At 62.7% G+C, this 55082-nt stretch carries 57 protein-coding genes and 1 tRNA gene (2 of these 58 cut by a window edge); 21 read left to right on the top strand and 37 right to left on the bottom strand.

Annotated features, from left to right (window positions below):
* From cimA to ABWV64_RS12585, 4 genes are all read right to left on the bottom strand, one after another.
* On the bottom strand, window positions 1-752 hold the 5' end (the start) of the coding sequence (gene cimA, locus ABWV64_RS12600) for a citramalate synthase (RefSeq protein WP_353345732.1). 865 nt of this gene lie to the left of the window's left edge; only the first 752 of its 1617 coding nucleotides appear in the window; its start codon is at window positions 750-752; the stop codon falls past the left edge of the window.
* Window positions 753-834: 82 nt separating this feature from the next.
* Window positions 835-2280: a cysteine--tRNA ligase gene (cysS, locus tag ABWV64_RS12595; RefSeq protein ID WP_353345730.1), complete on the bottom strand. Its 1446-nt coding sequence runs from the start codon at window positions 2278-2280 to the stop codon at window positions 835-837.
* 295 nt (window positions 2281-2575) lie between these two features.
* A complete protein-coding gene (locus ABWV64_RS12590; RefSeq protein ID WP_353345728.1) occupies window positions 2576-3034 on the bottom strand; it encodes an SRPBCC domain-containing protein in 459 nt (152 codons plus the stop codon).
* The gene (locus ABWV64_RS12585) at window positions 3021-3362 is read right to left on the bottom strand and encodes an ArsR/SmtB family transcription factor (RefSeq protein ID WP_353345726.1); all 342 of its coding nucleotides are present in this window, start codon (window positions 3360-3362) and stop codon (window positions 3021-3023) included. Before ABWV64_RS12585 ends, ABWV64_RS12590 begins: the two co-directional genes overlap by 14 nt.
* 764 nt (window positions 3363-4126) lie before the next feature.
* Between ABWV64_RS12585 and ABWV64_RS12580 the strand changes: the two genes are divergently transcribed.
* Together ABWV64_RS12580 and ABWV64_RS12575 are read left to right on the top strand one after the other, a co-directional pair.
* Window positions 4127-4948 (top strand): isocitrate lyase/PEP mutase family protein, encoded by an 822-nt coding sequence (locus tag ABWV64_RS12580; protein WP_353345724.1) that lies wholly within the window; start codon window positions 4127-4129, stop codon window positions 4946-4948.
* Entirely contained in the window at window positions 4945-5793 is an 849-nt protein-coding gene (locus ABWV64_RS12575; protein WP_353345722.1) for a TPM domain-containing protein, read from the top strand. The genes ABWV64_RS12580 and ABWV64_RS12575 overlap by 4 nt, the downstream gene beginning before the upstream one ends.
* 110 nt (window positions 5794-5903) lie before the next feature.
* Here the strand turns inward: ABWV64_RS12575 and ABWV64_RS12570 are convergent, their stop codons facing one another.
* Together ABWV64_RS12570 and ABWV64_RS12565 are read right to left on the bottom strand one after the other, a co-directional pair.
* Window positions 5904-6461, bottom strand: coding sequence for a peptidylprolyl isomerase (locus tag ABWV64_RS12570; protein ID WP_353345720.1), 558 nt, complete (start codon window positions 6459-6461; stop codon window positions 5904-5906).
* Window positions 6454-6960, bottom strand: a complete 507-nt coding sequence (locus tag ABWV64_RS12565; RefSeq protein ID WP_353345718.1) for a peptidylprolyl isomerase — start codon at window positions 6958-6960, stop codon at window positions 6454-6456. Before ABWV64_RS12565 ends, ABWV64_RS12570 begins: the two co-directional genes overlap by 8 nt.
* 203 nt (window positions 6961-7163) lie before the next feature.
* On the opposite strand from ABWV64_RS12565, the gene ABWV64_RS12560 reads away from it, so the two are divergent.
* Complete coding sequence (locus ABWV64_RS12560; protein WP_353345959.1) at window positions 7164-8351, top strand: phosphoglycerate kinase; 1188 nt, start codon at window positions 7164-7166, stop codon at window positions 8349-8351.
* Between the two features lie 41 nt (window positions 8352-8392).
* Window positions 8393-9181, top strand: a complete 789-nt coding sequence (locus ABWV64_RS12555; protein WP_353345716.1) for an SDR family NAD(P)-dependent oxidoreductase — start codon at window positions 8393-8395, stop codon at window positions 9179-9181.
* Window positions 9182-9316: 135 nt separating this feature from the next.
* Here ABWV64_RS12555 and ABWV64_RS12550 read toward each other — a convergent pair whose 3' ends face one another.
* Window positions 9317-10957 (bottom strand): acyl-CoA dehydrogenase family protein, encoded by a 1641-nt coding sequence (locus ABWV64_RS12550; protein ID WP_353345714.1) that lies wholly within the window; start codon window positions 10955-10957, stop codon window positions 9317-9319.
* A gap of 212 nt (window positions 10958-11169) precedes the next feature.
* Here ABWV64_RS12550 and ABWV64_RS12545 point away from each other — a divergent pair, with 212 nt between their 5' ends.
* The 4 genes from ABWV64_RS12545 to ABWV64_RS12530 all read left to right on the top strand — a co-directional run bounded on the left by ABWV64_RS12545 (window position 11170) and on the right by ABWV64_RS12530 (window position 15460).
* Window positions 11170-11469: a septum formation initiator family protein gene (locus ABWV64_RS12545; RefSeq protein ID WP_353345712.1), complete on the top strand. Its 300-nt coding sequence runs from the start codon at window positions 11170-11172 to the stop codon at window positions 11467-11469.
* A 261-nt stretch (window positions 11470-11730) separates the two neighbouring features.
* Window positions 11731-12741, top strand: coding sequence for a pyruvate dehydrogenase (acetyl-transferring) E1 component subunit alpha (gene pdhA, locus ABWV64_RS12540; RefSeq protein WP_353345710.1), 1011 nt, complete (start codon window positions 11731-11733; stop codon window positions 12739-12741).
* Window positions 12742-12753: 12 nt separating this feature from the next.
* Window positions 12754-14130 (top strand): pyruvate dehydrogenase complex E1 component subunit beta, encoded by a 1377-nt coding sequence (locus ABWV64_RS12535; RefSeq protein ID WP_353345708.1) that lies wholly within the window; start codon window positions 12754-12756, stop codon window positions 14128-14130.
* 10 nt (window positions 14131-14140) lie between these two features.
* Complete coding sequence (locus ABWV64_RS12530; protein WP_353345706.1) at window positions 14141-15460, top strand: pyruvate dehydrogenase complex dihydrolipoamide acetyltransferase; 1320 nt, start codon at window positions 14141-14143, stop codon at window positions 15458-15460.
* A gap of 75 nt (window positions 15461-15535) precedes the next feature.
* On the opposite strand, the gene cysE is transcribed toward ABWV64_RS12530, so the two are convergent.
* The 21 genes from cysE to ABWV64_RS12425 form a co-directional block, all read right to left on the bottom strand.
* Entirely contained in the window at window positions 15536-16345 is an 810-nt protein-coding gene (cysE, locus tag ABWV64_RS12525; RefSeq protein WP_353345704.1) for a serine O-acetyltransferase, read from the bottom strand.
* A 216-nt stretch (window positions 16346-16561) separates the two neighbouring features.
* Window positions 16562-20479, bottom strand: a complete 3918-nt coding sequence (locus tag ABWV64_RS12520; RefSeq protein ID WP_353345702.1) for a baseplate multidomain protein megatron — start codon at window positions 20477-20479, stop codon at window positions 16562-16564.
* Window positions 20479-20934, bottom strand: coding sequence for an NlpC/P60 family protein (locus ABWV64_RS12515; protein WP_353345700.1), 456 nt, complete (start codon window positions 20932-20934; stop codon window positions 20479-20481). The genes ABWV64_RS12520 and ABWV64_RS12515 overlap by 1 nt, the downstream gene beginning before the upstream one ends.
* A gap of 1 nt (window position 20935) precedes the next feature.
* A complete protein-coding gene (locus ABWV64_RS12510; RefSeq protein ID WP_353345698.1) occupies window positions 20936-21820 on the bottom strand; it encodes a phage/gene transfer agent baseplate hub protein in 885 nt (294 codons plus the stop codon).
* Entirely contained in the window at window positions 21820-22452 is a 633-nt protein-coding gene (locus tag ABWV64_RS12505; RefSeq protein ID WP_353345696.1) for a phage distal tail protein, Rcc01695 family, read from the bottom strand. The genes ABWV64_RS12510 and ABWV64_RS12505 overlap by 1 nt, the downstream gene beginning before the upstream one ends.
* A 57-nt stretch (window positions 22453-22509) precedes the next feature.
* Window positions 22510-23100, bottom strand: coding sequence for a phage tail tape measure protein (locus tag ABWV64_RS12500; protein WP_353345694.1), 591 nt, complete (start codon window positions 23098-23100; stop codon window positions 22510-22512).
* Entirely contained in the window at window positions 23087-23296 is a 210-nt protein-coding gene (locus ABWV64_RS12495) for a rcc01693 family protein (protein WP_353345692.1), read from the bottom strand. Before ABWV64_RS12495 ends, ABWV64_RS12500 begins: the two co-directional genes overlap by 14 nt.
* Window positions 23293-23619, bottom strand: coding sequence for a gene transfer agent family protein (locus ABWV64_RS12490; protein ID WP_353345690.1), 327 nt, complete (start codon window positions 23617-23619; stop codon window positions 23293-23295). The genes ABWV64_RS12495 and ABWV64_RS12490 overlap by 4 nt, the downstream gene beginning before the upstream one ends.
* A gap of 3 nt (window positions 23620-23622) precedes the next feature.
* Window positions 23623-24039, bottom strand: a complete 417-nt coding sequence (locus ABWV64_RS12485; protein WP_353345688.1) for a phage major tail protein, TP901-1 family — start codon at window positions 24037-24039, stop codon at window positions 23623-23625.
* 56 nt (window positions 24040-24095) lie between these two features.
* Window positions 24096-24503 (bottom strand): DUF3168 domain-containing protein, encoded by a 408-nt coding sequence (locus ABWV64_RS12480; RefSeq protein ID WP_353345686.1) that lies wholly within the window; start codon window positions 24501-24503, stop codon window positions 24096-24098.
* Window positions 24500-24841, bottom strand: a complete 342-nt coding sequence (locus ABWV64_RS12475) for a head-tail adaptor protein (RefSeq protein WP_353345684.1) — start codon at window positions 24839-24841, stop codon at window positions 24500-24502. Before ABWV64_RS12475 ends, ABWV64_RS12480 begins: the two co-directional genes overlap by 4 nt.
* Entirely contained in the window at window positions 24841-25446 is a 606-nt protein-coding gene (locus tag ABWV64_RS12470; RefSeq protein WP_353345682.1) for a head-tail connector protein, read from the bottom strand. The genes ABWV64_RS12475 and ABWV64_RS12470 overlap by 1 nt, the downstream gene beginning before the upstream one ends.
* A 156-nt stretch (window positions 25447-25602) precedes the next feature.
* Complete coding sequence (locus tag ABWV64_RS12465) at window positions 25603-26793, bottom strand: phage major capsid protein (protein WP_353345680.1); 1191 nt, start codon at window positions 26791-26793, stop codon at window positions 25603-25605.
* 45 nt (window positions 26794-26838) lie between these two features.
* Window positions 26839-27399 (bottom strand): HK97 family phage prohead protease, encoded by a 561-nt coding sequence (locus tag ABWV64_RS12460; protein ID WP_353345678.1) that lies wholly within the window; start codon window positions 27397-27399, stop codon window positions 26839-26841.
* Window positions 27400-27455: 56 nt separating this feature from the next.
* Window positions 27456-27689 carry a GTA head formation protein, RCAP_rcc01685 family gene (locus ABWV64_RS12455; RefSeq protein WP_353345676.1) on the bottom strand — a complete coding sequence of 78 codons (234 nt, stop codon included), beginning with the start codon at window positions 27687-27689 and terminating at the stop codon, window positions 27456-27458.
* A complete protein-coding gene (locus ABWV64_RS12450) occupies window positions 27682-28935 on the bottom strand; it encodes a phage portal protein (protein ID WP_353345674.1) in 1254 nt (417 codons plus the stop codon). Before ABWV64_RS12450 ends, ABWV64_RS12455 begins: the two co-directional genes overlap by 8 nt.
* A 171-nt stretch (window positions 28936-29106) precedes the next feature.
* Window positions 29107-30366 (bottom strand): DNA-packaging protein, encoded by a 1260-nt coding sequence (locus ABWV64_RS12445; RefSeq protein ID WP_353345672.1) that lies wholly within the window; start codon window positions 30364-30366, stop codon window positions 29107-29109.
* A gap of 19 nt (window positions 30367-30385) precedes the next feature.
* Complete coding sequence (locus ABWV64_RS12440) at window positions 30386-30727, bottom strand: hypothetical protein (RefSeq protein WP_353345670.1); 342 nt, start codon at window positions 30725-30727, stop codon at window positions 30386-30388.
* Between the two features lie 391 nt (window positions 30728-31118).
* Complete coding sequence (gene mltG / locus ABWV64_RS12435; protein ID WP_353345668.1) at window positions 31119-32279, bottom strand: endolytic transglycosylase MltG; 1161 nt, start codon at window positions 32277-32279, stop codon at window positions 31119-31121.
* Window positions 32280-33539 (bottom strand): beta-ketoacyl-ACP synthase II, encoded by a 1260-nt coding sequence (gene fabF, locus ABWV64_RS12430; RefSeq protein WP_353345666.1) that lies wholly within the window; start codon window positions 33537-33539, stop codon window positions 32280-32282. It abuts the gene before it with no gap.
* Between the two features lie 283 nt (window positions 33540-33822).
* The gene (locus ABWV64_RS12425) at window positions 33823-34056 is read right to left on the bottom strand and encodes an acyl carrier protein (RefSeq protein ID WP_025048350.1); all 234 of its coding nucleotides are present in this window, start codon (window positions 34054-34056) and stop codon (window positions 33823-33825) included.
* Between the two features lie 322 nt (window positions 34057-34378).
* Between ABWV64_RS12425 and ABWV64_RS12420 the strand changes: the two genes are divergently transcribed.
* The gene (locus tag ABWV64_RS12420; RefSeq protein WP_353345663.1) at window positions 34379-34831 is read left to right on the top strand and encodes an ABA4-like family protein; all 453 of its coding nucleotides are present in this window, start codon (window positions 34379-34381) and stop codon (window positions 34829-34831) included.
* Between the two features lie 78 nt (window positions 34832-34909).
* On the opposite strand, the gene fabG is transcribed toward ABWV64_RS12420, so the two are convergent.
* Window positions 34910-35647: a 3-oxoacyl-[acyl-carrier-protein] reductase gene (gene fabG / locus ABWV64_RS12415; RefSeq protein ID WP_353345661.1), complete on the bottom strand. Its 738-nt coding sequence runs from the start codon at window positions 35645-35647 to the stop codon at window positions 34910-34912.
* Between the two features lie 26 nt (window positions 35648-35673).
* Window positions 35674-36615 carry an ACP S-malonyltransferase gene (fabD, locus tag ABWV64_RS12410; protein WP_353345659.1) on the bottom strand — a complete coding sequence of 314 codons (942 nt, stop codon included), beginning with the start codon at window positions 36613-36615 and terminating at the stop codon, window positions 35674-35676.
* Between the two features lie 251 nt (window positions 36616-36866).
* Between fabD and ABWV64_RS12405 the strand changes: the two genes are divergently transcribed.
* Window positions 36867-38108 carry a cytochrome b/b6 domain-containing protein gene (locus ABWV64_RS12405; protein WP_353345657.1) on the top strand — a complete coding sequence of 414 codons (1242 nt, stop codon included), beginning with the start codon at window positions 36867-36869 and terminating at the stop codon, window positions 38106-38108.
* Window positions 38109-38262: 154 nt separating this feature from the next.
* Here ABWV64_RS12405 and ABWV64_RS12400 read toward each other — a convergent pair whose 3' ends face one another.
* Entirely contained in the window at window positions 38263-38865 is a 603-nt protein-coding gene (locus ABWV64_RS12400) for a YceI family protein (protein WP_353345655.1), read from the bottom strand.
* Between the two features lie 324 nt (window positions 38866-39189).
* Complete coding sequence (locus tag ABWV64_RS12395; RefSeq protein WP_353345653.1) at window positions 39190-39717, bottom strand: hypothetical protein; 528 nt, start codon at window positions 39715-39717, stop codon at window positions 39190-39192.
* A 381-nt stretch (window positions 39718-40098) separates the two neighbouring features.
* Here ABWV64_RS12395 and rpsF point away from each other — a divergent pair, with 381 nt between their 5' ends.
* Genes rpsF through rplI form a run of 3 tightly spaced genes read left to right on the top strand, consistent with a single transcriptional unit; the run spans window position 40099 to window position 41400 of the window.
* Window positions 40099-40503: a 30S ribosomal protein S6 gene (gene rpsF / locus ABWV64_RS12390; protein WP_353345651.1), complete on the top strand. Its 405-nt coding sequence runs from the start codon at window positions 40099-40101 to the stop codon at window positions 40501-40503.
* A gap of 28 nt (window positions 40504-40531) precedes the next feature.
* The gene (gene rpsR, locus ABWV64_RS12385) at window positions 40532-40759 is read left to right on the top strand and encodes a 30S ribosomal protein S18 (protein ID WP_353345649.1); all 228 of its coding nucleotides are present in this window, start codon (window positions 40532-40534) and stop codon (window positions 40757-40759) included.
* Window positions 40760-40770: 11 nt separating this feature from the next.
* On the top strand, window positions 40771-41400 hold the full coding sequence (rplI, locus tag ABWV64_RS12380; protein ID WP_353345647.1) for a 50S ribosomal protein L9: 630 nt from the start codon (window positions 40771-40773) through the stop codon (window positions 41398-41400).
* 74 nt (window positions 41401-41474) lie between these two features.
* Here rplI and ABWV64_RS12375 read toward each other — a convergent pair whose 3' ends face one another.
* A complete protein-coding gene (locus ABWV64_RS12375) occupies window positions 41475-41897 on the bottom strand; it encodes a DUF1330 domain-containing protein (RefSeq protein WP_353345645.1) in 423 nt (140 codons plus the stop codon).
* Between the two features lie 327 nt (window positions 41898-42224).
* On the bottom strand, window positions 42225-43559 hold the full coding sequence (tig, locus tag ABWV64_RS12370; RefSeq protein ID WP_353345643.1) for a trigger factor: 1335 nt from the start codon (window positions 43557-43559) through the stop codon (window positions 42225-42227).
* Window positions 43560-43823: 264 nt separating this feature from the next.
* Between tig and ABWV64_RS12365 the strand changes: the two genes are divergently transcribed.
* On the top strand, window positions 43824-44402 hold the full coding sequence (locus ABWV64_RS12365; protein ID WP_353345641.1) for a VPLPA-CTERM sorting domain-containing protein: 579 nt from the start codon (window positions 43824-43826) through the stop codon (window positions 44400-44402).
* A gap of 163 nt (window positions 44403-44565) precedes the next feature.
* Here ABWV64_RS12365 and ABWV64_RS12360 read toward each other — a convergent pair.
* Window positions 44566-44650, bottom strand: a tRNA-Leu gene (locus ABWV64_RS12360).
* A gap of 260 nt (window positions 44651-44910) precedes the next feature.
* Between ABWV64_RS12360 and ABWV64_RS12355 the strand changes: the two genes are divergently transcribed.
* Window positions 44911-47448, top strand: a complete 2538-nt coding sequence (locus tag ABWV64_RS12355) for a methyl-accepting chemotaxis protein (RefSeq protein ID WP_353345639.1) — start codon at window positions 44911-44913, stop codon at window positions 47446-47448.
* 169 nt (window positions 47449-47617) lie between these two features.
* Complete coding sequence (locus ABWV64_RS12350) at window positions 47618-48136, top strand: Hint domain-containing protein (RefSeq protein WP_353345637.1); 519 nt, start codon at window positions 47618-47620, stop codon at window positions 48134-48136.
* A gap of 102 nt (window positions 48137-48238) precedes the next feature.
* Here ABWV64_RS12350 and ABWV64_RS12345 read toward each other — a convergent pair whose 3' ends face one another.
* Window positions 48239-49813, bottom strand: coding sequence for an NAD(P)H-hydrate dehydratase (locus ABWV64_RS12345; RefSeq protein ID WP_353345635.1), 1575 nt, complete (start codon window positions 49811-49813; stop codon window positions 48239-48241).
* A gap of 194 nt (window positions 49814-50007) precedes the next feature.
* Between ABWV64_RS12345 and ABWV64_RS12340 the strand changes: the two genes are divergently transcribed.
* From ABWV64_RS12340 to ABWV64_RS12325, 4 genes are all read left to right on the top strand, one after another.
* Window positions 50008-50346, top strand: a complete 339-nt coding sequence (locus ABWV64_RS12340) for a P-II family nitrogen regulator (RefSeq protein ID WP_353345957.1) — start codon at window positions 50008-50010, stop codon at window positions 50344-50346.
* A gap of 81 nt (window positions 50347-50427) precedes the next feature.
* Window positions 50428-51834: a type I glutamate--ammonia ligase gene (gene glnA / locus ABWV64_RS12335; RefSeq protein ID WP_353345633.1), complete on the top strand. Its 1407-nt coding sequence runs from the start codon at window positions 50428-50430 to the stop codon at window positions 51832-51834.
* Window positions 51835-52002: 168 nt separating this feature from the next.
* Window positions 52003-52803, top strand: coding sequence for a lytic murein transglycosylase (locus ABWV64_RS12330; RefSeq protein ID WP_353345631.1), 801 nt, complete (start codon window positions 52003-52005; stop codon window positions 52801-52803).
* 179 nt (window positions 52804-52982) lie between these two features.
* Complete coding sequence (locus tag ABWV64_RS12325; RefSeq protein WP_353345629.1) at window positions 52983-53411, top strand: glyoxalase superfamily protein; 429 nt, start codon at window positions 52983-52985, stop codon at window positions 53409-53411.
* A 26-nt stretch (window positions 53412-53437) separates the two neighbouring features.
* Here ABWV64_RS12325 and ABWV64_RS12320 read toward each other — a convergent pair whose 3' ends face one another.
* A complete protein-coding gene (locus ABWV64_RS12320; RefSeq protein WP_353345627.1) occupies window positions 53438-54163 on the bottom strand; it encodes a heme-dependent oxidative N-demethylase family protein in 726 nt (241 codons plus the stop codon).
* A gap of 182 nt (window positions 54164-54345) precedes the next feature.
* Here ABWV64_RS12320 and ABWV64_RS12315 point away from each other — a divergent pair, with 182 nt between their 5' ends.
* Window positions 54346-55082: the 5' portion of a bifunctional alpha/beta hydrolase/OsmC family protein gene (locus tag ABWV64_RS12315; protein ID WP_353345625.1), read on the top strand. 490 nt of this gene lie beyond the right edge of the window; only the first 737 of its 1227 coding nucleotides appear in the window; it begins with the start codon at window positions 54346-54348; its stop codon lies off the right edge, out of view.

Here is a 55082-nt window from a genome sequence, read left to right as displayed (position 1 = left end):
ATCGGGATCAGCGTCACCAGATTGGCATTGCCGCAGCGCTCGCCCAACCCGTTCAGCGTGCCTTGGATTTGCCGCGCCCCTGCATCGACGGCGGCAAGGCTGCCCGCCACGGCATTGGCGGTGTCGTTATGGGTGTGGATGCCCAGCCGGTCGCCCGAAATGCCCGCCGCGATCACCGCGCGGGTGATGGCGCCGATTTCCTCGGGCAAGGTGCCGCCATTGGTATCGCACAGCACCACCCAGCGCGCACCGGCCTCATAGGCGGCGCGCACCGCTTCGATGGCATAATCGGGGTTGGCCTTATAGCCGTCAAAGAAATGCTCGGCGTCAAACAGCGCCTCGCGCCCCTGCGCCACCAGATAGGCGATGGAGGCGCGGATGTTTTCGGTGTTTTCCTCCAAGGTGATGCCCAGCGCGGTGGTGACGTGGAAATCATGGGTCTTGCCGACAAGGCAGATGCTATCGGTGCCCGCGTTCATCACGGCGGCCAGCACCTCGTCGTTTTCCGCCGAACGGCCCGCGCGTTTGGTCATGCCAAAGGCGGTAAAGCGCGCGCGGGTTTGCGGCGCGGCCTCGAAAAAGGCGCTGTCGGTCGGATTGGCCCCCGGCCAGCCGCCCTCGATATAATCCACGCCCAGCGCGTCGAGGGTTTTGGCGATCTGCTGCTTTTCCTCGGTGGAGAATTGCACGCCTTGGGTCTGCTGCCCGTCGCGCAGCGTGGTGTCGTAGAGGTAGAGGCGGTCTTTGCTCATTGGTCTGCTCCTTGCTTCAGGATCGCAGGGCGATGCCCCCACCCTCGGGTCGGGCGCAACATCCGTGCCTGACACCGCGCGCTCATAGCAGCCCCTCCAATTTGGACGCATCGAAACCCGCCGCCTCGGACAGATCGACGCCGTCTTTGGACATACGCACCTCGACCCCTGCCGCAAGTAGGGCGGTTTTCAGCGCATCGACGGGGGCGAAATCTTTGGTCTGCATCGCGGCGGCGCGCAGGGCGGCGAGTTTGCCCGCATAGGCAGACAGGTCCACCCCCGCCTCCGACGCCCAATCGGGGACGTCCTCGCTCATAAGCCCCAGCAATGTCAGGCTCGCGCGCAGGGCGGCGACCTCCCCCGCATGGGACAACTGGTGCAACACTGCAATCGCGCCCGCGGTGTTCAGATCATCGCCCAGCGCGGCGATCACATCGACGTGGGGCGCCGCATCGCATGGCGCATCCTTTGCCTGTGCATACCATTTCTTGAGCGTCGCTTTGGCCTGCTCGGCCTTTTGCGCCGTCCAATCCATCGGTTTGCGGTAGTGGGTGGAGAGGAACACAAAGCGGATCACCTCGCCTGGCACGCCGCTATCGAGCAAATCACGCACGGTGAAGAAATTGCCCAAGGACTTGGACATTTTCTTACCCTCGACCTGCAGCATCTCGTTGTGCATCCAGACATTGGCAAAGCCCTCGCCGTCACCCGCATGACCCGTGGCGCAGCAGCTTTGCGCGATCTCGTTCTCGTGGTGCGGGAACATCAGATCATTGCCGCCGCCGTGGATGTCGAAGCGCGCGCCCAGCAATTCATAGCTCATGGCGGAGCATTCGATATGCCATCCGGGGCGGCCGCGCCCCCACGGGCTTTCCCATCCGGGCAGGTCATCAGAGGACGGTTTCCACAGGACGAAATCCATCGGGTTGCGTTTATAGGGTGCCACCTCGACCCGCGCACCGGCGATCATATCGTCGATGCTGCGCCCCGAAAGCGCGCCGTATTTTTCATAGCTTTCGACCGAGAACAGCACATGCCCCTCGGCGGCATAGGCATGGCCGCCTTTGATCAGGGTTTCGATCATCGCGATCATCGAGTCGATATATTCGGTTGCCCGCGGCATGGCGCGATCACTGTCCCCTCCGCGAATGGACGGGTCCAAGGCCCCCACGGCGCGCATATCATCCAGATACCATTGCGTGGTCTCGTCGGTGATCTCGCGGATGCTGCGCCCGCTTTCGGCCGCCCGTGCGTTGATCTTGTCATCCACATCGGTGAAATTGCGCACATAGGTGACGTGATCCGTCCCATAGGTATCGCGCAGCAAACGGTAGAGCACGTCAAACACAATCACGGGCCGCGCATTGCCGATATGGGCGCGGTCATAGACGGTCGGCCCGCAGACATACATGCGCAGATTGTCGGGGTCGATCGGCGCAAAGACCTCCTTTTTGCGGGTCTTTGTGTTGTGCAGCTTGATCACTCTATCGCTCGTCACGTCAGGCGTCCTCGTATCTGGCGCGCGCATGGCAAACATGCGCAAAGGCTCGGCTCGCCCGCGGACTTAGCAACTTCATGTGTTTAAGGAAACAGAAGAACGGCCCGCGAGATTGCTCAGCAGGGAATAATGCAGCAGATAATAATGCTGTGCGGGGTGTGGTTGCTCTTCATGAGGGCAGGCTAACACCCCCGCGCCGCCGCGCCAAGAGGTTTTAGATTTGGCGCGCGGTGGCGGTGCGGGTGGACGCGGGGCGGGCGTAGGCGGGCACAAGTCGAACGCCGCACCGATCACAGCAGAGCATTTCCCGCCCAGCGCCGCGCGTTTATTGCAGCGGACCGGAGGCACTCGCCATCGCCGCCAAAGCATCCAGCGCCGCTGACCAGCCGCCTTGATACTCGCCGAAAAGCTCCGCCCCGACGAGGCTTGTGATTTGCAATGTGACCCGCAATTTGCTGCCCATTTCGCTGGGCGCGATGTCGTGGCTGCACAAAGAGACCGACATCATCTGGCCGCCGATCACCAAGGTTTCGGTGAAGCACAAAAACTCCGGCTCAACCACATGGAACTGGCTGACGGTTGTGAACTCGGGCGCCTCTTTCGGCCCGCAACGCGTTTCCTCGCGTCCGCCCGCGCGGCAATCGAAATAATCAATGATCACCGCGGTTTGGTCATCGGGCGCGCTCCATTTTTGGCGCAATTCGCGGTCGGTCATCACATGGAAAAGCCGCTCGGGGGCGCAGGCGATGTCGCGCTCCAAGGTTACGGTTTCAAATTCGGCCATCGTTACTTTCCTTTTCTAAATCTTCGGCAAGAGCGGACAAGCGATCCAAACGCCCCTCCCACAGGCGCCGGTGCTGTTTGAGCCAAGCTTCGGCGCGCGCCATCGGAGCGGCTTCGATATGCACCATGCGCACACGGCCGATCTTATGCGAGCGGACCAACCCGACGGCCTCAAGCTTGCCGAGGTGTTTCAAAAAGGAGGGCAGCGCCATGTCGTGCGGCGCGTGCAGCTGTGACACCGGCGCTGGCCCCTCCATCAACTGCGCGATCACGGCGCGCCGTGTGGGATCACCAAGGGCGGAGAAGATGTCGTCGAGATTGTTATCCATGTGGCTAAGTAACAAGACCTGCGCAGCGCGTCAATAAAAACCTAGCCTCTTGGCTAAGCGATGCAAGCTCTGGCCTCGCCAGCCCGCGCGCCGCCCCATACGGCCAGAGGTGGCGCGCGCTGGCGGTGCGGGCGGGCGGCGCAGTATGCCAAGGCCGCACGCCTTTGCGGGCAAGCTTGGGACAGCAAGCCGCGCCCAGGACCACGGCGCAGGGGCAGATGTGGATGCGGATGCGGCGGCCTGCGCCGCCCAGCGCCCCCTCAAAACAGGCGATGCCCGATCAGGGCCACCGCCCCGAACGGCGCCGCGACTTGGTCTGACAAAACGCTTTATCTCCCCGCCTCTGTGCCTTCCGCCCGTCCCAACCTCCGCGCTTCACCACCTCCCTATCTCCCTATCTCCCTGTCTCCCTGTCTCCCTGTCTCCCTGTCTCCCTGTCTCCCTGTCTCCCTGTCTCCCTGTCTCCCTGTCTCCCTGTCTCCCTGTCTCCCTGTCTCCCTGTCTCCCTGTCTCCCTGTCTCCCTGTGAAGGAGGCTGCGCATCGGCGTGTTGATTGCAAGCTTCGCATTGCACGCATTGGCCTGCGCTCTTTTCGGCCGGCTGACCCGCCAACCAGCCCCGCTCCGCCGGTTTCCCGCTCTGCCCTTGATGCCCGATCCCCGCCCCTGAGGCGCCCTCCGTCCGCTTTTGTCTTGCGCTGCGGCCATGCGCCTTTCACTGTGGGCGCAGTGTTATCTGTCATCTGCCATTTACCGAGGTGCCCCATGCATGATCCCGCCCCCTCCTTTCGTGCCCTGCACAAACGCGGCGCGCCGTTTATCCTTGCCAATGCGTGGGACGTCGGATCGGCGCGGGTTCTGGCCGGATTGGGCGCCGATGCGATTGCGACCTCCTCTTCGGCCCATGCCTTTACCCAAGGCCGCCCCGATATGGGCAATCTGACCCGCGACGAGGCCTTGGCCCACGCGCAGGATCTGGTCGCCGCCACGCCTTTGCCGGTCTCGGGCGATTTCGAGAACGGGTTTGGCGAGGCGCCGGAGACCTGCGCAGAGACGGTGCGCCTTGCCTGCGAGGCGGGGCTGGCGGGGATTTCCATCGAGGACACGGCCCTGCCCGCCGATCACCCCTACGCGGCCGATCTGGCGGCCGAGCGCATCCGCGCCGCCGCCTCTGCCGCCCGCGCGCTGCCGCGCGATTTCGTTCTCGTGGCGCGCGCTGACGGGGTGATGAACGGGCAGTATGACATCGAAGAGGCCCTGCGCCGGATCAAGGCCTTTGAAGCGGCGGGGGCCGATTGTGTCTATGTGCCGCTGCCCGCCAGCCTCGCTGATTTGCAGCGGGTGATTGAGGCCACTGCCTTGCCGGTCAATGTTCTGGCGGCGGGGCCCTACGCCGATATCAGCCGCGCGCAGTTTGCCCAAATGAGCGCGGCGCGGATTTCCATCGGCGGCGGTTTGGCGCGGCTGACCCATCGGGCGGTGATCGACGCGGGCCGCGCGATGATGGAGCGCGGCGATTTCTCGGCCCTCAAGGGCGGGGCCAGCGAGGCGGAGGTCAATGCGCTCATGGCCAAGGGGTCGGCATGAGGACGGCGCGATGGTGTGGCATGATCGCGGCGCTGGCGCTGTGCCTGCTGCCCCATAGCGGCGGCGCCCAAGAGGTGCCGCCCGCCCCCGCGCAAAGCTACATCCTTGATCTGGCCGATTACCTGACCGACGCGCAAGAAGCCGATATCTCGCAACAGCTCTTGGCGCTCAAGGCGCGCAGCGGGGTCGAGATGGCGGTGCTCACCCATCCCTCCGCGCCGCAGTTTGAGGCCTATGCCACCCGTGTGTTTGACGCATGGGGCATCGGGGATAAATCGCGCAATGACGGGATATTGCTGCTCATCACCCGCGCCGAACGGGCGGTGCGCCTAGAATTGGGCGCCGGATACGGGCGCGAATGGGACCGCGCGGCGGCCGATGTGATCGACCGCGAGATGATGCCGCATCTGCGCGCCGATGACATCAATGCCGCCGTGGCCAGCGCCATCGCAGCGACGCAGCGCCGTATCATCACGCCCTATCAGGCGGGCGATCCGGCCCCCGCGCCCAAAGGCGGGTCGAACTGGCCGGTCTGGCTGATCGGCGCGCTCATCGCCCTGACCGCAATCAGCAGGGCGTTCAAATCACGGCTCGCCGCGCTTTTCGGCCGGATGTCGCGTTGCCCGCAATGCCAGCAGCGCGGCCTGAAGCGGCAAGTGACCGCGCTGCGCCCCGCGACGCGCGTTTTGGGCGGGTTGCGGCGGGTGCAAGTCACCTGTCCGCACTGCGGATACAGCCAGTCGCGCGAAGAGCCGACCGCCCCGATCCGCACCTCCACATACAGCGGCGGCGGCGGGTTTGGCGGCGGGCGCTCGGGCGGCGGTGGGGCCTCGGGGCGGTTCTAGCGCGCAGCCCTTTGCGTGGCTTGCCCTTAAATCACAGGCATGACCCAAAACAACAAACGGCCCGCAGATCGCTCTGCGGGCCGTTTGATTTTTGCAACGCGTTGGGGCGCCTATTCGGTGACCGTGACCTTGGTCATCACGTCGGGCGCGCCGATGACCGATCCGTTCGGGCCTTTGCCGCGTTTGATCGCATCCACCACATCCATGCCGCCCGTCACAATGCCCACAACCGTATATTGCCCGTTCAAGAACGGGCCTGGTTCGAACATGATGAAGAACTGCGAATTGGCCGAATTGGGATCGGAAGAGCGGGCCATGCCCACAATGCCGCGATCGAAATTCATATCCGAAAACTCGGCGTCGATATTGCCAAGCTGCGATCCGCCCATGCCCGCGCGGCGCATGTCTTCGCCTATGCGGCCGAATTCCACATCACCTGTTTGCGCCATAAAGCCGTCGATCACGCGGTGGAACACCACGCCGTCATAGGCACCCTCGGCGGCCAGAGCCGAGATTTGCGCCGCATGTTTGGGCGCGAGATCTTCGAGCAGGTCGATTGTGACGGTGCCATTGGCCCCCTCGCCCGCGATCTCGATCTGCAGCCCCGTGGCCAAAGCCGCCGAAGCCGAAAGGGCCAAAGCGGCTGCGCTTGCGATCAGTTTATGCATCTGCGGCCACCTTCATCGAGATCATCCGGTCGGGGCTGGCGGGCGGCTCGCCCTTGGTGATCGCATCGACATGCTCCATCCCCTCGATCACGCGGCCATAAACCGTGTATTGACCGTTGAGGAAATGGTTGTCCTTGAAGTTGATGAAGAACTGCGAATTGGCCGAATTGGGGTTGGCCGAGCGCGCCGCGCCCAGCGTGCCGCGATCATGGGGCAGTTTGGAAAACTCCGCCGGAAGGTCCGGCAGGTCCGAGCCGCCGGTGCCCGCGCGGCGGATGTCGAAGTCCTTTTCCATATTGCCATGGGCCACATCGCCGGTTTGCGCCATGAACCCGTCGATCACGCGGTGGAAGGCGACGTTGTCATAGGCGCCAGCACGGGCCAGTTCCTTGATCCGCGCGCAATGGGCGGGGGCCACATCGGGCAAAAGCTCCAGCGTCACAGTGCCGCCTTTGAGTTCGATCAACAGGGTATTTTCGGGGTCTTTGATGTCCGCCATGTCCGGCTCCTTACTGTTCGCGCAGGCTCGCGCGGCGTGATTTCCTGCGCGAATACCTAAGACCAAGCGCCGCGGATGCCAAGCGCGCTGTTGACGCCTCGCGCCAGACGGGCGAAGACATGCGCAACGCGAACCAAAAGCGGGCCGGATATGGCGCCCGCGAGGCCCGCGCAGCGCGCGCGGCACAGACGGGAGATATGAGTATGGGTTGGAAAACGCTGGACGATATGGATTTGGAGGGCAAATCCGTTCTGGTGCGGGTCGATATCAACGTGCCGGTGGATGAGGCGGGCCAAGTCACCGACGCCACGCGGATCGAGCGGATCGTGCCGACGATCCAATATATCACCTCCCACGGCGGCAAACCCGTGCTTTTGGCGCATTTCGGACGGCCCAAGGGCAAATATGTCCCCGAACTGTCGCTGCGCGCCGTGGTGCCAGCACTGCAAGAGGCCTTGGGCTGCGATGTGACCTTTGTCGAGCGCCCCGACCGCGCCGCCATTGATGAAGCGCCCAACGGCACGGTGTTTTTGGCCGAGAACACCCGCTTTGCACCGGGCGAGACGAAAAACGATCCCGGGATGGCGCAGTTTCTCGCCTCGCTCGGCGATATCTATTGCAATGATGCATTTTCGGCGGCGCACCGCGCCCATGCCTCGACCGAGGGCGTGGCGCATTTGCTGCCCTCTTGCGCGGGGCGTTTGATGCAAGCGGAGCTTGAGGCGCTCGAAAAGGCGCTTGGCAAGCCGCAAAAACCCGTGGTCGCCGTGGTTGGCGGCGCGAAGGTGTCGACCAAGCTCGACCTCTTGGGCAATCTCGTTGAAAAGGTGCAATATCTGATCATCGGCGGCGGCATGGCCAATACGTTTTTGGCGGCGCGCGGCATTGATGTGGGCAAATCGCTGTGCGAGCACGACCTGACCGAAACCGCCGAGCAAATCCGCCTCAAGGCGCTCGATCTGGGATGCGAGATTGTGCTGCCCGTCGATGTGGTCGTGGCGCGCGAATTTGCCGCCAATGCCCCCCATGAGGTGGTCGGCGCGCAGGACTGCCCCAAGGATGCGATGATCCTCGACGCGGGGCCGCAATCGGTGGCGCGGATCGAAAGCCTGCTCGCCGAGGCGAAAACCCTGATCTGGAACGGGCCTTTGGGCGCATTTGAAATCGAACCCTTCGATGCGGCGACCAATGCGGCGGCGCAAGCGGCGGCGAAATACAGCCGCGCCGGCACGTTGATTTCGGTGGCGGGCGGCGGCGATACGGTGGCCGCGCTCAACAAGGCCGATGCGGCCAAGGATTTCACCTATATCAGCACCGCAGGCGGCGCGTTCCTTGAATGGATGGAAGGCAAAACCCTGCCAGGCGTTGCCGCATTGATCGGCGCGCGCTAGGCTTGGGCCAAAGGCGCAAGAGGCGCCGCGAGGAGTGTGATATGAGCGATGCTTGGGTTTTGATCACGGGGGCCTCTTCGGGTCTGGGCGTGGAATTTGCGCGCCTTGCGGCCGCCGAGGGGCGCAATGTGATCCTCACCGCGCGGCGCGCCGAGCGTCTGGAGGCGCTCAAACAAGAGCTGATGCGCGACAACCACGGGATCGAGATCGAGGTGATCCCTGCGGACCTGTCCCAAGACGGCGCGGCACAGGCGCTTTGGGCCAAGGCCAGCGCGGGGCGCGGCATCGATATTTTGGTCAATAACGCGGGGCTTGGGGCCAACGGATTTTTCGGCGATCCGGACAATTGGCCGCGCGAGCGGGCCGAGATTGCGGTCAATGTCGCCGCCCTCTCGGCGCTGATGAGCGCCGCCATCGGTCCGATGCGGGCGCGCGGCCACGGCTATATCCTCAACGTCGCCTCGACCGCCGCCTTCATGCCCGCGCCGCGCATGGCGGTCTATCACGCCTCCAAAGCCTATGTGCTGTCGCTCTCCGAAGCGGCGGCCGAGGAATTGTCGGGCAGCGGCGTCAAGGTCTGTGCCCTGTGCCCTGGCCCCGTGGCGACAGAGTTTTTCGAGCAAGGCGAGATGGAAGACAGCTTTTTGCTCAAGATCACCCGACCTGCCCCCGCCGATGCGGTGGCGCGCGCCGGATGGACGGGGATGAAACGCGGTAGGCGGATCGTGGTGACGGGGGTCTCCAACAAGGTCTTTGCCTTTTTGCCAAGGCTGTTGCCGCGCCGCGTGATGGTCTTTGCCATGCGCATGGTTTGGGCGCGCAAAGGATAAGCGCAGCGCATTTGCGGCGGCTCCGGCCATAAGCCGCGCGGCGCGCGCAAGGACCCGATGGGGCCGCGCGCAAATGTGCCGCGCGCGGGCCCGACATCGGGGGCGCGCGCCGCGCCGCCCCGCCTCTACGCCGCTCTAGCCTTCGGTAATGCGCGCCGTGATCGCCGCCGTATCCACCCCCGAAATCGCCCCGTAAGTGCGCCCGCGCTGCCCGCCCAGACGGGTGGCGATATAGCCCTGCGCCACCGGCGCGGGGGCCTTTCGGATCAACACCGCAGCGGTCAAGAGCGTGGCGAGGCTTTCGACATACCACCGCGCCTGCCCCTCTTCGGGAAGACGCGGGAAACGCGCCATATGGGCCTTAATGGCGGCATCGAATATCCGGTCGCCCCCCGCCGCCAAGGTCAGCTCGTTCGACAGCGCCTCTGCGGTGGCGGGCGCCTTGATCAAGGTGCGCAAAATATCGAGGCAGATCACATTGCCCGACCCTTCCCAGATCGAATTGAGCGGCGCCTCGCGATAGAGCACCGGCATCGGCCCCTCTTCGACATAGCCCGACCCGCCCATGGATTCCATCGCCTCAAAAACCACCTGCGGGCACAACCGGTTGCCCAGATATTTTGCCAAGGCCACGCCGATACGGGCAAAGGCGCGCGCGCCTTCGGTGCCGCTGTCAAAGCTTTGCGCCACATGCAGCGAAAGCGCCAAGATCCCCTCGGCCTCCAGCGCCAGATCGGCCAGAACCTGCGCCATCAGCGGCTGGTCGATCAGCCGTTTTTGAAAGGCGGTGCGATGCTCGGCCCAATGATGCGCCTGCACCAAGGCGGCGCGCATCAATCCGGCGGGGGCAACGGCGGTATCGAGCCGCGTGTGATGCACCATCTCGATGATGGTTTTGATCCCCGCACCCTCCTCGCCCAAGCGGTGCGCCCATGCGCCCTCATATTCGATCTCGGCAGAGGCATTGGCGTGATTGCCCAGCTTGTCCTTGAGCCGCTGGATGCGGATGGCGTTGCGCCCCCCGTCAAGCCAGCGCGGCACCAGAAAACAGGTCAATCCGCCCTCGGCCTGCGCCAGCGTCAAAAAGCCGTCGGACATGGGCGCCGAGCAAAACCATTTATGCCCCGTCAACCGGTAGGCCCCATCCGCCGCCTGCGCGCGCGTGCTCGTGCCGCGCAGGTCCGAGCCGCCCTGCTTTTCGGTCATCGCCATGCCCAGCGTCGCCCCCGCCTTGCGCGCCAAGGGCAGCGCCGCACCGTCATAGCGCCGCGAGGTGAGTTTGGGCACCCAATCCTTGACCAAGGCAGGCGCGGATTTGAGCGCAGGCACGGCGGCATAGGTCATGGTCATCGGGCAGCACACCCCCTGCTCGACCTGCGTCAGTTGATAGAGCATCGCGGCGCGGGTGACATGGCCGCCCTGCGCGCCTTCCCACGGCAGGGCGGAAATACCGCTGCCGATGCCCGCTTGCATGAGGTCGTGATAGGCGGGGTGAAAATGCACCTCGTCGATGCGCCGCCCGCCGCTGTCATGGGTGACAAGCTCGGGCTTGTGGCGCTGCGCCGCGCGGGCTTTGGCGCGCATCTCGCGCGTGCCGATCCGCGCGCCGAAATGGGCCAGATGCTCCATATCCGCGCCCGCCGCCGCCGCGTGGGTCCGCAGGGCCGGATCGCGCGAGAACAGATCGCTGTCGCCGATGGGCTGCGGCTGGTTGGTGACCTCATGCGTCGAAAGATCGGCGCGCGCAGGCAGCGAGGCGGGCGGATTTTGCGTCATCTGTCGGGGGTCTCCTCTTGGGGGGGGCAGCGGGCGGCCCGCTTAGGCGCAGCCTCGCAACTGCGGCGGGTATTTGCAACATCCCGCGCATGACAGAGGATATCTAAAGAAAAGGTAAAACAGGGGATTCACAAAGCGAATCACCTGTGGCATGATGTAAAAAAGGCCCGTTAGAGGCCGTAAATTTGGCAGTATCAGGCAGTTTTCCAATCATGTCCTCGCGCAAAAAACCCGGCTTCGGTGTGCTCGTTTATTTCGCCGCCGCGCTCAGCATCGGCCTGTATTTCGCTTTTGCCGCCGTGCAGGGCGATTACGGCCTGTTCCGCCGCGCCGAAATCAATGCCGAGCGCGACCAGTTGGCCGCGCAGCTGGCGCTGTTGCAAGCGGAAGTGGCGCGGATGGAAAACCTCACGCAGCGCCTGTCGGACAGCTATCTCGATCTGGACCTTCTGGACCAGCAAACGCGCGATGTTCTAGGCATGGTGCGCAGCGACGAGATCGTGATCCGCTAGGCGGGCCGGACGGGGCGCGCGCGTCCTTCGTTCATCTTCACCATAGTTTAACCTGCCTCTGTCCACTGTGCGCGGGCGCTCATTCGGCCACCTTGCGCGGGCGCGTATCGCCAGCGGCGCGGGCGACGAAAGCGGTTTGTTTTCATAGGCATCGCCGCACCCAACCGCGGTCAACCAAATTCTCGCTCGCATCCCTTGGCGAGATACTGTATTAAATAGTTTAACGCTAAACTAGTTTCATCCCGGAGGAGGATCCCGCCGATGACAGCCAAGAAAAGCTCAAAGAAACCAAATGTTTCTGCCGAAGAGTTAAAAGCCTACTATCGCGACATGCTGCTGATCCGGCGATTCGAGGAAAAGGCGGGGCAGCTTTACGGCATGGGCCTCATTGGCGGCTTTTGTCACCTCTACATCGGGCAAGAGGCGGTTGTCGTCGGGCTTGAGGCGTCGGCCAAAGAGGGCGACAAACGCATCACCTCCTACCGCGATCACGGGCATATGCTGGCCTGCGGGATGGACCCGAACGGGGTGATGGCCGAATTGACCGGACGCATCGGCGGCTATTCCAAAGGCAAGGGCGGCTCGATGCATATGTTTAGCAAAGAGAAGCATTTTTACGGTGGCCACGGCATTGTCGGCGCGCAGGTGCCGCTTGGCGCGGGTCTGGCCTTTGCGGATAAATACAAAGGCAATGACAATGTGACCTTTGCCTATTTCGGCGATGGCGCCGCCAATCAAGGGCAGGTCTACGAGACTTTCAACATGGCCGCTCTATGGAAGCTGCCGGTGATTTTTGTCATTGAAAACAACCAATACGCCATGGGCACCGCGCAGGCGCGATCGACCTCCTCGCCCGATATCTACACCCGCGGCGAGGCCTTCGGCATCGCCGGACAGGCGGTGGACGGCATGGATGTTCTGGCCGTCAAGGAGGCGGGCGACAAGGCCGTGGCGCATTGCCGCGCGGGCAAGGGACCGTATATTTTGGAGGTCAAAACCTACCGCTATCGCGGCCATTCGATGTCCGATCCGGCCAAATACCGCACCCGCGAAGAGGTGCAGAAAATGCGCGAGGAGAAAGACGCCATCGAACATGTGCGCGAATTGCTCCTGACCGGCAAACACGCCAGCGAAGACGACCTCAAAGCCATCGACAAAGAGATCAAAGGCATCGTCAACGCCAGCGCCGAATTTGCCAAGGAAAGCCCCGAGCCGCCGCTCGAAGAGCTTTGGACCGACATCTACGCGACCGACGCGTCGCAGACCGCGTAAGGGAGACAAAACATGCCAAGCGAAATCCTTATGCCCGCCCTCTCGCCGACCATGGAAGAAGGCACATTGGCCAAATGGCTCGTCAAAGAGGGCGACACAGTTGCCGCTGGCGACATCATGGCCGAGATCGAAACCGACAAGGCGACGATGGAATTCGAAGCCGTCGATGAAGGCGTGATCGGCAAAATCCTCGTGGCCGAGGGCGCCGAGGGCGTCAAAGTGAACACGCCGATTGCCGTATTGCTCGAAGAAGGCGAGAGCGCCGATGATATTGGCGCCGCTGCGGCCCCCGCCGCCGCGCCTGCTGAGGCCAAGGCCCCTGCCGCCTCCGCTCCTGCCGCCGCGAAATCCGCCGCGCCTCAGGTGCAGGCCATCGAGCAGACCCCCGATTGGCCCGAAGGCACGCCGATGAAAACCCAAACCGTGCGCGAGGCCCTGCGCGACGCCATGGCCGAGGAAATGCGCCGCGACGAGACGGTGTTTTTGATGGGTGAAGAGGTCGCCGAATACCAAGGGGCCTATAAAATTTCCCAAGGCCTATTGGATGATTTCGGCTCCAAACGGGTGATCGACACGCCGATCACCGAGCACGGGTTTGCCGGTATCGGCGTTGGCGCGGCCTTTGGCGGCCTGCGCCCCATCGTCGAGTTCATGACCTTTAACTTCGCCATGCAAGCCATTGACCAGATTATCAACTCTGCCGCCAAGACGCTCTATATGTCCGGCGGTCAGATGGGCGCACCGATGGTGTTTCGCGGCCCCAACGGCGCCGCCGCCCGCGTCGGCGCGCAGCACAGCCACGATTACGCCGCATGGTATGCGCAGGTGCCAGGTCTCAAGGTTGTCATGCCCTACTCGGCCGCGGATGCGAAAGGATTGCTCAAAACCGCGATCCGCGATCCCAACCCCGTGATCTTCCTCGAAAACGAAATTCTGTATGGCAAGACCTTCGAAGTCCCCGCCATGGAGGATTTCACCATCCCCTTCGGCAAGGCAAAGATTTGCCGCGCGGGCAGCGATATCACCATCGTCAGCTTTGGCATCGGCATGACCTATGCCCTTGAAGCGGCTCAGAAACTTGCCGACGAGGGCATCGAGGCCGAGGTCATCGACCTGCGCACCCTGCGCCCGATCGATTATGACACGGTGCTCGGTTCGGTGATGAAGACCAACCGCTGCATCACCGTCGAGGAAGGCTTCCCCGTCTGCTCGATCGGCAATCATATCAGCGCCACGATCATGCAGCGCGCCTTTGATTATCTCGACGCGCCGGTGATCAATTGCGCCGGTAAGGATGTGCCGATGCCCTATGCGGCGAACCTCGAAAAACACGCGTTGATCACCACTGCCGAGGTGGTCGAGGCCGCCAAGCAAGTCACCTATCGTTGAGGAGAGAGAGATGCCGACAGAAATCCTGATGCCCGCCCTCTCGCCGACGATGGAAGAGGGAACATTGGCCAAATGGCTGGTCAAGGAGGGCGACACCGTCTCCTCCGGCGATCTGCTGGCCGAGATCGAAACCGATAAGGCGACGATGGAATTCGAAGCCGTCGACGAAGGGGTGATCGGCAAGATCCTCGTGACCGAAGGCTCCGAGAATGTGAAGGTCAACACCGCCATTGCGGTGCTCTTGGAAGAGGGTGAAAGCGCTGATGACATTGGCGCGGCCCCTGCGGCGGCACCGGCGGCAAAAGCCGTCGCGGCTCCAGAGGCGGCGGCGGCGCCTGCCGCTAAGGCTGAGGTCACCTCTGCCCCATCTGCACCGCAAGCCTCTGACGGAACACGCATTTTCGCCTCCCCTCTGGCGCGCCGGATCGCGGCGGACAAAGGCGTGGACCTGTCGGCGATCACAGGCTCCGGCCCCAAAGGCCGGATCGTCAAGGCGGATGTCGAGGGGACCACAGCGGGCGCCTCGGCCCCTGCCGCAAGCGCCGCCGCACCCGCGGCCTCTGCTGCGCCCGCCGCAGCCCCTGCTCCGATGGCCAGCGGCCCTGCCGCCGACGCGGTCAAACGCATGTATGAGGATCGCGCCTATGAGGAAATCCCGCTCAACGGCATGCGCAAAACCATCGCCGCACGGTTGACCGAGGCCAAACAATCGATCCCGCATTTCTATCTGCGCCGCGATATCCGTCTCGATGCGCTGCTCAAATTCCGCGGCGAGTTGAACGCACAGCTTGAGGCGCGTGGCGTGAAACTGTCGGTCAATGATTTCATCATCAAAGCCTGCGCCTTGGCGCTGCAAGCCGTGCCCGCCGCCAATGCGGTTTGGGCGGGTGATCGGGTCTTGCAACTGACCCCGTCGGATGTGGCCGTGGCCGTGGCGATCGAGGGCGGATTGTTCACGCCGGTGCTCAAAGATGCCGAGATGAAATCGCTCTCGGCGCTCTCGGCCGAGATGAAAGACCTCGCCGCCCGCGCCCGCGACCGCAAGCTTGCGCCGCATGAATACCAAGGCGGCAGCTTTGCCATCTCGAACCTCGGAATGTTCGGAATTGACAATTTTGACGCCGTAATCAACCCGCCACACGGCGCAATTCTCGCAGTTGGTGCGGGTGTGAAAAAACCCGTCGTCGGCAAGGACGGCGCATTGGAGGTCGCGACGGTGATGTCTGTGACGCTATCGGTCGATCACCGCGTGATCGACGGGGCGCTGGGGGCGGAGCTGCTCAAACATATCGTCGACAATCTGGAAAACCCGATTGCGATGCTGGCCTGATCCGGCGTGCAGAGTGAAAACCAAAAACGCCCGCACAAAGCTGCGGGCGTTTTCATGTGCAACGGGCGCGGGGCGTTATTCGCGCGCGCCGATCAATTGGTTCATCGAGACCGAAGGTTGATCACAGCCCGCCTCGCCGACGACTTTGGCGGGCACGCCTGCCACGGTTTTGCAGCACGGCACATCGGCCAGAACCACCGATCCGGCGGCGATGCGGCTGCAATGGCCGATCTCGATATTGCCCAAGACCTTGGCCCCTGCCCCGATCAACACGCCATTGCCGATTTTCGGGTGGCGGTCCTCGTCTTCCTTGCCGGTCCCGCCCAAAGTCACCGAATGCAGGATCGACACGTTATCGCCGACCACGGCGGTTTCGCCGATCACGATGGCATGGGCATGATCGAGGAACAGCCCCTTGCCGACGCGGCAAGCCGGATGGATATCGACGCCGAATTGTTCGGAAACGCGCATTTGCACGAAATAGGCCAGATCGCGCCGCCCCTGACGCCACAGCCAATGGCCGATGCGGTAGGCTTGGATCGCCTGAAACCCTTTGAAGAAAATCAGCGGCTGGATATAGCGATGGCAGGCCGGATCGCGTTCAAACACCGCAATGATATCGGCGCGCGCCGCTTGGCCCAACTCGGGATCGGCGGCATAGGCCGCATCGGCGATCTCGCGCAGCAATTGTTCGGACATCTCGCCCGAGGCCAGTTTTTGCGCAAAGCGGTAGGACAGCGCATCCTCCAGCGTCTCGTGGTGCAAGATGCAGCCGTGGACCAATCCGCCGAGCAGCGGCTCGTCCGTGACGGCCTGACGGGATTCTTCCAAAATACGGGTCCAAACGGGATCGATTTGGGACAGTTTTGCGCGTTTCTCGGCCATGGTGCCTTGCCTCATAAGCATCCGGTCGCGTGCAAATCTGCGTGCGACAGAGGGTTTTGATTTCGAACCTCTATAGCAGATCGGGCGGGATGCGGAAATGCAAAGCTGTGATCTCGGCGATTTCGGGCGCGAATGGCTTGTGCGCCAACGCGCAATCGCCCAAGGGCCGCACGAGAATATTCCCGCGCAGCCCTTTGTTTTTATGTACATTTACTCTCAGGCAACCGCGAGGCTGCGCTTTGCCCCCGCGCCATAGCTCGCGGAAATTTGCGCCACCGTGACCTCGAAACCGCCCGCCGTGCCATCAGCGACCTGCATCGCGGCGCTATAGGTCCAGCTTGGCACGGTCAGGATTTGCTCGCGCACCAAAGCCCCGCCCAGACGGATTTGCAAAAGATAGCTTTCGCTTTCCTCTCCCAGCGGCACCTCGATCGTATCCCACCCGTCACCGGCTATGCGCGTGCGGCGGATCCACGAGATGGCGTAATCGCCCCCCGCTATCGGATCGGCGCGCAGATGCACCGGCGCATAGGGGCGCAGGCCGACCCCGTCGAAGGCCTCGATCCGGTGCACGAAGGACGGATCGTCATAGCTGCGCTGCGCAGGGCCGATGCGGTAGTGGCGCGCGATGTTGCGCTGGCTGGCGGCCAATGTGATCTGCTGCGGTATCCCGTCCAGCGCCACCACATAGGACCCCGCGGGCCATTGCGACGGCATAAGAACATCAGAGCCAAGCTGCCCGCGCAAACGGTGTTTGAGCAGATAGGTGTTCTCGCCCACCAATTGCGCATCGCGGAACTGGAACAGCTCCCAATTTCCGGCGCTGCCATCCCCGATGGCCATCAGGTTGCCGCCGTTGAGCAAGGCCTCGTCGTCAATGCCCGACAAGGCGCCCGAGGTGAGCTTGACCACCAGCCCCTCGCCGTGGTCGATGATCCCCATGGAGGCCGCAAACATCGCCGTTTCGGTGACGCCCAGCGTCGAGCGGGTCGAGATCAATTGATCAAGGCTGTAGCCCGCATCCGAGCCCGAGGCATAAAGCGCCGCCGTTCCGGGCCAAGGCTCTGCGGTGACGGCCAAATGCGGCGCATGGGGCACTTCCTCGCCGGTCATCAGCGGCAGATCGAGGAAAAGCGGGAAGACCGGCAAGGGCGGCGTGAAGGCGCGCACCGTCGCCGCATCATCGGCCATATCGATCGGGCGATAGGTTTCCGGCTCGATACGCACGGCCTCAACGAGTTGCTTGTCGCCCTGCTCGACGCGGTCGATGCGATAGCGCGCGGGCACCCCGTCATTGTCGAGCCGCAAGATATCCCCCGCCCCCAGCGGCAGCTTCGACGGCGGCAAGGCAAAGCGCACCACATCGCGCGCCACGCGCGCCTCCGACAGCCAGCGTTCGACCACTTGGCGCCCTTCGGCTCGGGTCAAGGACAAAGGCACTTCGGTCGCCGCCACCGCATGGGTCGCCTCGTCGGGCAGGACCGCCTCTTCGGCGACCACGTCGAAATCGCCCTCGGCCTGCACAAACCGCATCCGCACGCGGCCCGTGAGTTCGGCCTCGGCGGTGCGGGTTTCCTCGATCAGACCGTCAAGCTCCTTGGCCACGGCCATTTCATCGCGCGACACCTCGATGTCATTGAGCCCGTCACGCATGATGAATTTGAGGGTGCCGCCACGCTCCACCGCATCAAAGCCGTAGCGCAGCATCAAGGGCTGCAACGCCGTGCGCGCGGGGGCGACCTCGGCGCGGGTATATCCGCGCAGATAGCCGTAAAGCTCGGAGACATCGAAGCTGGCCACGCCAGCACGTTTGCAGATCTCGGCCACCACATCGGACAGGGGGCGCGAGCCGCTGCGCCCTGTCATCCAATGGCCGCGCGCGTAATTGTCGCCGTCGCTCCAAAACCCGCGATTGTTGGGAAAGAACGGATAGGGCCGCGCATCCCACGCCCAGACATGGGCACGGCTCATATCGAGCATCGGCGCGCCGTAAACCTCGCTGACGGGGTTGTTCGCCGGATCGTTCCAATAGCCGAACATGGCGCGCAGATATTGCATCTGCATCAACTCGTCGCGCCGCCCGTTGGAGTAGCGCGGCAGGCTCGATTCCGACGATTTCGGGTCGAGGAATTTATTCGGCTGATTGGTGCCTTTGTCCACCGCAGCGCAGCCCAGTTCGGTGAACCAGACCGGTTTCGACATCGGCTCCCACGCGGTGGGATTGCTTTGGCGCAGACCGCCAATGCGTTCGTGATGCGCGTTCAGCCACCAGTTCTTGATATCCTTGTAGCGGTAAACCCACGGCTCGCCGTGGTCGCCATCGGTGATCGGCGTGCGGATTTGCGCCGCGCGCGCATCGACCGAATGGTAATACCAATCATAGCCCTCGCCGCCCTCGATATTGTCCTTGAGGTAATCGAGATTATAGATCGTGCCCCAATCAGAATCGCTATGCTCGGTCCCGTCGCGCCAATCGGAAAGGGGCATGTAGTTGTCGATCCCGACGAAATCGATATTGGCGTCGGCCCAAAGCGGATCGAGGTGAAAATAGCGATCACCGCTTCCGTCTTGGGGTTGGTATCCGAAATACTCCGTCCAATCCGCCGCATAGCCGATTTTGCACTGCGGTCCGAGGATCGCGCGGCATTGGGCGGCCAAATCGATCAAGGCCGTCACCGCCGGAAAGCTGCCGTTCGCGCCGCGAATTTGGGTCAGCCCGCGCATTTCGGAGCCGATGCAAAAGGCCTCGACCCCGCCCGCCGCAGCGCAAAGCGCGGCTTGGTGCAAGATAAAGCGATTGTAGCGCCACTCGTCAGGGCCGGAGTAACTGACCGTTTCGCCGGAGATGGCAAAATCTGCCGCCGTGGCCGTGCCGAAAAACGCTGCCACTTCGGCCTCGGCGGCGGCGGTGGCGTCGCTCGATCCGGCCTGCCCCGGCGCATCCATAAGCGTAATCCGCCCGCGCCACGGCAATTTGGGCTGCGCGGCGGCACCCGAATAGGGATCGGGCAAGCTGTTTCCGTCCACCTGATCCATCAAGATAAACGGGTAATACATCACCCCTTGGCCGCCCGCTTGCGTGGCTTGGATCGCCTCGATCACCGATGCGTCCGCAGGCGTGCCGCCATAAATCGGACGGCCTTCGGGATCGAAGGGCACCAGATCGGCCGTGCTGCGCATCTCGCCCGCGACGGCCCAAGGCATTTCCTGACCGTCGAATTGGGTCTGCTCCACCTTGGGTTTGATGTCGCAATGCGCCGCGCGCAGGTCATTGCCGAACCAGCTGACGATCAAGGAGACCGAGCCGCAATTGGGCAATTCCTCGCTCAGGGCCTCAAGCGAGGTGGCATAGTCGGATTTTCCCGAGGGCGAATTGACATTGGCCAACGCCGATTGCCCTGCGCCGTAGGAGAAATGCACCGGCGTGGTGGCCAAGGCATATTCCCCGCTTCCCGGCATCATGGCGACGCCTTGGATGCCAAAGGAAGGGTCGGTATTGTGGCTCTCGGTGCCGGGTTGCGCGGGGCGCACCACCTCGAAAGAGAACTGCGGCACGCGGTTGCCGAATTGCTCCAACGGCAGGTCCTCGAACACCACATAGGCCGTGCCGCGATAGGCCGGCACATTGCCCGCCCCCTCGACCGCTTCCATTTTGGGATCGGGCAATTGGTCCTTCGCGCCGGTGTAGACGCGCATATTGAGGCTGTCGCGCGCGATCTCGCTGCCATCGGCCCAAATGCGGCCAATGCTGGTGATCTCGCCCTCGCAGACCGCAACCGCGAGGCTGACCGTATAGCTATAGTTGCGCACAGTGGGACGCGGCGCGCCCTTGCCGCCGCCCGAGACCGAAACCGTTTCGGCAAAATTGGTCGCCCAAATCACATGCCCGCCTACGCGCATGCGCCCGTAGACTTGAGCAATCGGGTCGCCCTCTCCCGAACCGGTCAGGCGGAAGCGTTCGATCTGCCCCTGCTCGACCGCCTCGGCGCCGTTGCCCATGATGCGTTGATCAATCGCGCGGCCCAATGTGGCCCCCGCCAAACGGCCCACGGCCGCCGCCGAGACCCCCAAAAGCGTACCGCCCACCGAGCCGCCGATCGCCGCACCCGCCGCAGATAAAAGGATCGTCGCCATCACACAGTCTCCTCAGGAAAAGCAAATCGCGCCACGATGCGGCGCTGCCATGGCAGGCTCAGCGGGCTTTCAACAACCGCATGGCCCGAATAGGCGTGAATGAATGTCGGTGTGCCGCCGGTCAGCGGCACTTGGCCTTGCAGGCCGAGGTGTTTGGCCACGCCCCCTGCCCGCATCCGGAACAGCAACACATCCCCAGGGGCCGGATTGCCCAAGGGTTTGGCGATCAAATGCGCCTTGGCCGCGCGCCAAAGCCGCTCGTCGCCCTGCGGCTCGGACCAGTCCTGCGTATAGGCGGGCACGGCTTCCGGCTCCGCGCCCAGCACCTCGCGCCACACGCCGCGCAACAGCCCGAGGCAATCGGTGCCCGCGCCTTTGGTGCTGGCTTGGTGCATGTATGGCGTGCCGATCCAGCCGCGCGCCGCCGAGACGATCTGATCCCCCAAATGCCCCATATCAGCGACGGCTCCCGCCGCCGGTGGTGCCGCTCTGGCTGGGCGGGATCACCGTCCAGTCATCGCCAGGAATGTCAGGAAACCCTTGGTAATTGAGCAGGTTGTTGAACTTGAGCTGGCAGGTTTTCATGCGTTTGTCACACCCCGCCTCGATGCGGATCATATCGCCCGCCACAATCGGCGCACGCATCGGCGCCCAAAGCTCGATGACGCGGGTTTCCTCGTCAAAATAGTCGCGTTTGATCATACCGGTCAGGCCTGCGCAGGCACCGCTTTGCCCGATCATGCGGCCGCGTTCGAACCATGCGACGTCAAAACCGGTCAGCCCGTCAAAGCGGAACACCTGCCGCTCTTCGACCGCCTCGACCGCAACATCGGCGAAAAACCCTGCCGCCGCGCGGTCAAACCCGCAGGCCGCATCGCCCAGAACCGCGCTGCAGGGCTTTTGATAGACCCGCCCCATGGGACGGTTCAGCGCCTCGGTCAGCCCGCGCAATTCGGCGGTAAAAGCCCCGTTGGTGCGGCGCAATTCACCGATCGAGCCGCGAAACTGTGTCTCGTGTTGCGAGATATCGGCCCAATTGACCAGCCACGACACCACCTGCGCCCCGTCAAAACGGCCCGCCTCGATATCGGCCTCGGTGATGGCTGCCGCGCGCAATGCGCCGATGGCTTCGCTGTTGTCGACCGACAGGCCTGTGGATTGCGCCAAAGCCATCGCAGTCAGCCCGCTGTCGGCCTTGAAGGTGATCCCGTCAAAGGTCAGGTCGCGGTCGTGATCGGTAAAGCCGAACACCGTGCCATCGCGCCGGATAATCGCCCATGTGCGGCACACCGTGGTCGCCCCAGAGGCGAGATGGGATTTGAACGCTTCGGAATAGGCCATCACACGCGCACCTCGACCACCGGCACCGAGGGCACATTGCCCGCACGAAAGGAAGAGACCGAGGTCTGGATCCGGTCGGTGTCAAAACGCACCGGCACGTCGAATTCGAATCCGGCCGTGATTTCAAAGCCTTCGTTGGGCGGATGCACAAAGGTGATAATCCCCGTCGCGGTATCGACCTCATAGTGGATACCCTCTTGCATCTCGTCGCCCGCCACACCGACGCGCACCGTGCCGCGCACCGGTTTGGTGATCGGGCGGATATAGCTTTGATCGCCGGAGCGGTAGGTTTTGGTCAATTGAAAGCTGGCGTTGATCTCGTCGCCGATGGCAATCACCTGATCGTCATAGGTGATATCGGCCGAGGCGGGGCAGGATTTGTAATCGGCCCAATCCTTCCAGCGAAAGCCGTTCACCTGCCCGTTGCGGGCCTCGAAGAACGAGATCAAGGTCTCGATATCGTCAAGGCTGCGCATTGAGACGCCCGCATCATAGCGGCGGCGCGAATGGGCCCAAGGCGTGTTGCGCTCCTCGTATCCGTTGGCCAGCGTCACCACATCGGTGCGCCGCTCCGGCCCGCCGACAGAGCCAAAGCTGAGCGAAGCGGGAAACCGCGTTTCATGAAATCCCATTGTCGTGCTCCTCAAAATCCGTATGGACGCGCGGCCCGCGCGCCGGTCTGTTTGCTGTTAGCGGTTGCGTTGCCCGCGGCTGAGCGCGCGCGACATTTCGGCGGCGATCTGCGCTTGGCTGCGCTGGAAGCTGGCCGCATCGGGGGTGGAGATATTCATCACCACGCTGACGGGGGCGGCGACCTGCTGGGTCTTGCTTTGGCGCTCCGAGGCGCTCATCACCGAACTCATCGAGCTGTCATAGCCCATGGCCGCCGCGTTTTTCCCGCCGCCAAACAGACCGGTATTGCCAAAGGGCATCGCCGCGCCGACGAGCGATCCGATGCCTTGGGCGATGGTGCTGCCGACTTGGTCGGTGACGGGTTTGAGCGCTTGATTATAGGCCGTGTTGGCCATGGTCTGCGCCACCTCGCGCAACACATCGGACAGGCGCGCGCCGTCGAAAACCGCGCTATCAAAGGCCTTGCGCAAACCGCGGCTGAGCCCCTTTTCCAAGGTCGCCACATCGGTTTGCGTGCCCGAAAGCGTGGTGCGGATTGTGCGCAGTTCCTCGTTGAAACTGGCCGCGACCACGGCGGCATCGCCCAATGTGGCCTCCAATGCGGACACTTGCATGTCCAGATTGTCCAAACCGTCAAATTGACTCATCGTTCTTGCCTCCTTCGGCATCGGGATAGGCTTTGAGCAGCTCGTCGAGCCGCGATCGCGCCAGCGGGACCACCCCGCCGCCCTCGCCCAGCATCAGCCGCAGCTCGGCCGGGGTCAGGCGCCAAAATTCACGCGGGGACAGGCCAAGCCCGTGGATCCCCGCCCGCATCAACACGGGCCAGTCAAAGCCCGTCACCGCGCGCGGTCCTCGGGCAACATGAAGGCCCGCGCCAAGAGCTGCGCCGCCGCTTTGGCCGCGCCCATCGGCCCGCCCGCGATTTCGGCGCTGAGCAAATCGGCGCTGGTGCCGGACCAGCCGCCACCGCGCAGCCCCGCAACAATGAGCGCAAGCACATCGCGGCTGGAAAACGCGCCGGCCTCGAAGCGCTCGACGAGGGTCACCAACGTGCCCTCCTCGAGGCTGTCCTCAAGCTCGGCCAAGGCCCCCAAAGTCAGTTTCAGAACCCGCCGCTCTCCGTCGATGACGAGGCTGACCTCGCCCGTCCAAGGGTTCGCCATGACTTAGACCGCCGCCGTAAAGAGCAGCGCCCCCGCCGAAGAGAGCGACAATTCATAGGTCGCCTCGCCATTATGCGATCCGGCGTATTCCACCGAGGCCAATTGGAACGGCCCTTCGACGATGCCGAAATCGGGGATGATCACCTGAAAATCCGGTGTCTCGCCGTCAAAGAAAATCTGCCGCGCGCGTTCGTCCGTCGCGTCATCCTTGAACACGCCCGAGCCGGTGATCGTGGCCGAGCGCACCCCCGCGCCGCCCAAAAGCTCGCGCCAGCCGCCCTGACTTTCGAGCGACGTCACATCGACGCTTTCGGCGTTGAAGGCGATCCGCGTGGCGCGCAGACCCGCCACCGTCTGGAACTGGCCATCGCCAGTCATGTCTACTTTGATCAAAAGATCCTTGCCGTTCTGGGCTGTCATGCTCGTCACTCCGAAATGGTGGGTGGTGGTTTGGATGATGTCGCGGGCGGGTTGGCCTAAGCTTCGACCCGCGCGCGGAATGTGAGGTTAATGCGGCGCACGGTGCCGTTTTCTTCGCGCAGCGCGACGGCGCGGTCGAACCCGAGGCTGACCAATGTGCCACGTGCCAGCGGCAGGTCCGCATCGACAAGCACGTCGCAAATCGCCGCGCCGACTTCCTTGGCGCTTTGGAACCCTTGGTCCGTGGTCACGACCGAGATGTCGAATTTATGCAGCGCGCCGTCGCCGTCCATGTCGGAAGCATCAAGCACCGTTTCGGGCCCGAGGCTGACATAAAGCGCCGGCAAAGTGCCCGCAGGAAGCGCATCGAAAATGGCGCTGCCGACAAGGCCGGTAACCGCCGCATCATTGGAAATCGCGGTGAACACCGCCGATTGCAAGGAGGCGGATATGACATAGCTCATGGCACAAGCTCCTCATTTGCATAGCAGGTCAGATAGCGGCCGGAGGCATCGTCCTCGGCCACAGCAAGAATATTGAACACCCGCGTGCCTTCGCGAAACCGCTGCTCGGGGCGCGGGCGCTGCGGGTTGCCATGCGGCGCGGCGCGCACGATGATCCGGTATCCGACATCGGACACCGCCGTGGCCGCACCGGTGCGTTGGCGCCCGCCGGCGGCGGTAACATCGGCCCAAAGCGTGCCAAGCTCTTGCCAGACCTCGTCAAATCCCCCTGCCCCATCGGGCGTGCGGATCGGCGTTTCCAGCAGCAAGGCGCGGCTCAGGTGAGGAAGCTCTGCCATCAGACCGCGCCCCCTTTGCCGCCCAAAATCCGCACCGTGCGATAGCGCTCGATCAAGGAGGTGACGCCAAAGGGCATGCAGCCGCTGCCAAGGGCGGTCTCGCTTCGGTATTCGTAGTAATGCGCCGCCAAGAGCAGCACCGCCTGCCCAAGATCCGCTGGCAAATCGCCCCAGCTTGCCCCGATGCCCGCCGTGAAGCGGATTTCCACCGAACCGCCCAAGGCCACCAAGGGCAAAAGGCCGGATTTTGCACGCAGGCGCGGGCGTTGTTGATCTTGCTCGAGGTAGTAGCTGGCCGCGTCAAGCACGCTCACCGTGCCGCCCGCATCGGTCATCTCGACCGAGGTCACGGCAGTGATGGGCGCGGCGGGCAAGGCTTGCCCCGATTGATCGCGCCAACAGCTCAGCGTCCACGAAAAATCGCGCGTGATCAGTATTTTACCGGTGCGCGCCTCGATGGCTGCAATGGCCGCGCGCAGGAAGCTTTCAAGCACCGCGTCTTGCAGACCAGAGTTTGCAAACCCCGTGCCAAGGCGCAGGTGGTCTTTGAATTCATCCAGCGGAAGGGCGCTTTGCGGCACCGCGCTTTCTTCGATTAACATCATGGGATCACTCCGCAAATTTGCCTTTCCCCGAAAAGAATATGCGCACGGCGCCTCCGCGTTGCTCGGACGGAGGGGAGCAGCTGGACAACGCCTTTTGGTGAAGACGCCGTGCACGCAGCGGCGGGACGCGCCCGCCGCCACATCGGCTATGCCCGTTTAGGCAATGCCGAATTTCAGCAGTTTGATCGCGGCGAAATCGCTCACGTCACCGCCCACGCGTTTGGTCGCGTAGAAGAGAACATGAGGCTTGGCCGAGAAGGGATCACGCATGACGCGCAGATCGGGACGTTCGGCGATGGTGTAGCCCGCCTCGAAATCGCCAAAGGCAATCGCCGCCGCGTCCGATGCGATGTCGGGCATGTCCTCGGCGATCAGCACCGGATAGCCCATCAGGCGTGCAGGCTCGCCCGCCGCCAGACCGTCGGACCACAAGAAACGACCATCGGCATCCTTGAGCTTGCGCACTTGGCCAGCGGTTTTCGAATTCATCACGAATGTGCCGTTGGCGCGGTATTGCGCACCCAAAGCATAGACCAGTTCGATGATCGCATCGGCCGGATTGGTGGCGTCAAAACCGCCGTCGGTGCCGGTGGCAACATAGCCCAAAGAGCCCCAGGTCCAGCTCGCCTCGTCGACCTGCGTGTGGTTCAAGATGCCGGTCGGCTTGTCGATGCCATCGCCGTTGATAAAGGCGGCAGCTTCGGCGGCCGAGAATTTGTCGGCGATCCGTGCCGCGAGCCAGCCTTCGATGTCAAAAGCCGCGTCGTCGAGCAGGCGCTGCGAGGCTTTCGGCAGGGCCGAGAGCTCATAGAGCGGGATCGAAATGCGGTCGATGGTCGGGGTCGCGGTTTCGGTCAGGGATCCGGTTTCTGTCACCCAGCCCGAGCCGATGTCGGAGGTGTCGACCAGCACGTCGTAGGAGGTCGCCTCGACGTTGACCACATTGGCCACGGCGCGGATCGACGCGGTAGATTTGAGCACCGATTTCACGGTCTCTGCGGTCTGCGGATCGACAAGGTAGCCGCCATCGGAATTGACGGCAGTGGACATGGATTTGCCTTCCAGCATCAAGCCGCGCAGGGCATCATCATCACCACCGCGCAGATAGGCGTTGAACGCTTTCTGGTGGGGGGCGTCGAAATCGGCCGAAGCGGCCAGAGCCGGACGTGCGGCGGAGGTAGATTTACGGTCAAGCATGGTCAGTCGCTCTTCTTGTTGTTGAAGTCGGTTGTGAATGTCGGCTCGGAAGCCTTTGAAGTCGCTCATGAAACCCATCATGGCCGACTTCACCTCGGAGACCGGAGACAAAGCTTCTCCGGTCCGAGACTTGCTCTCGGTCTGCGTCATAAAACGTCCCCTTGGTCGGTTGCGTTTGGTTGCGTTAGGTTGCGATCAGCGCCTGTCTTGCGCCATGGACTGGCGGGCGTCCTCGATGGCCGCCGCCAGATCACGCAGGGCATCGCGCTCAAGGCTTTCGCCCTTCGCCCCCACCCGCGCACTGGGAAGCATGGGGAAGGTCACAAGCGAGACTTCCCAAAGCTCCAGTTCGGTCAAGAGCCGTTGGCCCTTGGTATTCTTTGTCGCCTTTACGGTGCGATAGCCGATCGACAGGCCATCAATGGCCCCCGCCTCGATCAAGGCCGCCGCTTCGCGCCCCTTCTCGACGCTGTCGAGCAAACGGCCTTTGACATAAAGCCCGCGCCCGTCCTCGCGCACCTCGTCCCAGATGCCGATGGGCTGCGCCGGATCATGCTGCCAGAGCATTTTCACCGAACGCGCCTCGGTCTTGAGGCGTTTGAGGCTTTGCGCATAGGCGCCTTTTTGCACCACATCGCCGCCTTGGTCGCAGGCCCCGAAGAAAGAGGCATAGCCTTCGATCTTGGTGCCCTCGGCGACGGTCAATTCGCCGTCAAAGCGGCAAAACTTGCGCTCAAGCTCCGTGTCGATATCCATAGTCTGTCCTTTCGTTTCGCAAATGCCTTGGCCGCTTTGGCCGATCCGCGCGCCGCTCATTGCGCCGCCGCGACAAAGGATTGGAACGCCTGCCCGAGGATCGCGCCTACAACGCCGTAAACCGTCAGCCACAACCGCCGTTCAAGGCGCTCCATCGTCTGGTCCAGCTTGTCGAGACGCGTGTTGAGCGCCTTGACGTGCAAATCGCTGACCCGTTCATGGGCTTGCAACCGCAGGCCGGGGGCGCAATCAAACGGCTCCAGTCCGAAGCGGTGGCTTTCGTCACTCATCGCGCTGCTCCGCCGCATCCGATGCCGCCGCATCAGCCGCCGCCTCCATCGCGGCCTCTTCGACCACCGCATCCGCATCAATCGGCGGAAGGCCAAGAATGGCGCGTTTTTCGGCGGCGGTCAGGAATGTCGCCTGCGCCACGCGTTTCCATTGCGCATCACGTTCGGCGGCCAAGGCGGGCACTTGGTCCAGATCGGGTTTGAGGCGCAGATCCTCGCCGGTGAACCCCGACAGCCAATCGGCCACGGTCGCCGCGACGCGGGTCGCCAAGGGCAATACCGTCAGCCGGTAAAAGGCGCGGTTGGCCTCTTGGTAGTTGGCGTAGGTGGAATCGCCTTGCAGCCCAAGCAACATCGGCGGCACGCCAAAGGCGACGGCAATCTCGCGCGCGGCGCTGTCTTTGGTTTTCTGGAATTCCATATCCGAGGGCGAAAACCCCATCGGCTTCCAATCCAGCCCGCCTTCGAGCAGCATCGGACGCCCTGCGTTGCGCGCGCCTTGGTGGTGGCTCTCCATCTCGTTGACCAAACGGTCGTATTGATCGGGCGAGAGGCTGCCCGCGCCGTCGGAGCCTTTGTAGATAATCGCGCCCGAGGGCCGCGCCGCATTGTCGAGCAAGGCTTTGGACCAGCGGCTGGCGCTGTTGTGCACGTCGATGGCCATGGCGGCGGCCTGCATCGGGCTAAAGCCGTAGTGATCGTCTTGCGGGTGGAAATTCTTCATATGGCAGACGCTGGGATGACCGCTGGCCACGTCAAAGCGGTGCTTGCGCCCGCCGACGGTGTAATCATAGGCGACGGGCCATCCATCCGCCCCGGGCACGAGGCTCATCCGGTCCGAGCGCAGCACATGCAATTCGACCGGTGTGCCATCCGCGCCGCCCACGGCCTCCAGATAGGCATCGCCCGACAGCAGAAGCTGGCCATAGAGCGCCTCGAACAATTCCGCGCGGCCCTGCGCCGGATTGGGGCTCTCGACAAGGCGCAACATCGGGTGGCTGTCATAGCGGGTGTTTGCGTCTTGCAAGACCAAAGGCAATGCGGCGGCCGCTTCGGCAATCAGTTTGACGGCGCGAAACCCGACAGGGTTACCGGCAAAGCCCGTGCGGGTCAGCGATACGGTATCACGCGGGCTCCATGCCACGCGGCCGGCGCTGTGATAGCTGACCACCGGACCGGTGGCGCTGGCCTTTTGCTCGGGCACTTGGGTGGCTTCGCCGCGGCGAAAGAAATCAAAAACCGTCATTCGGTGCTCCTCTTGGATCTTGCGCGATGCGGCGATGGTGCCGCGCCCACCCTGCGCGGTGGCGGGCGGGGTCGATGGGGTCCGAGGGCAACGATGCGGCGGTGATCCGCATTGGCTCGCTGCCCTCTGGCTTGGGGAGAAGATGCCTATCAAATGGTTAAAGAGGCTAAACTAGAGCGCGCGCACCTGCGGGCGGCGCCATTTTGCGGCCGGAAGAATCATCAATTCCGTCAGCGCCCAAACCAATGCATCAACGCGATCAGGGCTTTTTTTGCCCTCATAGCCTTGCGCAGTCATGCGGCACATCTGATCCTCAAGCTGCCCCAATCCGCGCAGGTGTTTGACCCGCCCCTGCTCGTAGAGCGCCGAAACCGGCTCGGCGCGGGCGACCTTGCCGCGGCTGGCGTGCACCTTCTTGAGCGGCACCATCGGGTCCACCTGCCGAATGACGGATTCGACCAGATCGCCGCCTTGGTTCACTTCGGCGACCAAGCGCTCCGCGCCCCATTTCTCCATCGCGGCGATGGCGGCGGTGGCCCACCGCGTCGGGGTCGCCGCCCCGATCGAGGCATCTTCGAGCACATAGGCCTTCCAGTCGTGGACAGGGCCTTGGGTGCAGGCCCCCACCACCACGATCCCGCATTCATCGGAGGTGTCCTTGCCGCTGACCGGCGGATCGACGGCGACGACGATCCGGTCGAACTCCGGCACGGCCTCGACCTGATGCTCTGCCAGCATCGCCGTGGTCCACAGCGCCCCTTCGGCATCCTCAAGCAGAACTCCATCCAGTTCCTGGCGCCCCAACCGCGTGCCCGCATAGCGCGCGCGCACCTCTTCGAGGAAGCTGTCGGCAAGGAAGGCCGCATTCGCCTCGGTCGGGGCCGAGGTTGTCACGGTCGAGGGCGAGGCGAGGATTTGCTTGAGCACGCCGACATTGCGCGGCGTGGTGGTGATACAGACCTGCGGCGTCTCGCCAAGGCGCAAACCGAATTGCAGCATGTCCCATGTGTCTTGGGCGCGCTTCCATTTGGCCAGCTCATCCACCCAGGCCCCGTCAAACTGCGGACCGCGCAGGCTTTCGGGATCATGGGCCGAGAAAATCTGCGCCGTCGCCCCGTTGGGCCACAAGAGCCGCTTGCGGCTGGCCTGCCATTCGGGGCGCCGGTCGGGAGGCGAGCAGGCGAGAATGCCGCTCTCGCCAAAGACCATCACCTCGCGCACCTGATCAATGGTCTCGCCGACAAGCGCCAGCCGCGAGCAGCGCCCCTTGTCGAGCGGGCGCGCGCCCTCGACCATGGATCGGACCCATTCGGCCCCTGCACGCGTTTTGCCCGCGCCGCGCCCGCCCATGATCACCCAAGAGCGCCAATCGCCCTCGGGCGGCATCTGGTGGTCCAAAGCCCAGAACTCGAACAAATAAGGGAGAGCCAAAAGCTCTCCCTCGCTGAGTTCATTTAGGAAGGCGTCCTGAACCGCAGGTTCGGCGGAGGCGATCCAAGCGGCACCTGATCTGAGATCGGGCCTCGTCAAAATCGAGGGCGTAATCGTTAACGATGCCTTTTTCTTTCCTGCGGCGTTCTTCATGGAGTTGCTCCGTTTCATGTGCGATTTTGAGCCATTGCCGGATATCGGAGATGGCTTTGCTGGTGTCTTTCAGCCCCGCGACGTCACCGGCGCGGATCCGCATTTGCATTTCCCGAAGATCGGACCTGAGGTCCATCAACTGGAGTTCAACCTCGCTGATACTGTTGTCCAGCGACGAGGGTCCCTCTTGCGAGGTAATCATGGTCATGGGTTGCTCTGCCTCTTTGGGTGCGTTTGCCCACCGTGTATGAGGAAACAAAAAAGCGGCCCGAGGGGATGCCCCCTTGGCCGCTTCGTCACTTCTTCCAGCATGTCACAACTTATAGGCGAGAACGCGCGCAAAGTCAAGCGATTTCGCAACAGGCGCGCCGTCTAAGCGTTCGTTATCTTTAGGTTTTTTGGCACTTTAGAGGCGAGCCCTGCGGCGCGGGTCTTCGCCCGACAGACGCGCAAACCGGCCCTAAGCCCTTGCTGTGAAACGCCTTTGCGAGCGCGCTTTCGCAAAACCCGCCGGATCAGTTTGCGCCGCCAAAGGGTTAACAAAACGCCCCGCCATGGCGGGGCTTTTCGCAAAGCTAAACCTCGAAACGCAGGCGGGCCTATTCCGATTGCTTGGCCCGTTCGGCTTCGATCTGGCGCCATTTGGCGACATTGGCGTTATGCTCGGCCAAGGTTTCGGCAAAGGCGTGACCGCCGGTGCCATCGGCCACAAAGAAGATATAGGGCGTGGTGTCGGGATTGAGCGCCGCCTCGATGCTGGCGCGGCCGGGGTTGGCGATCGGGGTCGGCGGCAAGGCTGGGATCACATAGGTGTTCCACGGCGTCTCGCGGCGCAATTCGCTTTGACGGATGCCGCGGCCCAACACGCCCTGCCCCTTGGTGATCCCGTAAATCACGGCGGGGTCTGTTTGCAATTTGATGCCTTGGCGCAGCCGGTTGACAAAGACGCTGGCCACTTGGCGGCGCTCTTCGGGCACGCCGGTTTCCTTTTCGATTAAGGAGGCGAGGATCAGGGCCTCTTCGGGTGTTTTGACCGGCAGGTTGTCGTCGCGCTCGGACCATGCGGCGGCAAGGATCGCTTGCTGCGCGCTTTGCATTTTGGCGATCAAATCGGCCCGCGCGGTGCCGCGGCGGATTTCATAGCTGTCGGGTGCAAGGCTGCCCTCGGCGGGCAGATCACCGATCTCGCCGGTCAGAACATCGATGGATTTGAGGTTTTCGACCACTTGCCAGCTGGTCACGCCTTCGGCCAGCGCCACGCGAAAGCGCACATCGCCAGCCTCGGCGGCTTTAACCAAAGCCTCGGGTGCCTCTTCTTCGGCGGGGTTATAGGAGGCCTCTTCGACATAGCGGCTGGTCGCGGGATCGAGCGCGCGCAGCTGCACCGAGGCGCGGGTCACGCCGATGCGATACACGATCTCGGTGCCGCAGGTGCTGGCCCCGCCGCGGGTGACGATATCGACGATCTGCGCCATGCTCGCGCCCGCAGGGACGAGGTAGCTTCCCGCCTTAAGCTGTTGAGTTTTGTCGGTATAATCCGCGCCCACACGGAAAATCGTGCCGCTGCTGATCGCGCCCTCTTTGGCGAGATCCTTGCTGACGCGCGACATGCTTCCGCCCGAAGGAACGCGCAGGCAGATTTGCTGATCCAGCGGCCCTCGGGCGTTATATTCGCTTTGCCCCCACAAAATCACCCCGCCCAAAAGGAAGAGGATGACGATCAACAAAGTGATCGCGTTCGAGGCGAGGGCTTTCCACATTTAGCGCAACTTTCCCATGCACAGGCTGGCATTGGTGCCGCCAAAGCCGAAGCTGTTGGACAGGACCACGTCGATCTTGCGTTCGCGCTTGACGTTCGGCGCGAGGTCGAGTTTGCACTCCACCGCCGGATCGTCGAGGTTGATCGTCGGCGGAGCAACCTGATCGCGGATCGCGAGGATCGAGAAAATCGCCTCGATCGCGCCCGCCGCGCCCAACAGGTGGCCGGTGCAGGATTTGGTCGAGGACATGGTGGCATTGGCCGCCGCATCGCCCAAAAGCCGCTCGACCGCCGCCAATTCGATGGTGTCGGCCATGGTCGAGGTGCCATGCGCGTTGATGTAATCCACCGCAGAAGGCTCCAGCCCCGCACGGCCAAGCGCCGCCTCCATCGCGCGATAAGCGCCATCGCCGTCTTCGGCGGGGGCAGTGATGTGATAGGCATCGCCCGACAATCCATAGCCCAGAACCTCGGCGTAGATTTTCGCGCCGCGCGCCACCGCGTGCTCGTATTCTTCAAGCACGACAACCCCCGCACCCTCGCCCATCACAAAACCGTCGCGGTTTGCATCATAGGGGCGCGAGGCCTTTTTCGGATCATCTTTATGCTGTGTGCTCAAGGCCTTACAGGCATTAAAGCCCGCGATGCCGATCTCGGAGATCGAGGATTCCGCGCCGCCGGCGATCATCACATCCGCATCGCCCCATTGGATCAAACGCGCCGCATCCCCGATGGCATGGGCACCGGTGGAACAGGCGGTGACAACCGCGTGGTTGGGGCCTTTGAAGCCGTATTTGATGCTCACCTGACCCGAGATCAGGTTGATCAGCGCGCCAGGGATAAAGAAGGGCGAGACGCGGCGCGGGCCGCGTTCCTTGATCATCACGGCGGTTTCGGCAATCGAGTTCAACCCGCCGATGCCCGAGCCGATCATCACGCCGGTGCGGATCTGGCCTTCGCGGTCTTCGGGCTTCCATCCGGCGTCTTGCACGGCCTGCTCGGCGGCGGCAATGCCGTAGAGGATGAAATCATCGACCTTGCGGCGCTCTTTTGGAAGCATCCAGTCGTCCGCGTTAAATGTGCCGTCGGTGCCGTCGCCATGTTTGACTTCGCAAGCGTAATCCGTGGCCAGATGGCTGGCATCGAATTGTTTGATGGTATCGGCGCCGGATTGACCGGCAAGCAAACGCTTCCACGTCTCTTCCACTCCGCAAGCCAGCGGCGTGACCAACCCAAGACCTGTGACAACTACTCGGCGCATATGATGCCTCCCCGTTTCATTGGCCTCGTGCATACCTTGCCTTGGGGCATAGGGGCAAGAGGCGTGGGGCGTCTATCGGCGGGGTTTTGCAGTGCTTTACAGTTTTTTGTGCGCGGCGTGGCGATCCGCGCGGCTCTACCCTATGATGTATCGGCGGCGCGGCGCACCACTGCATAGGCTCCTGCGCCCCGCGATTCCCCCGCGCGAAACGAAAACAGCCCCCGCCGGTATGGCAGGGGCTGCGATCACATATCGCGCGCCCGCAAGGGGCGGCGGCAAAGCCTTAGGAGGCTTCTTTGATGAACTTAACGGCGTCGCCGAAGGTCTGGATGTTTTCGGCGGCGTCATCGGGAATTTCGATGCCGAACTCTTCTTCGAACGCCATGACCAGCTCGACGGTGTCGAGGCTGTCTGCACCCAGATCGTCGATGAACGACGCGTTCTCGGTGACCTTGTCTTCTTCCACACCAAGGTGCTCTACAACGATTTTCTTCACGCGGTCTGCGACGTCGCTCATGTCAAGTCCTCATAACTGGTCTGGGCGCTGCGGCCCGTTTTGGGTTGCCGCCTCCTGATGTGATCAGCAAAGCGGCCTATTGGTGCCCCGAGAGGCGGTTCTCTTCGATCCCGCCGCGCGGGTGACATATCCTTGCACACAAGATATGGGTGCAAGAACAGTTCTGTCGCCGCCTATAGCACATGGTGCGCGATTGGCAAACGCTTTGTCTTAACTGGGCGCGGGGCGGGTTTGGCGCAAGTGCGCGGGCGTGTTGACGATAGGGAAACCTTAGTGACATCTGCTCGACAAACCCCTGCCGCAACCTGAGGTATGTAACGTAATGCTTTCATATGACACATTATTTATCGCCATGCATTTGCCGGTCCTGCCCGCATGGGCCTTGCTCATCGGCGCACCCAAGGCGCGAATGACGCGGGCCTATGTGCATTCCGGCCTTGTGCCCTTGATCTTGGGCGCGCTCTATGGCGCCTTGCTTTTTTCGGCGGTTTTCCTCGGATATGCCGCCGAAGGGGCCGCGATGGGGTCGCTGACAGGGGTTATGGCGCTCTTCTCGCATCCCGTCGGCGCCCTGACCGCATGGGCGCATTTCATCTGTTTTGATCTGTTTGTCGGAGCTTGGGTGGCCCGCGATGCGGCGCGGCGCGCGATGGGCCATTTGGGCACTCTGCCCGCCTTGGGCCTTTGCTTTGTGTTCGCGCCTTTGGGGCTGGTTTGGCATCTGCTGCGGCGCGCGGCTTTGGGGCATGGGATCGCCTTGGACGACGGCGATTGAACGCCAAAGGGCGCAGCCTTGGCCGCGCCCTTTTCAATCTCGTTGCGACGTCAATCTCGTTGCGACGTGAGCGCGGCCCTAAAGCATCGCCATACCGCCATTGACGTGCAAGGTCGCGCCCGTGACATAGCCCGCCTCGGGGCTGGCCAGATAAAGCACCGCTGCGGCGATCTCTTCGGGGGTGCCCATACGGGCGGCGGGGATTTGCACGTTGATCTTGTCTTTTTGATCATCGGTCAATTTGTCGGTCATCGCCGTGGCGATAAATCCGGGCGCGACGGCATTGGCGGTGATGCCGCGGCTGGCGACCTCATAGGCGATGGATTTGGTCATGCCGATCATACCCGCCTTGGAGGCGGCATAATTCGCCTGCCCCGGATTACCGGTGGCGCCGACGATGGACGAAATATTGACGATCCGGCCCCAACGCGCCTTCATCATCGGGCGCATCACACCGCGGCACAGGCGCATGGTCGCGGTCAGGTTCACATCGAGCACCGATTGCCATTCATCGTCGGACATGCGCATGAAAATCTGGTCGCGGGTGATGCCTGCGTTATTGACGAGGATATCGACCGATCCCATCGCCTCGATCGCCTGTTTGGGCAGGGCATCCACCGCCGCGCCGTCCGACAGGTTGCACGGCAGCACATGGGCGCGATCCCCAAGTTCGGCCGCCAAAGCCTCCAAAGGCTCGACCCGCGTGCCCGACAGGCCCACAGTGGCGCCCGCGCCGTGCAGCGCCTTGGCGATCTGTCCGCCGATGCCGCCCGAAGCGCCGGTGATCAGCGCATTTTTTCCAGTCAAATCAAACATATGTCGCGTCTTTCTTTGGTTATCTATCACGCCAGAGTGGCCGCTACGGCCTGCACGTCTTCGGGGGTGCCGATGTTCATCGGCGCAATCGCGCGGTCGATGCGTTTGACCATGCCGCTCAGGGCCTTGCCTGCGCCGACCTCCCACATTTCGGTGACGCCCTGCGCGCCCATCCACAAAACGCTTTCGCGCCAGCGCACCGATCCGGTGACCTGCTCGACCAAAAGCGCGCGGATCACGCTCGGATCGCTGACCGCATCGGCGCGCACATTGGCCACCACCGGCACGGCGGGGCGGTTGATATCGACCTCGCCCAACGCGCCTGCCATGACGCGGGCCGCAGGCTCCATCAGGGCGCAATGGAACGGGGCGCTCACGGGCAGCAAAAGCGCGCGTTTGGCGCCTTTGGCCTTGGCGATCTCGCAGGCGCGTTCGACAGCGGCCTTATGGCCGGAGACGACGACTTGCGCCGGATCATTGTCATTGGCCGCTTGGCACACTTCGCCCTGCGCCGCTTCTTCGGCCACGGCCTGCGCGGTTTCGAAATCGAGGCCCAGCAAGGCCGCCATGGCGCCGACGCCGACGGGCACGGCCTCTTGCATGGCCTTGCCTCGGGTGCGCAACAGCCGTGCGGCATCCGCGACGCTAAAGGCGCCCGCCGCCGCGAGGGCGGAATATTCACCCAACGAATGCCCCGCCACATAGGCGGCCACATCGGCCAAAACCACGCCTTCGGCCTCCAGCGCGCGCATTGCCGCCAGCGAGGTCGCCATGAGCGCAGGCTGGGCGTTTTGCGTCAGGGTCAATGTGTCTTGATCGCCCTCCCAGATCAGGCTGCTCAAGCTTTCGCCAAGCGCCTCGTCGACCTCGTCGAACACCGCTTTGGCGGCGGGATAGGCCTCGGCCAAGGCCTTGCCCATGCCGATGGTTTGGGCACCCTGCCCGGGGAAAATCAATGCGCGGCTCATGGTCTAGGCCTCCGTTCGTGCTCGTTATCGCTTTGGATCGGGGATAGCGCGGCGCGGCGCGCTTGGCAACATGGGCGCGCGCGGCCCTGCGCCGCCCCGCGCCGCCCCGCCGCCAAAGGGGGGAGTGCGCAGATGAACACCTGTGCGCCATGCGCCCGATGCTGTGCGCGAATGGCGATACTCTTGCGCGGCGCGGCGGGGTAATGTGAGGCAAACCCGTCATTCGATATATCTTTATAGCAGGAAGCCCCATGTCCCTTTCCAATACGCCGCAAAGCTATGGCACCGTCACCAAGAGCTTTCACTGGCTCACCGCCCTGTTGATCTTGACCGCTATCCCCGTCGGCTGGCTTGCCCATGAGATGTCCTATGCGCTGCGCAGCGGCGGGGCCGATGCGGCGACGGTGGCGCGGGTGGCGATGTTGTTTTCCTTGCATAAAACCCTTGGCGTGGCGGCGTTTTTCGTCGCGCTCGGGCGCATCCTTTGGGCCTTTAGCCAACCCAAACCTGGGCTGCTGAACGGCAATCACAAGCTGGAGGCGGTTTTGGCCGAAGGGGTGCATTGGACGCTCTACGGCACGATGGTTCTGGTGCCTTTGTCGGGATGGGTCCACCACGCGGCGACCTCGGGCTTCGCGCCGATCTGGTGGCCCTTTGGCCAAGGCCTGCCCTTTGTGACGCAATCGGCGGCGGTCGCCGAGGCCTCCGAAGTGGTGCATTTCCTGTCGGGGCGGTTGATGATCGTCGCGATCGGATTGCATATCGCGGGGGCGCTCAAACACCATGTGATCGACAAGGACGCGACCCTGCGCCGGATGCTGCCGCGCGGCGGCGGGGCGCAGCCCTCGGCGCAGCAGCCCTCGCATCTGCTGCCTGCCTCCATCGCCGCCGTGCTTTTGGGCGCAACTTTGGTGGTCGGATGGTCCTCTGCTCGGCTCGCCCCCAATGAAACCCCACCCGCGCGCGCATCGGTGACGGCGGCGGCCCCTTCCGCCACACCCCCCGCCACCGCAAACCAATGGCAGGTGCAAGAAGGGCAAATCGCCATCGCGGTGCAGCAATTCGGCTCCGAAGTGAGCGGCAATTTCGGCGCATGGCAGGCCGATATCACCTATGATCCGCAAGCGAGCGGGCAAAAAGGCGCGGTCGAGGTGCGCATCGACATCGCCTCCTTGTCGCTCGGCTCGGTCACCGACCAAGCGCTCGGGGCCGATTTCTTTGACGCAGCCGCCCATCCTACCGCCGTCTTTGCCGCCGACATCATCGAGGCCGACGGCGCGCTGGAGGCCCGAGGCACGCTGTCCATCAAGGGCAATTCGGTGCCGCTGGCCCTGCCCTTCACCTTGGCGATTGATGGCGAGACAGCGGTGATGCAAGGGGCGCTGCGGCTGGACCGGCGTGATTTCGGGATCGGGATGAAGATGGACGACGAAAGCAGTCTGGGCTTTGGCGTCGATGTCACCGTGGGCGTGACGGCGGTGCGCGCGCCGTAACGCGCGCGCTCTTGCCTCTGCTTGTCGGTTACGGGGGCAACACACCCTGCGCATCGCTGCGCGAGGCGCTCGACACTCATCACCACAAACCCGCAAACAAAAAAAGGCCGCCCCGTTCAGGAGCGGCCTTTCGCATCGTTACCGTCTGTACGGTTTATTCGGCTTTCATCGCCTCGATCGAGATCATGATCTGCACCTCGTCGGAAACGTAGGGCGCAAAAGCGCCGACGTTGAAATCGGTGCGCTTGACCGATGTGGTCGCGCTGAAACCGGCCCAAGGCTTTTTGGCCATCGGGTGTTCGCCCGACTGGTTCATCACCGCATCCAAAACAACGGGTTTGGTCACGCCGTTGAGCGTCAGGTCGCCGGTGATTTTGGCGGTCTTCTCGCCGGTCACTTCGATCGCGGTCGAGGTGAAGGTGACGGTCTCGTCGGCCTTGCCAAAGAAATCATCGCCCATGAAGTGGTTGAAGCGGCCTTCCCAGCCGGTCAGCATCGAAGTGACGGGAAAGGAGACGGTGACCGACGAGGCCGCAGGATCTTCGGCGTCGAGCATGATTTCACCTTCAAAGCCGGAGAACATGCCATAGTTGGTCGAATAGCCAAGGTGGTTATAGCTGAACACGATCTGGCTGTGGCTGGCGTCGAGCACATATTTCTCGGCGGCTGCGGAGGCAGCGGTCGCGCCAACGGCCAAAGTAGCGGCAAGCGCGGCGCCCAGAGCGGTGGTTTTCAAAGGCGAGGTAAACAAGTTCATACGGGTCATCCTTCCCATCGGGATTGGAGTTAATATTGGTCACAGGTGTACTTGTTTATCACATGTTCGCAATTGCACGAAAATCAACAGTTTGTGCGCACAGGCGCGCATGCTCGCCCCGCCATAGGCGGCGGGCCGCCGGTGCGCGCGCCTTTGGGGCGGCGATTTATGCCTTGAGACACAAAAAGACCCGCACAAGGCGGGTCTGAAGTCTTGGGGAGGTTATGTCAGGGTCTGGCGCGTCCGGCCGCGCTTTACGATTTGCGCGTCAAGTCGCGCAGTATCGTTTTTGCGCGTCAAGCCGCGCAGTATCGTTTTTGCGCGTCAAGCCGCGCGGGCAAAAGCCGCCCCGAGCGCGCGCTGCAATTCATCAAGATCACGCTGCTCGGCCATCGCCATTTCGATCAACGTATTGCCATCCGCATCCGTCGCGCGCAGCAGATCATTGCGAAAGTCCACCGAGCCGAGTTCATCATAGCTGTAGCGCGCGATCTCGCGGCGGGCGCCGTCGCAAGACACATTATAAAGCACCATCTCGGCGCGCGCCGGATCAAGATGCACCTCGGGGGTGGTGCCTTGACGCCCCGGCTGCATCACCGCGAGACCCGCGCCCAAAAGCAGCATCGAAATCACCAATCGGATCAACATTTGCTCTGCGTCCCAACCGCCCGGCGCGACGAGCCACAACCCGCCTGCGGAGGTGATCAACACAACGCCAAAGAAGATCGACGCGGCGCGCACCATTGGCGAGCCGACCACCCGAACAATATCGCGGCCGGTCCGTTTCGAGCGGGCCTTGCGCGGCATAGCATCGACACGCGGTTCAAGCATGATATCGGACATCGCGGACATAACGGGTTTCCTTTCGGGTTTCTTCACTGCTGCGCCTTTGTTTGCATGGCACTTTGGCCGTGGCGCTGTTGTTGTGGTTAACCTTGGGTTAAGATTTGGACGGAAATGAGGCAGCCATCGGGTCAAATCGCGACCGCTGCGCAAGCTGTGGCATTCATGCGACGCTTGCGCCGCGAGACCCGTTTTCACCGCTATATATAGCGGCCCGCGACGGCGCGCCCCCAAGAGGCACAGCAGGCCTTGCGCGGCAGATAAATCCGAGCTAAGAGGCGCCTTCACCGTGCGCAAATCGATTGAACCGCGCAGTCTCTCGTGGATGGGCCGCGACACGGTGGTCTTGCCCGTCCTATGAAATGCGCCTGAAAAATGAATGGAGAGCACATGCCGCTTTATGAGCATGTATTCATCTCGCGTCAGGACTTGTCCAACACGCAAGCTGAAGGCCTTATCGAACATTTTGGCACCGTCCTCGCCGACAACGGCGGCAAACTCGTGGATCACGAGTATTGGGGCGTCAAAACGATGGCTTACAAAATCAACAAGAACCGCAAAGGCCATTATGCCTTCTTGCGCTCGGACGCGCCCGCCGCTGCCGTGCAAGAAATGGAGCGCCTGATGCGTTTGCATGACGATGTCATGCGCGTTCTGACCATCAAGGTTGACGAGCACGCCGAGGGTCCCTCGGTGCAAATGCAAAAACGTGACGAACGTGACCGCGGCCCGCGCGGTGATCGTGGAGACCGCGGTGATCGTGGCGACCGCGGTGATCGCGGCGACCGTCGCTAATCAACGCTTGAGAAAAGGACGCTAAACAATGGCTACCAAACCGTTTTTCCGCCGCCGCAAAGTCTGCCCCTTCTCGGGCGACAATGCACCTGCGATCGACTACAAAGACACGAAACTGCTGCAGCGCTATATCTCTGAGCGTGGCAAGATCGTTCCGTCGCGCATCACCGCCGTTTCGGCCAAGAAGCAACGTGAGCTGTCGCGCGCCATCAAACGCGCCCGCTTCCTCGCCCTGCTTCCCTACGCCGTGAAGTAAGGAGAAAGCACATGCAAGTTATCCTTCTCGAACGTGTGGCCAAGCTTGGCCAAATGGGTGACGTCGTTGACGTCAAATCCGGCTATGCGCGCAACTACCTGTTGCCGCAGGGCAAGGCGTTGACCGCCTCTTCGGCCAATGTGGCAAGCTTTGAAGCGCAAAAAGCGCAGCTCGAAGCGCGCAACCTTGAGACCAAAAAAGAAGCCGATGCACTGGGCGCCAAGCTCGATGGGCAGCAGTTCATCGTCATCCGCTCGGCTTCTGACGCCGGTTCGCTCTACGGTTCGGTCACCCCGCGTGACGCCGCAGAAGCCGCCACCGCCGAAGGCTTCTCGGTGGACCGCAAGCAGGTCGCTTTGATCAACCCGATCAAAGACCTCGGCCTGCACGACGTGTCGGTCAAGCTGCACCCCGAAGTCACCGTGACCATCGTCATGAACGTCGCGCGTTCGGTGGAAGAAGCCGAATTGCAGGCCTCGGGCAAATCGATCCAAGAGCTCGCAGCCGAGGCGGAAGCCGAAGCGGAATTCGAGATCGCCGAGCTGTTCGAAGACATCGGCGCGGCCGCAGCGGAGGACGACGAACTGGTCGAAGCCGCCCCTGCCGAAGAGACCCCTGCCGAGGGCGAAGAAGAGGCGTAAGCCTTTTCAATGCAACGATAAATTCAAAGGGCCGCGCAGAGATGCGCGGCCCTTTTTACGTGCCGCGCAGGCGGTTACTGGCCGAAATTCTCGCCCGCCTCTTGCGGCATCATCCGCACCAGACGCGAGGTTTGCACGCCCGCTTGGCGGTGGCGCATGGCCTTACGATATTGCGGGTCATAGACCATTTCGACAAATGCGGCGGGGCTGGGATATTCGGCGATGAAACACAGGTCCCAAGCCTCCGATCCGTCCTTGGGCCCGATGACCATCAGCTCCATCTTGCCGCGCCACACGATGCGCCCGCCGAGGCGGTCGAACACCGGCTGGCTCTCGCGGCCATAGGCGGCATAGGCCTCGGCGCCGCTGCAGGTGCTGCCGTCCTCATAGGTGGCGGTGGTTTTGAGTTTGACCAAGTTGAGCATATGGATCGGCCCTGCCCGATCATCGGCTTTGAAGGCCTCGAATGTGGCCTTGTCGAACCCCAGATAGTCCATGTTCTTCCTCCCTCGCGCGGCGCGGGCCGAGCGCCGTTTTGGCGCGTCGGTATCACGTCGGTATTTTGTCGGTATCGCGTCGGTGCGAAACGGCCCCGCCATCGGGGCGCGCACCGGCGATAAGGCGCAGTGTGGCGCGGCGCGCGGGGGGATGACAAGCCCTCCTGCGCCCGAACCGCGCCCGCATGGTCTTGTCAGGGTCTTTTGTCAGGGACTTTGGCAAGATCGCGCCGCAATGTCCCGCGCGGGCGGGTGCCGGAGCCGCAACGCAAAAGGGCCGCCCCGAACGGGCGGCCCTTCGCAATAGATATCGATCCGGCGCGCGGATTATTCGTCGTCGAGCGCCTCGACGGCTTTTTGCAGATCGTCTTTGCTGATCTCTTTTTCGGTGACTTTCGCCAGCGAGAAAGCGTGATCGACAACCTTATCCTCGAACAAAGGCGCGCGCAGCTGCTGTTGCATCTGCTGGTTTTGCTGGATGAACTCGAAGAACTGACGCTCTTGACCCGGATATTGGCGGGCTTGGTTCATGATCGCTTGGGTCATCTCGGCGTCGGTCACTTCGACTTCGGCTTTCTGGCCCAGATCGGCGAGCAGAAGGCCAAGGCGCACGCGGCGTTCGGCCAATTCGTTATGCTCGGCGGTCGGCTCGATGGGATCGTGGTTGTGATCGGTCACATCGGGGTTTTCCTCGTGCCACAGCTGGTGCGCGATCTGACCGGCTTCGGCCTCGACCAAGGAGGGCGGCAGGTCGAAAGAGACCTCTTTGTCGAGCGCATCGAGAAGCTCGCGCTTCATCAAGGCGCGCGCGGCACCGGCATATTCGGCCTCAAGGCGCTCGGCGATCTGGCCCTTGAGCGCGGCGAGGTCTTCGGCACCGAATTTCTTGGCCAATTCGTCGTTCACTTCGGCGGCTTTGGGTTCTTTGACCGCTTTGATGGTGCAATCGAACACGGCCTCTTTACCGGCGAGGTTTTCGGCTTGGTAATCTTCGGGGAAGGTCACGGTGACGGCTTTTTCCTCGCCCGCTTTCACGCCGACAAGCTGCTCTTCGAAACCGGGGATGAAGCTGCCGGAACCAAGCACCAGCGGGTAATCTTCGGCCGAGCCGCCGTCGAAGGCGACGTCATCGACTTTGCCGAGGAAATCAAACACGACCTGATCGCCGTCTTTGGCCTTGGAGCCTTTTTTGCGGTCTGCGAAATCTTGGGCGGTTTCGGCCAGATTGGCGAGCGCCTCGTCCACTGCAGCGTCATCGGCCTTGGCGACGAGTTTTTCAAGCTTGAGCTTGGCCAGATCCACTTCGGGGATTTCGGGCAGTTTTTCGTAGGACATATTGACCAGAACGTCGTCGCCCTCTTTCCAGTTCTCGCCATCGGCCATTTTGACGTCGGGCTGCATCGCGGGGCGATCACCGGTTTTTTCGAAATGCTCGGACATGGCGCCGTCAACGGCTTCTTGCATGGCTTCGCCCAAAACGCGCGGGCCGAATTGCTTTTTCAAAAGCGCCATCGGGACCTTGCCCTTGCGAAAGCCCTTCATTTCGACTTCGGGCTGCGCTTCGACCAGCTTTTCGTTGACTTTGGCATCGAGCTCCGCCGCGGTGACGGTGATCGAATAGGCGCGCTTGAGGCCTTCGTTGAGGGTCTCGGTGACCTGCATGTTCTCGTCCTTTACATCTTCATCCGGCGAGGCGCTCCGCGCCCCTATATAAATCAAGCGCCCTTCTAGGTGCGGCGCGCGGCGCATGCAAGCAGAGTCTTGTGCAGCAAGGCGCAAGGCGGGCATTTTTGCGCCCTGCGCCCCCGCGCGCAGTCTTTGGCGGCGCGCGGCGCAGGTTTTTGAAATCCCTGTCTATTTGCGCCCGATTGCGATAGGTTCGTTTTGTTGGATAATTTCATCCAACGGATTTATGGGAGTATTTTTATGAAGCGTATCATTGGGTCTTTGGTTCTTGCAGGCACCGTCGCGGCGGCGGGGCTTGCCAATGCGGCAACATACACAATCGAATATACATCGACCGTGGAAACCGGTCTGGCCGGATATTTCGAGGCGGGCGACACCGTGACCGTCAGCCTTTTGGCCGACAATGGCGGCTCGTCGATCTCCACGGTTTTCACCGATCAGGACTTCCTCAGCACGACGATCACCATCGGCAGCTATTCGGCCTATTGGGGGGCGGGGACGGAATATACGTTCGGCGGAAACACCGGCGTGACCCGTTTCAGCACCGATGCCGGCGGCAATATCTCGGGCAGCAGCACCTTCTATGGTTCCTTCACCGATAATGGCGTGGATAACTTTGGCGCCTCTGCCTACCACTATAACACCGGTTTAGGCGTGTCGGGCGGATCCAACTTTGGCTTCGCGGATCCCTATTCAGAGGCCGGCAACTGGTCGATTTCCGAAGCCGCCCCTGCGGTGCCGCTGCCTGCGGCGATGCCGTTGCTGCTCGTCGGTCTGGGCGCTCTGGGCTTTACCGCGCGGCGCAAGAAAGCCGCATAAGCGATTGGGATATAACAACAAACGGGCTGCATCTGCGGCCCGTTTTTTTTGTGGCTGTGCAATTTTGTGGCCTGCGCGGGCGGCCAGCGATCAAAGCTGCCGCATCGGCGCCCTGCCGCGTGCCATTTTGCCGTGACGGGCGGCTGTGTGTGTTGAAAACCTGTGGTGCGGGTGAAGGGACTTGAACCCCCACGCCTTGCGGCGCCAGAACCTAAATCTGGTGCGTCTACCAATTCCGCCACACCCGCATCCGCCCGCCCCGCGCCTGCGCGCCGTGGTCGGGTGAGCCGTGCAATAGCAAATCCTCAAACCGGTGGCGAGTGGAAAATCACGCCTTGATCGAGATGGCGCAGGGCGGCGGCGCGGGCCTTGCCGAAAGGGGGCTGGCGCGGTCGGCACTGCTCAAATGCGACATAAATCGCCGCGCCCGCCCGACGTAGGGTAACGAATTCTTGGCGATTGACTTGCTACACGGGGTCCAAACCCGTTTCAAAACCCGAGGTCACGCATGTCCCGTATCGTCACAAGGCTCTCCATCGGTCACATCATGTTTTTGTTCATCGCGATCGGATTCGCGGTGGCGCTGTTTTTCGCGCAAATGCAGCTTCGCGACAAAATGGACCGCTCGCGCGAGCTTGGCTCGTTGCCCCATTACGCCGCACTGACGCGCGAGGTGGGCAAATTGGTGCATGAGTTGCAAACCGAACGCGGCATGAGCGTGGTCTTCCTCACCTCTCGGGGCGAGAAATTCACCGCAGAATTGCAAGAGCAACGCAGCCGTGTCGATCTGGAACGGGCGACGTTTGACGCCGATATTGCCGAGGCCTTGCCGCTTTTGCCGCCCTCCGCCGCCGAGCGGGTGCAGGCGCTTTCGCAACATCTGGCCACGCTTCTGGCGGGGCGCGCGGCGGTGGACGCCTTCGAGATTGCGCCTTTGGAAGCGGCGGGCAATTACACCAATTTCCACCATGCGGCCTTTGCCGCTGTGGGCGATCTGGCGCAAAGCGTGCCGTCGGGGCGGCTGTCCTATCTGATGCAGCGCCATTCGACGCTTCTGGCCGCCAAGGACATGGCGGGGCTGGAGCGCGCGGTGGGCGCAGGCGGGCTTGAGGCCGCCTCCGGCGACACCGGCACCGGCGTTTTCGAGATGCAAACCCTCGCGCGGTTTCGCGGGCTGATCGACCAGCAACGCGCCTTGCAAAACCACATTCTGGCCACCTCCAACGATTCGGTGGGCGCGCAGTTGCAAGAAGCTCTGATGAGCGATGCGGCGCTGCAGATCGACGAATGGCGCGCCTATATTCTCGATGATGATGCCTTGGCCATGGGCGAGATCACCGTCGACAAATGGTTCGCCGCCATCACCACCAAGATCGAAGCCCTGCTCGCGCTCGAGAACGCAAGTGGCGAGATTTTGCAAGCCGACGCCGATGCCGCAGCTGGCGCAGCGCAGGCAGCCGTGATGCAAAACTTCATCCTTCTGGGCGTGGCCCTGCTCTTGTCCGGTGTGTTCTGCTTTGCGATTTATCGCAGCTATCGCAAGGCCTTGGCACAAATTCTCGCGCCGATGGCGGAATTGGCCGATGGCAATACCGATGTGTCGATCCCCGATGTGCGCCGTCATGAATTGGGCCAGATCGCCAGCGGGTTGCGGGTGTTTCGCGACAATGGTGCAGCGCGCCAAGCCGCGATTGCCGCCGAGGATGCGGCGCGCAAAACCGCCGTCGAGGAAATCGCCGAGGTGATTGCCCGCTGCAAGGAGGGGCAATTCGACCTCTTTATCGATCTGCAAAACAAGTCCGGCACCTTCCACACGCTCAGCGCCGCGATCAATGACATCGTGAAACTGTCGGGCGAGGCGATCGAGACGCAGCAACGCTTTGAGGCCAAGCAGCGCGCCGAGCGCGAAGCCGCCGCCGAGCGCGATGCCAAGGCCTCTGCCGAATTGGCCAAGGTTGTCGAGGCCTGCTCGAACGGGGATTTCTCGCAGCGCGTGCCCGAAGAGGATAAGGTCGGCACCTTCCTTGAATTGTCGCAAGGCGTGAACCGGATTTCGCAGGTGACGCAAAGCGGGCTGGAAGACATCCGCATGGTTCTGGCCGGATTGGCCGAGGGCGATTTGACCCGCGAGATGCGCGCCGATCACCAAGGTGTGTTCCGCGATATCCGCGACGCCGCCCATCGCACCACGCAGGTTCTGGCCGAGATCGTCAATGACATCACCGGATCGGCGCGGCTGGTCGGAGAGACGGCGGACAACCTCGGGCGTTCGGGGGTCGAACTGGCCGCGCGCACCGAAGAGCAAAACGCCGCCGTGCAATCGTCGAGCGAGACCATCTCGGCCCTCGCCCGCGGGGCCAGCGACAATGCCAAAGAGGCCGATGGCGGCGCGAAAATGGCGCAGACCCTGCGCGATGTGGCCGAAGGCGGCGCCCGCACGGTCAGCGAGGCGATCACCGCCATGGGTCATGTGGAAACCGCCTCCAGCCGCATTGCCGAAATCACCAGCACCATCGACGAGATCGCCTTCCAGACCAATCTTCTGGCGCTCAATGCCTCGGTCGAGGCGGCGCGGGCCGGATCGGCGGGCAAGGGCTTTGCCGTGGTGGCGACCGAGGTGCGCGGGCTGGCGGCGCGCTGCGCCGATGCATCGCAACAGATCGCCGCGCTGATCGCCGAGAACGTGCGCGAGGTCGAAGGCAGCGCGCGCCATGTGAAGGGCAGCGGCGAGGTTTTCGAACAGATCCAAGAGGGGATCGAACCCTTGGTGGTGATGATCTCGGCGATTGCCGAACGCTCCAGCGCGCAAAACGAGCGCGCGCAAACCGCGCAGGGCGCCGTGGCCGAAATCGCCGTGGCCACCAACCAGAACGCCGAGTTGACACAGCAATATGCCGCCGTCACCGAGACCCTCGCCCGCAACAGCGAGACGTTGCGCGATCTGATCGGCTTCTTTAGCGTCGATGGAACGGCAAAAAGCGACGGTTACGACGATTTCGCCGGAGACGAGGCCGGCGCGGGTTATGACGAGGCTGATGTCGCCTGATCCTCGCATCTCTCTCGATTCATTGAGGAAACACCCTAATGCGCGCCCATGGCATCGCGGTCACAACCGCGGCGCAATGGGCGCGCGGGCCGTGAAATGCCCTAGGAATGTCCTTAATGCTGCCTTAATCTAGGTTAATAAATTGAGGCAGATAACAGCGAGAAACGCCATGAAACCGAATACGGTCCGGCGCACCGCAGCAGAGCAATCTGCCGAGGCAGCGCATAGTGAAGAACTCCAACGCAACCAAGGCCTTATGGCCGGTAGCGTCGTCTTGACCCTTGAAGGCGAAATGCCGGTGGAATTCCTATCCCCCGGAGATCGGGTCATCACCCGTGACAGCGGCATGGCCGTGGTGCGCGCCGTGCACCGCCGTTTGGCGCATATCGAAACCGTTCATATCAAGGCCGGATCTTTGGGCCATGCGCGCCCCGAAAGCGATGTGACCTTGCCCGCGAGCCAAGAGGTGCTGATCCGCGATTGGCGCGCCGAGGCGCTGTTCGGCAGCAAACAGGCATTGGTGCCCGCGCGCCGTTTGGCCGATGGCGAATTTGTCACCTTGCAGGCCGCCCGCGACGTGACGCTGCATATCGTCGAATTCGACCGCGAACATGTGATCTATGCCGACGGGCTTGAGGTCTCCTGCCCGCTTTTGCAAGCGCGCCGTGTCAAGGCCGAGGCGGCCTGAGCCGCGCTATTTCAAGCGTCTCACAGGTTTCACGCAAAACGTGACCTAAATTTCAACAAGGCTCCCGCTTGATCGGGGGCCTTTTTGCATATGAGAGCCGCTTCAGGTGAGGCCAAGTGCGCGCATCACCAGCGGCAATTGCTCGGGCAGGTCTTCGGCGATCAGCCCTGCCCCGAAGCTGCGCGCGCAGTCCACATGCAAAGTGGCCGCCATTTCGGCGCAGCGCGATACCGGCACTCCCCGCGCCAAAAGCCCCGTGATGAACCCCGCCAGAACATCGCCCGATCCGGCGGTGGCCAGCCACTGCGCGGCGCGATCATAGTGCGCCGAGGCGAGGATGGCGCGCCCGTTCGGATCGGCAATGACGGTATCGGCGCCCTTGAACAAAACCGTGCAGCCCGCCGCGGCGGCGGCCTCGCGTGTGGCATCGACCTTGGAATAGGCGGGGCCGGAGACCGCGGGGGCGGATAATTTGGCGGCAATCTCGGGGAAAAGACGCGCAAATTCGCCCGCATGGGGCGTCAAGATACACTCCTCATGCAGCAAACCCATCAGATCAGGATTTTGCGACAGGGCGGTGAGCGCATCGGCGTCCAGAACCATGCGCCGCCGCGCCTCCAAAGCCGCCGGCAATAAGGCCGCCGCGCGCTCCACCCCCAATCCTGGCCCAAGGCAGATGGCATTGATGCGCGTGTCGGTCAGCGCGGCGCGCAGGTCCTCGGGGCTGTCGATGGGCAGGGTCATGACCGACGTGACCTGCGCCGCGACTTCGGGGATTGCGGCCTTGGGCACGCCGAGCGTCACCAACCCCGCCCCGATCCGCAGCGCCCCGCGCGCCGCCAATCGCGCCGCGCCGGTTTTGCCCGAAGCGCCGCACAGAACCAGCGCATGGCCGTAGGAATATTTGTGCGTGTCGGACGTTTTCGACAAAATCGCGGGATGCGGCGCAGCGGCCAGCCTGACAGATTGGGGAGGCGCAGGTGTGGCGGCCCCCAGCCCGATATCCTTGACCACCAGCTTGCCGCAAGCGGCAGGACCATCGGCAAGGTAATGCCCCGCCTTGGCCGATTGAAAGGTCACGGTGAGAGCGGCAAAACGGGCCTCAATAGCCCCTGCGCCGTTGGGATCGGCCGACAAAATACGCCCGCTATCAAGGCACAACCCCGAGGGCGCATCGACGCTGACAATTTGCGAGGCGTAATCCTCGCCGCCGGACCCGCCGAGGTGGCGCAACACCTGCGCCAGTTCCCCATCCGGCGCGCGGCTCAGCCCCGTGCCGAAAATCGCGTCGATGTAGAGATCGGCGATGTTGCGGCCGCCCGTGCGAAACGCGCGTTCGCTGAGCGGCAAGACCTCTCCCATGGCACTCCAGCGTTCAAAATTCGCCCGCGCATCGGGGGGCAGTTTGGCCGCATCTCCATATAGAAAGACCGTGACCTCCCATCCGCTTTGCCGGAGCAGTCGCGCGATGACAAAGCCGTCGCCGCCATTGTTGCCCGGCCCGCACAGCACCACGGCGCGGTAGGAGGATTTGGCCAGATGTGGCCAATGCGCCATGATCGCCTCGACCACGCCGCGCCCCGCGCGTTCCATCAATTCAAGGCCGGTGACCGCGCCTGAGTCGATGGCGGCGGTCTCGATGGCGCGCATTTGGGCGGATGTGAGCAATTCGGACATATGGTTTCCTGCGACAAAGGCGGTCGGGACGCGATAATCGTTTTTAAACTGCGTAAATTTTACGCACAAAGCGCAATATTGAGGCAGCTACTCTGGATTCCCCTTGGCTCCCAGCGTAGAGACAGCTTAGCCAATTGAGGCGGCTGGGGGAAAGTGATCTCACCGCCATGACAGAAAACGAGGAGGCCGCCCGTATGAAAAAGATCGAAGCGATCATCAAGCCGTTCAAGCTGGACGAAGTAAAAGAAGCGTTGCAAGACGTTGGCGTTCAGGGGCTATCGGTGATCGAAGTCAAAGGGTTTGGCCGTCAAAAGGGCCATACGGAATTGTATCGCGGCGCGGAATATGTCGTCGATTTCCTGCCCAAAGTGAAAATCGAAGTCGTGCTCGAAGACGATCTCGTGGATGGGGCCATCGAGGCCATCATCGCCGCGGCCAAGACCGACAAGATCGGCGATGGCAAGATTTTCGTCTCGCCCGTCGAACAAGCCATCCGCATCCGCACCGGCGAAAGCGGCTCTGACGCGATCTGATCGCGCACCCAATTGCGCGGTGCGTCCCCATTGGCGCGCCGCCGCGAATACCACCATTTCCAAACGAGAAGGGACAAGGGAATGAGCATTCAAGCAGTTCTCAAGCAGATGAAAGACGAAGAGATCGAATATCTCGACGTCCGTTTTACCGATCCGCGCGGCAAGTTGCAGCACGTCACAGTGATCTGTGATGAGGTCGACGAAGATTTCCTCGAAGGCGGCTTTATGTTCGACGGCTCGTCGATCGAAGGCTGGAAATCGATTGAAGCCTCGGACATGAAATTGGTCTTCGACACCGAGAGCACCTATATCGATCCTTTCTATGCGGAAAAAACGCTCTGCATCCATTGCTCGGTTGTCGAGCCGGACACCGGCGAATCCTATGCCCGCGATCCGCGCGGCACGGCGCAAAAGGCCGAAGCTTACCTCAAATCCTCGGGCATCGGCGATGCGGCCTATATGGGCCCCGAAGCGGAGTTTTTCCTCTTCGACAACGTGAAATACGCCAACACGATGAACAAAGTGTCCTATGAAGTCGATGCAATCGACGGCGCATGGAACACCGACACCGACTATGAGATGGGCAACATGGGCCACCGTCCGGGCGTCAAGGGCGGCTATTTCCCCGTCAACCCGACCGACGAATCCCACGACATCCGCGCTGAAATGCTCTCGACCATGAAGCGTCTGGGCATGAAAGTGGACAAGCACCACCACGAGGTTGCCTCTTGCCAGCACGAGCTTGGCCTCGTTTTCGGCACGCTGACCAAACAGGCCGACGAGCTGCAAAAATACAAATATGTTGTGCATAACGTCGCCCATGCCTACGGCAAAACCGCGACCTTCATGCCCAAGCCCATCGCAGGCGACAACGGCACCGGTATGCATGTGAACATGTCGATCTGGAAAGACGGCAAGCCTTTGTTCGCAGGCGACAAATACGCCGACCTGTCGCAAGAGGCGCTGTATTACATCGGCGGTATCCTCAAGCACGCCAAGGCGCTCAACGCCTTCACCAACCCCTCGACCAACAGCTACAAACGCCTGATCCCGGGTTTTGAAGCGCCGGTTCTGCGCGCCTATTCGGCCAGCAACCGTTCGGGCTGTGTGCGTATTCCTTTCGCGGAAAGCCCCAAGGCGAAACGCGTCGAAGCACGTTTCCCCGACCCCGCGTCGAACCCCTACCTGTGCTTTGCGGCGCTGCTGATGGCCGGTCTTGACGGCATCAAGAACAAGATCGATCCGGGCGAAGCCATGGACAAAAACCTCTATGATCTGCCGCCTGAAGAGCTGGCCGATATCCCGACGGTTTGCGGCTCCTTGCGCGAAGCAATGGAAGAGCTTGAAAAAGACATGGACTTCCTCTTGGCCGGTGACGTGTTCACCAAAGACCAGATCGAAGGCTATATCGACCTGAAGATGGAAGAGATCGAGCGCTACGAGCACACGCCTCACCCCGTCGAATTCCAAATGTACTATAGCTGCTAATCCCTTAGGATTGCTGCGAAACGAAGGGGCGTCCATTGCGGGCGCCCCTTTTGCGTTCGGGCGGCATTCGGGCGGCGTGCCTGCGTGCCCTGCCCCTATGGGCTTGCCCCGCGCGCCGCGCCCGCTAAAGTCGCGGGGGAGTTACCATTTCGCCTTGGGGGGCCGTTTATGTCGCATCTGTTGAAAACCACCTGCATCGTTTTGGCGCTGGGTCTGGCCGCGCCCGCCGTCGCCGCGCCTTGCGGCAATACCTCCGCCGGTTTTGAGGCGTGGAAGGCCGCCTTTGCCAAGGAGGCGAAAAAGGCGGGGGTTAAATCCAAAGGCCTCGCGGCGCTCAAGGGCACGCAATATGCCAGCCGCACCATCGCCGCCGATCGCAACCAAAAATCGTTCAAATACAGTCTCGAAAAATTCATGCGGGTGCGCGGCGCCGACACCATCGTGGCGCAGGGGCGCAAACGCAAGGCGCGCGATGCGGCCTTTTACGGCGGGCTGGAGAAACGATATGGCGTGCCTGCGGGGGTGATTTTGGCCATTCACGGCATGGAAACGGGGTTTGGCAATTTCATGGGCGACAGCAATGTCGTCTCCTCGATTGCGACGCTGGCCTATGATTGCCGCCGCTCGGAGTTTTTCACCGGCCACACGCTCGCCGCCTTGCGGCTTGTGGATCGCGGCGTGGTCTCGCCCAAAAGCATCGGCGCGAAACACGGCGAGTTGGGCCATACGCAATTCTTGCCTGGCAATGTGGAAAAATACGGGGTGGACGGCAATGGCGACGGGCGGCTGGATATGAACAACCTCTCCGACGCTTTGGCCTCGACGGCGAATTTCCTGTCGAAAAAGGGTTGGAAGCGCGGCAAGGGCTATCAGGAGGGCCAGCCGAATTTTCGCGTGATCAAGGAATGGAACGCGGCGGGGGTTTACCAAAAGGCCATCGCCATCATGGGCGCGCGCATCGACGGATGACTTGACAGGCCCGCGCCCTGCGGCGTAAAGCGCGCCATGGGGTCAGGCCCCCGCCGCGCGCGCCCTTCGAGGGTTTGGTGAAGCCCTGAAACAGATATGCCGTTTCATGACCCTTGGTCACGGATGGATGGAAATGCGCGTCCCGTCTTTGTCATGTGACCCTTTAGGGACTTGATAACATGGATGTTTCTCTACCTTCACGCGAGGCGCTCAAAGCCCAAGCCAAACGTATGCGCGCCGCTTTGGCCGATGCGGGCACCGCGATTTCCCATTCCGCTGCTTTGGAAGCCGTGGCCGCGCAATATGGCTATCGCGACTGGAACACGGCCTTTGCGGCGGCGCGCGATGCGCCGCGCCTGCGGTTTCAAATCGGCGATACGGTCAAGGGCCGCTACCTTGGCCAGCCCTTTACCGGCCGCATCAAGGCGGCGGGCGAGGCGGGCGACAACTGGCGGCTGACCTTGGTGTTTGACGAGGCGGTCGATGTGGTGACCTCGGCGCATTTCTCCAACTTTCGCAAACAGGTGAATTGCACCGTCAACGGCCAAGGCGTCAGCCCCGCGGCCACTTCGGACGGCGAGCCACAGATGCGGATCTTTTTGGGGTAGCTGCGCAGCCGCGGCAGGGCGGCGCGCTATGCGCCGTCCTTCACAACATAGGTATGGATGCCAAAGACCACGGCGCGGCTGTGCGGCAGGCGCAAGATCGTCTGGCGTTCGGCGCGCAGATAGGGGCGCGTGCCGGTTTTGGGTTTGCTATCCGGATGATAGAGGTCGGGGTGGGCATAGCGCAGCGCATTGGAGCGCCACAAAGGCCGCCCCGCTTGCACCCCGTCAAACAGCCGCTGCACGCGTTTGGCGATGTCTGCGCCGTATTCGGGCACCGGATCGTGGATCGCCACCAAGGGGCGGCCCGCCTTTTCATGCAGCCGCCAGTTGGCCGGAAAACACAAAGCCGCAGCGGTGAGAATATGTTCCGCGCTGCCTTCGGGCTTTTGCAGGAGGCAAAAATCCTCTTGGACCAGATGGGCGAGCGTGGCCAAAGGATCGGCGCGGTTGATCGGGGCAACTTCGCCGTCGGGGCGGCGCACCGTGTCTGGCCCCACCTCGAAGCCCGCGTGATCGGCGGCCAGATGCGCCAGCACCAGATCGAGCAATTCCAAAGCCGCTGCTTCGGCGCGCGGCTCCATATAAAACACATCTTTGCGCCGCGCCGCCCAAAGGCGCGCGCGTTCGGCCATCTGCGCGCCGTAGGTTTCATCGACCACAAGCCACGCGCAAGGATCAAGCGGCGCAATCCCTGGCAAGGGGCGCGGGGCCTGCATCTCTTCGGGCAAGGCGCTGTGCAAAATCTCTGTCATGGCGGCAGTTTAGCCGCGCCCGCCGCGCAGGTCACGCCGGATCGGCGTGCTCATATTCGCGTGAGGCGGCGCGCGGCCCACTTGCAACGCGCGCGCGGGCGGGTCAGGTTTGCCCCCTGCACCGCCCCCCTGCGGCGACCCTGCCACATGTCCCTGCCACCTGCCCCCGAAAGAGAACCCCCATGCCCGTCCAACGCGTCAATTTCGAGGGTCACAAAGGCGACCGCCTCGCCGCCCTTCTGGAGATGCCCGAGGGGCCGGTTCTGGCCACGGCGCTGATGGCGCATTGCTTTACCTGTTCCAAGGACCTGCTGGCGCTGCGGCGCATCTCGGCGCGGCTTTCGGCGATGGGCTTTGCGGTTTTGCGCTTTGATTTCACCGGATTGGGCGGATCGGAGGGCAATTTCGGCGCATCTGGGATCGCCGCCGATGTGGGCGATATCACCGCGGCGGCGGCGTTTTTGGCAGGGCGCGATTTGCCCCCTGCGCTGCTGATCGGGCATTCCTTGGGCGGGGCGGCGGCGCTGCGCGCAGCGCCCGCCATCGACGGGCTGCGCGCTGTGGCCACCATCGGCGCGCCCTATGATCCGGCGCATATTTTGCAAAGCATTGGCGCGGATGCGCAGGGCCTCACCGCCCTGCCCCGCGATGAAAGCGCCGAGGTCGATATCGGCGGGCGGGCCTTCCGCATCGGCGGCGGGTTTGTCCAAGATATGGCCGCAGTGGGCGATCCGGCCGCGCCGATTGCCACGCTCGGGCGGGCGCTTTTGGTGCTGCATGCGCCGCGCGACGCCGTCGTCGGCATCGACAATGCCGCACAGATTTTCATGGCCGCCAAACATCCCAAAAGCTTCGTGACGCTGGACGAGGCCGACCATCTTTTGACGCGGCCCGAGGACGCCGAATATGCCGCCGAGGT

The sequence above is a fragment of the Litorivita sp. NS0012-18 genome, from assembly GCF_040371945.1.
Lineage (GTDB): Bacteria > Pseudomonadota > Alphaproteobacteria > Rhodobacterales > Rhodobacteraceae > Litorivita.
The sequence above is the reverse complement of the archived record's forward strand: the minus strand, read 5'-3'. Positions and strand labels throughout refer to the sequence as shown.

Excerpts from the sequence above, each read along its gene's own strand:
- rpsF (WP_353345651.1), top strand. The coding sequence starts at position 40,099 with ATGCCGCTTTATGAGCATGTATTCATCTCGCGTCAGGACTTGTCCAAC.
- tig (WP_353345643.1), bottom strand. The coding sequence starts at position 43,559 with ATGCAGGTCACCGAGACCCTCAACGAAGGCCTCAAGCGCGCCTATTCG.
- ABWV64_RS12505 (WP_353345696.1), bottom strand. The coding sequence starts at position 22,452 with ATGGGATTTCATGAAACGCGGTTTCCCGCTTCGCTCAGCTTTGGCTCT.
- ABWV64_RS12590 (WP_353345728.1), bottom strand. The coding sequence starts at position 3,034 with ATGGCCGAATTTGAAACCGTAACCTTGGAGCGCGACATCGCCTGCGCC.
- ABWV64_RS12420 (WP_353345663.1), top strand. The coding sequence starts at position 34,379 with ATGCTTTCATATGACACATTATTTATCGCCATGCATTTGCCGGTCCTG.
- ABWV64_RS12500 (WP_353345694.1), bottom strand. The coding sequence starts at position 23,100 with ATGAGTCAATTTGACGGTTTGGACAATCTGGACATGCAAGTGTCCGCA.
- ABWV64_RS12480 (WP_353345686.1), bottom strand. The coding sequence starts at position 24,503 with ATGAGCTATGTCATATCCGCCTCCTTGCAATCGGCGGTGTTCACCGCG.
- ABWV64_RS12490 (WP_353345690.1), bottom strand. The coding sequence starts at position 23,619 with ATGGCGAACCCTTGGACGGGCGAGGTCAGCCTCGTCATCGACGGAGAG.
- ABWV64_RS12560 (WP_353345959.1), top strand. The coding sequence starts at position 7,164 with ATGGGTTGGAAAACGCTGGACGATATGGATTTGGAGGGCAAATCCGTT.
- ABWV64_RS12450 (WP_353345674.1), bottom strand. The coding sequence starts at position 28,935 with ATGACGGTTTTTGATTTCTTTCGCCGCGGCGAAGCCACCCAAGTGCCC.
- ABWV64_RS12545 (WP_353345712.1), top strand. The coding sequence starts at position 11,170 with ATGTCCTCGCGCAAAAAACCCGGCTTCGGTGTGCTCGTTTATTTCGCC.
- ABWV64_RS12340 (WP_353345957.1), top strand. The coding sequence starts at position 50,008 with ATGAAAAAGATCGAAGCGATCATCAAGCCGTTCAAGCTGGACGAAGTA.
- ABWV64_RS12515 (WP_353345700.1), bottom strand. The coding sequence starts at position 20,934 with ATGGGGCATTTGGGGGATCAGATCGTCTCGGCGGCGCGCGGCTGGATC.
- ABWV64_RS12470 (WP_353345682.1), bottom strand. The coding sequence starts at position 25,446 with ATGATGTTAATCGAAGAAAGCGCGGTGCCGCAAAGCGCCCTTCCGCTG.
- mltG (WP_353345668.1), bottom strand. The coding sequence starts at position 32,279 with ATGTGGAAAGCCCTCGCCTCGAACGCGATCACTTTGTTGATCGTCATC.
- ABWV64_RS12365 (WP_353345641.1), top strand. The coding sequence starts at position 43,824 with ATGAAGCGTATCATTGGGTCTTTGGTTCTTGCAGGCACCGTCGCGGCG.
- ABWV64_RS12585 (WP_353345726.1), bottom strand. The coding sequence starts at position 3,362 with ATGGATAACAATCTCGACGACATCTTCTCCGCCCTTGGTGATCCCACA.
- ABWV64_RS12320 (WP_353345627.1), bottom strand. The coding sequence starts at position 54,163 with ATGACAGAGATTTTGCACAGCGCCTTGCCCGAAGAGATGCAGGCCCCG.
- ABWV64_RS12375 (WP_353345645.1), bottom strand. The coding sequence starts at position 41,897 with ATGGACTATCTGGGGTTCGACAAGGCCACATTCGAGGCCTTCAAAGCC.
- ABWV64_RS12530 (WP_353345706.1), top strand. The coding sequence starts at position 14,141 with ATGCCGACAGAAATCCTGATGCCCGCCCTCTCGCCGACGATGGAAGAG.
- ABWV64_RS12465 (WP_353345680.1), bottom strand. The coding sequence starts at position 26,793 with ATGACGCAGACCGAGAGCAAGTCTCGGACCGGAGAAGCTTTGTCTCCG.
- ABWV64_RS12570 (WP_353345720.1), bottom strand. The coding sequence starts at position 6,461 with ATGCATAAACTGATCGCAAGCGCAGCCGCTTTGGCCCTTTCGGCTTCG.
- glnA (WP_353345633.1), top strand. The coding sequence starts at position 50,428 with ATGAGCATTCAAGCAGTTCTCAAGCAGATGAAAGACGAAGAGATCGAA.
- ABWV64_RS12345 (WP_353345635.1), bottom strand. The coding sequence starts at position 49,813 with ATGTCCGAATTGCTCACATCCGCCCAAATGCGCGCCATCGAGACCGCC.
- ABWV64_RS12550 (WP_353345714.1), bottom strand. The coding sequence starts at position 10,957 with ATGACGCAAAATCCGCCCGCCTCGCTGCCTGCGCGCGCCGATCTTTCG.
- ABWV64_RS12440 (WP_353345670.1), bottom strand. The coding sequence starts at position 30,727 with ATGACCATGATTACCTCGCAAGAGGGACCCTCGTCGCTGGACAACAGT.
- ABWV64_RS12400 (WP_353345655.1), bottom strand. The coding sequence starts at position 38,865 with ATGAACTTGTTTACCTCGCCTTTGAAAACCACCGCTCTGGGCGCCGCG.
- ABWV64_RS12535 (WP_353345708.1), top strand. The coding sequence starts at position 12,754 with ATGCCAAGCGAAATCCTTATGCCCGCCCTCTCGCCGACCATGGAAGAA.
- ABWV64_RS12475 (WP_353345684.1), bottom strand. The coding sequence starts at position 24,841 with ATGGCAGAGCTTCCTCACCTGAGCCGCGCCTTGCTGCTGGAAACGCCG.
- ABWV64_RS12330 (WP_353345631.1), top strand. The coding sequence starts at position 52,003 with ATGTCGCATCTGTTGAAAACCACCTGCATCGTTTTGGCGCTGGGTCTG.
- ABWV64_RS12520 (WP_353345702.1), bottom strand. The coding sequence starts at position 20,479 with ATGGCGACGATCCTTTTATCTGCGGCGGGTGCGGCGATCGGCGGCTCG.
- ABWV64_RS12455 (WP_353345676.1), bottom strand. The coding sequence starts at position 27,689 with ATGAGTGACGAAAGCCACCGCTTCGGACTGGAGCCGTTTGATTGCGCC.
- ABWV64_RS12325 (WP_353345629.1), top strand. The coding sequence starts at position 52,983 with ATGGATGTTTCTCTACCTTCACGCGAGGCGCTCAAAGCCCAAGCCAAA.
- ABWV64_RS12460 (WP_353345678.1), bottom strand. The coding sequence starts at position 27,399 with ATGGATATCGACACGGAGCTTGAGCGCAAGTTTTGCCGCTTTGACGGC.
- ABWV64_RS12510 (WP_353345698.1), bottom strand. The coding sequence starts at position 21,820 with ATGGCCTATTCCGAAGCGTTCAAATCCCATCTCGCCTCTGGGGCGACC.
- ABWV64_RS12395 (WP_353345653.1), bottom strand. The coding sequence starts at position 39,717 with ATGTCCGCGATGTCCGATATCATGCTTGAACCGCGTGTCGATGCTATG.
- rpsR (WP_353345649.1), top strand. The coding sequence starts at position 40,532 with ATGGCTACCAAACCGTTTTTCCGCCGCCGCAAAGTCTGCCCCTTCTCG.
- ABWV64_RS12485 (WP_353345688.1), bottom strand. The coding sequence starts at position 24,039 with ATGACAGCCCAGAACGGCAAGGATCTTTTGATCAAAGTAGACATGACT.
- pdhA (WP_353345710.1), top strand. The coding sequence starts at position 11,731 with ATGACAGCCAAGAAAAGCTCAAAGAAACCAAATGTTTCTGCCGAAGAG.
- ABWV64_RS12580 (WP_353345724.1), top strand. The coding sequence starts at position 4,127 with ATGCATGATCCCGCCCCCTCCTTTCGTGCCCTGCACAAACGCGGCGCG.
- cysE (WP_353345704.1), bottom strand. The coding sequence starts at position 16,345 with ATGGCCGAGAAACGCGCAAAACTGTCCCAAATCGATCCCGTTTGGACC.
- rplI (WP_353345647.1), top strand. The coding sequence starts at position 40,771 with ATGCAAGTTATCCTTCTCGAACGTGTGGCCAAGCTTGGCCAAATGGGT.
- ABWV64_RS12575 (WP_353345722.1), top strand. The coding sequence starts at position 4,945 with ATGAGGACGGCGCGATGGTGTGGCATGATCGCGGCGCTGGCGCTGTGC.
- fabF (WP_353345666.1), bottom strand. The coding sequence starts at position 33,539 with ATGCGCCGAGTAGTTGTCACAGGTCTTGGGTTGGTCACGCCGCTGGCT.
- fabG (WP_353345661.1), bottom strand. The coding sequence starts at position 35,647 with ATGTTTGATTTGACTGGAAAAAATGCGCTGATCACCGGCGCTTCGGGC.
- ABWV64_RS12405 (WP_353345657.1), top strand. The coding sequence starts at position 36,867 with ATGTCCCTTTCCAATACGCCGCAAAGCTATGGCACCGTCACCAAGAGC.
- ABWV64_RS12565 (WP_353345718.1), bottom strand. The coding sequence starts at position 6,960 with ATGGCGGACATCAAAGACCCCGAAAATACCCTGTTGATCGAACTCAAA.
- ABWV64_RS12355 (WP_353345639.1), top strand. The coding sequence starts at position 44,911 with ATGTCCCGTATCGTCACAAGGCTCTCCATCGGTCACATCATGTTTTTG.
- ABWV64_RS12350 (WP_353345637.1), top strand. The coding sequence starts at position 47,618 with ATGAAACCGAATACGGTCCGGCGCACCGCAGCAGAGCAATCTGCCGAG.
- ABWV64_RS12555 (WP_353345716.1), top strand. The coding sequence starts at position 8,393 with ATGAGCGATGCTTGGGTTTTGATCACGGGGGCCTCTTCGGGTCTGGGC.
- fabD (WP_353345659.1), bottom strand. The coding sequence starts at position 36,615 with ATGAGCCGCGCATTGATTTTCCCCGGGCAGGGTGCCCAAACCATCGGC.
- ABWV64_RS12425 (WP_025048350.1), bottom strand. The coding sequence starts at position 34,056 with ATGAGCGACGTCGCAGACCGCGTGAAGAAAATCGTTGTAGAGCACCTT.
- cysS (WP_353345730.1), bottom strand. The coding sequence starts at position 2,280 with ATGCGCGCGCCAGATACGAGGACGCCTGACGTGACGAGCGATAGAGTG.